The following is a 57,671-nucleotide window of genomic DNA, read 5'->3' as shown; positions in this document are numbered from 1 at the left end:
ATATCAAAGGCATTTACAAAAAAAGCTTGAGAACCAAAATTACCTGACTTTAACGCAAGAGCGATGTTTTTCTCGCCTTCTAAAAAAGTCCATGGCACACCCGGCTCGATCTCATCACCGATAACTAATGCAGGGGTTCCAAGAGCAGAGACAACAGCACCAGATGTTTCACCACCCGCCACAATAATATTGTTGACGCCATATTCAGAAACACTTTTGATTGCTAATTGAGCCATGCAGTCTTCTACTAGCTTTCCAGCCACTTCCACACCTAGCTTGGCTTGCACCTTAGCGATATTCTCAGGGGTATCACTGGCGTAAACTAAAATGGGATCTGCACCAGCGTTGGTCTGAATAAAACTCTCAAGCCGCTGCTGCTCTTCACCACCATGGGACAAAGCAATAGCATCAATAGCAATACCTGAATATGAGGCTAAAAAGTACTCTATTTGCGAACGTGTGGCTGTTGAACAGCTACCGGCCAAGATTAAGGTATGTCCTTGAGAAAATTTAAGGCTATTTGTTTCAGGCTGAGCTTCCATCCACTTAAGTTTACGATATAAACTCGGCAGACCTTGCGCTAATGCAGCACCACCGGTTAATAGCGTCATGTCCTTGGCAGCATGAGCAATTGTCACCAAATCTTCATCGACTAATGCATCTACTACATAGATTCCCGCTTTTGAGTTTTCAAATTCTTTAGCTAATGCGGTCACACCAGATTGAACTTGCTGCCAGCTGATCGGCTTTATAGCTTGTTTTGTCTGTCCTTCTAATAAACGGATCAAATTTGAATCAGTCATAGGTGTCAGCGGGTGATCTTTCATTGCAGATTCAGCAAGAGGTACCCCATGAACAAACAAGTTACTCGCATACACGGTACGGCCATTAATTGGATAACTAGGGCAAACAATAGTTTGAGTTGTCTTTAATCGTGTTAACAACGCATCAATAACTGGCCCTATATTACCTTCCTTTGTCGAATCAAAAGTCGAGCAATACTTAAAGAACACTTGTAGAACACCCTGTTCCAATAACCAGTTACACGCAGCAAGAGAATCAGAAACAGCACTATTTACTGGCTGAGTTCTTGATTTGAGAGCAATCACGACAGCATCTACATTTTTAGGTACGACACCTTGATCAGCTGGGTTACCATTAATTTGTAAAACCCGCATACCTTCTCGTTTTAATACCGATGCAATATCCGTTGCACCAGTAAAGTCATCTGCGATACAGCCTAACAATACACTCACTACACTCTCCTCTTATTTCGATTTCAATCGTTTAAAGCTATGAAAGAAAAGATCTTTCAGTTTTTGATTTAAAGGGGTTTTACTGATAAGGATTAATGCGATGACAAGCAGTAAAAGAATGGAGACAGGACGCTCAATAAAAGGCAATAGACTACCTTCAGAAACCATCAATGCTCTTCTCAAATTTTCATCAGCCATAGGCCCTAAAATGACACCGATAACTAGTGGTGAAATGGGGTACTGCATTTGAGCTAAGAAATAAGCAACTACACCAATCAGAACCATCATGTATAAGTTAAATACATTCAGTCCCAGTGCATACGAACCCAGTACACACATCAAAGTAACAACAGGTAGAAAGATGGGGGCAGGTATGCTTAACACTTTTACCACTTGTTTGGCTAAAAACATGCCGTTAAACCACATGGCAACTGAACATAAAACCAAAATAGCCGTCACTTCAATTAGAAAGCCTGGATCTTGTACCACTATCATAGGACCAGGCGTAATGCCGTGTAGCATCAATGCACCTAATAACATAGCCGCAGGCGGACTTCCTGGGATACCCAAGGTGAGTAAAGGTATTAACGCACCTCCAATACAGGCATTATTAGCGGTTTCAGATGCAATAATCCCCTCTGGCTCTCCAGAACCAAAGGTTTCAGGATGTTTGGAGGTATTTTTTGCCGCACCATAAGATACCCACCCAGCAATATCTTCACCAATACCAGGAACCGCACCAATACCTATCCCTATCATGGATGAACGCGTAATGTTTTTGCGATTTTTAAAGAGTGTGGACCACTCTGGCATTATGCGTCCGAAGTCCTGCATAGCGCCTAAGCTCTCTTTATTCCTTAAAGCATTGATAACTTGAGGAATACCAAATGCACCAATCAACACAGGCACAACTTCTAAACCTTGATCTAGGTCTGGTAAATCAAATGTAAAACGAGGAAAGAACTGCAGAGGATCTCGACCAATCGTCGCAATCGCTAAACCAATAAGACCCGCTATCCAGCCTTTTATTACTAAATCAGAACTGGTGAGAGTACCACTGATTAAAATACCAAATAGAGCCAGTAAGAAGAACTCAAATGAGGTAAATTGTAACGCCATTTTGGCAACCCAAGGCGCAGCCATTACCAATACAAGAATTCCCATCAGAGTGCCAATTAAAGAAGCTGTCGTGGTGAGGCCTAAAGCTCTTCCCCCCTGCCCTTTACACGCTAGTGGATATCCATCCAAAGCTGTGGCCGCAGCCGCGGCCGTGCCTGGAATATTAATTAATATTGATGGGTAAGAACCACCATAAATTGCGCCTACATATAACCCAAGCAATGCAATCAGAGCAGTATTAACGTCCATTCCATAAGTTAAGGTTGTTAATAGTGCCACACCTAACGTTGCTGTTAATCCGGGTAATGCCCCAAAAATAATACCGAAAAAAGACGCTCCGACTAGAATTAAGATATTAATAGGAGACGAGAGTAAAGATGCCAGTGTGCCGCCAAAGACATAAAATGATGACAGAATATCCATTAATTCCCCCTCCACATATCTCTTATTAGATATTTAGCATCCACCATTTTTTCAATCACTATGCCTTCTGTAGGAAGTGGGACTAGCATACCTAACCGAAAGATAGGACAAACTACTAAAGTAACGATGAGAGCTGTTTTGACACTGGTTTTCCATTTAGTAAAACAATCTAAATTAATAGCCCACTGCCTAAAAAAACCAACCATTAAGGCTGCAAATAACAAAGCCCCCCAATCTAATAGGTTTCTACCTCCCTCACTTAAAGCACTAGTTTGATACAGCACCAATAAAATTAATGACACTGAAGTCCAAATGGTCAGCACCTTATGCTGTAAGGCAGGGCTATCTGAATAAAACGCCAGAATAAATAAAAATAAGAAAGTAAAAGAAGAAATCGCAAAGTCTATCAATGGAACCCAGCTAAAAACCATGCCAGAAATTAATGAAACCAGTAGTACAAAACGCCAGCGACTTGCTTGGCTAGCTCTAACAACAGGAATTTCCTTATGAGCCCTAACGAACGCTAATCCTTTAAATAATAAGGTCACGCCACAAATCAATAATATGCTCGCAATTAATATAGGAAACAAAGCTGGCGAAACATACCAGGCATTTTGAATTCCCGCATAACTGTCTGTAAGTGGAAACGAAGCACTTTCAAAAATCATTAACAGTGACACTATAATGATGACAATGGCTGCTTTGATATCAGCACGTCGTAACACTATAAGTTGTTCAGGTTGCATACATCCCCCAAAAGGGTAAATCTATAATTAACAAAAAGGTGGCCTATAAGATGGCCACCTTTTCACAGAGTAATATCTAGTTCATTTGAAGATCAGCAGGCTTTGGAATACCCAAAGCTTTTGGGCTTATTTTGGTTGCCCCTAAATCTTGAAGAGTCCAAGAAAACAGTGACTCTAAAAAAGCAAATTCATTGCTGGCAGATTGACCTGACAACCCAGATAAAACATAGTAATTATCTTTAGCCCATGTACGCAGTTTTTCACTTGCTATGGCTTTTTGAAAAGCCATGGTTAACTTATTTTTAACCGAATCTGGTGCATCACTTTTTATCGCAAAGCCAATAGCTTGCATGATAGGTAGATGCTTTTGCAGCTGTGGGAAGGAGTCAAAAGCAGAAGGAATAGTATCTACTCCCTCTAAGGTTTGAGCATTAGCAACTAGCATAGCAAGCGGCTTTAACTGTCCGCCTTTTATTAGCTGTTGTTGCTCTGCCAATGAAGTAATAACTAAATCAACTTCACCAGTAAGTACTGCTGTTTGCGCCGGGGCCGATCCAGGGTAAGGAATATAATTAAACTCAACTTCGGTACCGTTTGCGAGCGCCAACAAATTAAGATGGTGAATAGAGCCCGCTCCACCAGCACTTGCCTTTACCGATTTTGGGTTAGCTTTTACAGCATTAATGACATCTTCTAAGGTATTGAACTTTGAATTAGAAGAAACTGAAATAAGATCAGGCGAACCACCTACTATAAAAGGATGCCATACATCCATTCGCTGTTTCCATCCCCCTTGGACAGCAGAAGCAACAACTGATTCGGATAATCCAACCAAGGTATAACCATCCGGTTTTAACTTATGTACGTAACTCATCCCCAAAGAACCAGCCACACCACCAGGTCGATTCGTCACGTTGATATTGACATCAAGATGAGGCGACATTTCAGACGTTATCATTCTATTAATGACATCTGTACCACCGCCAGCAGACCAAACAACGACATTGGTAATATCTCTTTCAGGATAGCGATCCTTTGCTGTCACGTTTGCACAAACACATGTAATTAAAACGCTAGAAACTAACGTAGCAATAGCCTTCTTCATTTTGTCACTCCAAAAATTTTGTTTTTATTTTCACTCTTGAGACATCTACTCTATCGAATAGATTTATTAATGTATACGTTAATAAATTAATTATTGCAATGAAATATAAACCTAGCTATTGTAAAAACATTCATAAAGACCTAGCTAAGGATGACTTATGTATAGCTTAGATAGTATCAGCAGCATTGGCTCACAATTACAGAGACCCGAATGTGTATTAACGACATCAAATGAACGGACTTATTGTTCAAACTGGGACGGTGGTGTAACCGTCATTGAAAGTGATGGTCAGCAATATTCGATCTTGGCGAATAACTTAGACTTTAGACTTAAACCTAATGGCATTTGTTTATTAGAAGATGGCAGCTTTTTAATCGCTCACTTAGGAGAGGAAGAAGGTGGCGTTTATCAATTATTTCCAGATGGCACAGCCCAAGCATTTTTAACTCATCTAGATAATAAAAGAATTCCCCCTACTAACTTTGTGCATTTAGATTATCAAGGCAGAATTTGGATAACAGTCAGTACCAAAACTATTCCTCGTGCAGCGGCTTATCGCTCTGACGTCCAAGACGGTTTTATCATTCTTTATGACAAAGGTGAGGCACGTATTGTTGCTGACAATCTTGGTTATACCAACGAATGTCTTGTGAGTGAAGATGGCAATTTCTTATATGTTAACGAGACTTTTTCCCGTCGTTTGAGCCGTTTCGATATTAGTGAAAAAGGGGACTTAAGCAATAAGGTCACCCTAACTCACTTTGATAAAGGTGTCTTTCCTGATGGTTTAGTTAAAGATGCTGCAGGCTATTTTTGGGTAACTAGCATAGTGAGTAACCAGATTATCCGCGTAGCACCTGACGGCAAAGAACAAGCCACACAGTTAATTGATGTAGATAAAGACCATTTGGATTGGGTTGAAACTGCTTTTTTATCTCATTCAATGGGCCGCCCTCATTTAGACCAAGTGAAAAGTCAAAAATTAAAGAATATTTCTAGTTTAGCTTTTGGTGGTCCAGATCGAAATACGATCTTTTTAGGTTGTCTATTAGGTCATCAAATTTCAAAGTTCAAGCAAAACCATACAGGTCTCGCACCTAGCCATTGGCTCTTTAATGGGCCAAATAAAACCTTAGTTCAACCGGAGAATAAAAAATGAATGAGTCTCGTAAGACATTTGATATCGCAGTTTTTGCAGGTGATGGTATTGGGCCAGAAATTACACCGCCTTGTTTAGAAATACTAAAGCTTGCCTGCCAGAAAACTGGTAGTGTTGAACTTAATTTTATTGATGTTCCTGCAGGTGCAGCATTATATAGAGACACAGGAACCTCTTTTCCCGATGAATCTAAGCGTATTGCCAAAGACGCTGATGCCATATTGTTATCCTGCATGGGGTTACCTTCTGTTCGTTATGAAGATGGTACCGAGGTATCTCCTCAAATCGACCTTCGCATGGAACTAGGTTTGTATGCTGGAGTAAGACCTGTTCGATTAGTACCTGGTTTAGACCTCCCTTTAGCAAGTGAAAAAGCTAAAGATATTGATCTTGTTTTAATTCGCGAATCAACTGAGGGGTTATTTGCTTCTCATGGTAAAGGCACTGTTGAAAACGACGCAATTGCAAAAGATACCATGGTAATTACTCGTTCAGTATCAGAACGATTATTTGATTTTGCTTTTAAATTGGCCTCTCACCGTAAAGAGAATGGTAGCGAAGGCAAAGTAACCTGCGTGGATAAAGCTAACGTTTTTCAGTCATTTGCTTTCTTCCGTAAAGTCTTCGATGAGCAGTCAAAACTTGCACCATCTATCATTGCAGATCATTGTTATGTCGATGCAATGGCATTAAATCTTGTCAGACACCCTTGGCATTTTGACGTATTAGTCACAGAAAACATGTTCGGTGACATTCTCTCTGACTTAGGGGCAGCGTTAATGGGTGGCATGGGGATGGCTCCATCAGCAGATATAGGAGATGATCATGCTGTTTTCCAACCTTGTCATGGGAGTGCGCCAGATATTGTTGGTGAAGGAAAAGCTAACCCTACCGCTATGTTTTTATCTGCTGCCATGATGTTAGATTGGTTAGGGCAGAATCACCATATGGCCAGTTTATCCCAAGCAGCCAACCTCATTCGAGATGCTGTAGATAACGCCTTTGCCGGCGGTCAGCTTACTCCTTTTGAGCTTGGTGGAACAGCAGGGACTGAAGCCATTACCTCGGCTGTTATTAATCAACTAAAAAATTAATTAGCAGGAATTATTGTGCCAAAAACACTTCGAGTAGCGACAGTAGGAACAGGTTATTTTAGCCAGTTTCATTATGATGCTTGGGCTCGAATTGAAGAAGCTGAATTAGTGGCGTTATGCAGTCGTAACGCCACAACCGCTTCAGATATTGCCCTTAAATATAATATCAAATCAACCTATACCAACTTCATCACTATGCTGGATGAAACTAAACCAGATCTAGTTGATATTATTACTCCACCAGAAACCCATGCTGAATTTGTAAAAGCGGCAGTAGAACGTGGCATACCTTGTATTTGCCAAAAGCCTTTTACACCTTCTTTAAAAGAAGCTGAATCATTAGCCCATGTGATTAAACAGCATAATGGCAAAGTGATCATTCATGAAAACTTTCGTTTTCAGCCTTGGTATCAAGAAATCAAAATGTTATTAGACAACAACCAGTTAGGCAAAGTTTACAATGTGACCTTTAGACTAAGGCCTGGTGATGGCCAAGGCAAAAACGCTTATCTAGCAAGGCAGCCTTACTTTAGAGAAATGAAACGCTTTTTGATTCATGAAACTGGGATTCATTGGATTGACGTTTTTCGTTACCTATTAGGTGAAGTCGAGTCTATTTATGCGGATTTACAGCAATTAAACCCTGATATTAAAGGTGAGGATGCTGGCATTGTCCTATTCCAATTTAATCATGATATTAGAGCCATATTTGATGGAAACCGGTTAGCTGACCATAGTGCTCAAAATACGCGATTAACCATGGGGGAAATGCAAATAGAAGGCAGTAATGCTTCTCTAATATTAAACGGGGATGGTAAAATTAACACTCGTTTACATGGGGAGGTCAATTGGCAATCACATGAATACAGCTTTTCTACGGACAATTTTGGCGGCGATTGTGTATTTAATTTACAGCAACATGTTGTCAATCATATTTTGTATCAAACAGAATTAGCTAATCCTGTTGAAAGCTACATGAATAACCTAACTGTTGAAGACTTGATATATCAATCTGCCGAGTCAAATACGCAAAGAAAATTCAAGAAATAGACTCCAAAAAGTATATAGAATGAATAAAAAACAAACCAAGCCGAAAGAGCCATTAGCTAATAAAGCCTATCGAGAACTTAAAAGAAAGATTCTCGATAACGAACTTCATACTGGCAGTCATATGACTGAGCAAGAAGTCTCAACACTATTAGAAATGAGCAGAACGCCAACAAGAGAAGCCATGCTGCAATTGGCACGTGAAGGGTTAATTGAACTTAAACCACGACACGGTATGAGAGTAAAACCTGTTTCGATTGAAGACATGAAAGAAATTTATGAGATTTTAACGGGTTTAGAGTCCACAGCTGCGGCGTTATGTGCGACTAATGGTCTCAACAATGATCAGCTTTCGCTTATGCGTGAATCCGTAACTGCAATGGATGAAGCATTACAACAAGATGATTTAATTCAATGGGCTGCTGCTGATGAACGTTTCCATCGTTATCTAGTTGAGTTTTCCGATAATCAGCGTTTACAAAAATTGGTTAGCAACTTTATTGAGCAATCTCACAGAGTAAGAATGCTAACCTTGAAAATGCGTCCTAAACCAAATAGTTCAAATAAAGACCATTTGGATGTTATTAATGCGATTGAATCCAATAACGCTGAAACAGCTCGCTTAATTCATCACCAGCACAGGGAAAAAAGCGGTCGAATGTTGATTTCTCTCTTGGAGAATTTTGGTTTAAACCACATGTAAAAAAGTTGATGCCCTTACTTTAAGGCCATTATTTATATATGGCCTAAGTGAGCATCAAGGGTTTAATCTTTCCAGAATCCAGTCAGCTTGATCTTTACGGTAAAGAATCCTGTCGTTTATACCATCTTTTCCTGTTTGCCAAAATTCAAAGCTTTCAGGTTTTATCATATAACCACCCCAAAATGCGGGCATACCCAATTTTCCATTTTTAGCATTGTCACGAATCTCATTTAATTTTGCCTCAATCAACCCACGAGAGGTGACCAGCGAATTTTGATCCGATAACCAAGCACTCGTTTGACTCATATCAGAACGACTTAAAAAGGCCTTAAGTACCTTATTCTTTGCAATCTTTTCAGCACACCCTCTTATTACAACCTGCCGCTCCAACATATGCCATGGAAACAAAACGCTCACTTGTGAGTGCCGCTTTATATGCTCAGCTTTATTGCTACTTAGACTTGTAAAAAATACTAAACCATCCGCACTAATCTCTCTTAACATCACCATTCTTTGAGTTGGAGAACCAGAAAAATCAGTAGTTGCTAGGCTCATAGCTCCTGGGTAACGAATGCCTACTTGATTGGCGCACTCTAGCCACTTACTTAGCTGTATCAGTGGATCTGAATCTAGATTCTTAATATCAAGACCTTGATCCAAAATTGCTTGTCGATGCTTATTTGTCATTACTTTTTTCTTGCTGGTCAATATTCGAAGCATTCACGTATTGATCACTTACCTTTACAACATAATTAAGTCTATTTTCATCACTCTTGGAAGTGGAGTTAAGAGCCAGTTTAAGCAATATAATTTAAAAACGAAATAAAAATTAGACAAACAATCCAAATATAGATAAATTGTACAAACATAATTTATCTATTGGTTAATATATTGGAAGCTAAGATGTCTGATTCTCTTCAAAATTACAGAGTGTTATGTAAAGCCATTTCACTCTTATTGCCCAATCAACTTGAGGTCGTCATACACGATTTAGGCTCAGGCAAAATTGCTCATATCGAGAACCCTTATTCCAACCGAACAGTGGGTGATGACTCACTGATTGATGAAGATGAGCTCACCACTGAAATTGATAACAAAGCCATTATTGGACCCTACTCGAAATCCACCCCAGAAGGTGAAAGTACAAAATCAATTACAAGCGTATTAAGAGATGAGAAAGGTGTCGCAACCCACCTACTTTGCATCAATATGAAAACCGGTTTGTTAGCACAATCTGCCAAGCTACTGGCGTCGTTAATCGATATTGAATCAGAGCAACAAAGCTCGGCCCTTATGGGCTCAGATTGGCGCGAAAATGCAAACCAAATCATAGCTAAAACCTTGTCTGAACTTGGGATGGCGATGCATGCAACAAGCAAAGCAGACAAGCTCAAGATAGTGGCGGCCCTAGAAGCTAATCAAATTTTTCAAGTAAGAGGTTCTAGCGACTATATTGCCAAGGCTTTTGGCATCTCAAGAGCCAGTTTATACACCCTTTTACGAGATGTTCGACAGCACTGATCGTTCAATTAATGCAACAAATACGCTATTCAACATTTAGCTTAAACGGAGAGTTTGATAATGATGACGTCCCCAAAACCTATGCGTGATTTTTCTTTAGAAGTCTTTTTTTCCAAGTGGGAATTTAAAGCCAAACACCATATGACAGCCTCAGATTTAGAAACCCTGACATTGAGCCAACTATTGGCCATGGCAAGTGAGGAAGACAGAGAAAAGTACGACAATCTCACATTAGGTTATACGGAAACCTGGGGCGCGCCTGAATTACGCGAACTTATCGCGGGCACTTATCAAACGATGCAAAAAGACAATGTCCTTTGCCTAGCAGGTGCAGGCGAAGGCATTTATGCCCTAGCAAGATGCTTACTCACAGAAAAAGACCATGTCATAGTGCCTACTCCAAATTATCAAAGCGCTGAGACTATCCCTTTAGCTATCTGCGAGGTAACAGGTGTCCCTCTCATCGAAGATAACACTGGCCAAAGCAGAGGCGGTTGGAAACTGGATATTGCAGGAATTAAAGCCGCTATACGCCCTAATACCAAGCTATTATCAATCAACTTTCCCCATAACCCCACAGGCTATGTACTGAGCGCAAAAGAGCTCGAAGACGTTATCACTTTATGCCGAGAAAATGATATCTACCTTTTCAGTGATGAAGTTTACCGTGGGGTCGAGCTCAATTCAGATGACCAAATGCCGCAAATAGCCGATCTCTATGAAAAAGGTATTTCCCTTAATGTCATGTCTAAAGCCTATGGATTACCCGGTATTAGAATTGGTTGGATCGCCTCACAAGATAAAGAAGTACTTTTAAAAGTAGAGCGTTATAAGCATTTCTTGTCTATTTGTAACTCAGCGCCTTCTGAGCAACTGGCCATCATTGCCTTGAAAAACAAAGACGCGATTTTAGCTCGCAACCTTAACTTGATGCAGCGTAATGTAGCAGAGCTAGAACAACTTTTTGCGGACTACCCGGGCATCATTGATTGGCAACGTCCTTTAGGTGGTTGTGTAGCTTTCCCTCGCTATATTGGCCCAGGCAATGTGGAAGACTTTTGCAAATCACTCCTTGAAGAAAGCGGTATCTTATTATTGCCCGCCTCAATTTATGCCTCTGACTTGAATGAGGTATCTAAAGACAGATTCCGACTTGGTTTTGGTAGAGATAAGGTATTCACTGAAGGCCTCAAAGCCATGCGCCAGCACTTTGAAGCTAACTTCTCCAACCTGTAGCCCTCAACCTGTAACCCAGAGATTCAGGATTATAAGGAGACTAAGATGCACGTTATTCCGTTAGCAGATATTCGCCCAGCTTTATCTTTTACAGCAGCAATAGATGCCGTAAAAGAGATCTTTATTGATTATTCAGAGGGCTTAATTGAACAACCTGAGCCAATGCAAATTCTATTTAAAGAATCCAATGGTGCTTTTTTTGGTGACTGCCATGTTAAGGCGGCTCAACATACTCAGCAGCCTTATTTTGTCATCAAGGTGGCCTCTGGCTTTTATCAGAATACGGCAAAAGGCCTTCCGGCTAACAATGGCTTAGTGCTTGTAATGTCTGCACAAACAGGCGTCCCCGTCGCATTACTCCAAGATGAAGGCTGGCTAACTCAGGTTCGTACAGCGGCAGCAGGTGCCTTAGCGGCTTCTTTAAAGCCTGTATCCAAGGATGCTTGTTTAGGCTTAGTCGGCGCAGGCACCCAAGCTTATCTACAAGCCCAAATGATTAGCCAAAAGCTCGGCATCAAAAAAGTGGCTATCTATGCTCGAAAGCTAGAAGAAAGCCAATCCTTCAAACAAAGGCTCGAAGCAGAGTCAGGGATCACGGTCGAAGTTATGCAAAGTGTACGAGAGGTGTGTCACACAAGCCAAATACTGGTCACTGCCACACCTTCAAGTACTGCACTGGTTCAAGTAGAAGACCTTCCTAAAGAACTTCATATTGTGGCGGTTGGGGCTGATAGCCCGGGGAAATCTGAAATCGCGCCAGAGGTGCTGGCTAACGCCGATATTCTGGTCACAGATAACCATGAACAATGCCTACACCATGGGGATTTTGGGAATGCGGTACGCGCTGACGCAATTGCTGAAGACAGTGATATTGAGCTAGGGCATTTACTTGCAGGCAAGAGGGACGATATCGACTTTGCTAAGGCCAATATCAGTGTCGTAGACCTCACAGGCATTGGCGCTCAAGATCTTGCGGTAGCAAGCGTGGTCGTTAATAAACTCGCTTTATAATTTTTTGCCGCTTAGCAAACAAAAAACCAACGAGATTAAGCTAGGCTATTGATGGTTTCAGCCATTTTAACCAAGCTCTTTTGGTTCATCTTTTTCAGACAAGGCAAATAAACTAAATCCGCTAATTTACCTGCGGTATTTGCCTTTTCTGCATCCTGATGAATTAACAGTAAGTTAGTACGATCAAACGCATCAAAGCCTTGCAGCCTCAAAGCATTCATTAAGGCTGCGCTATTCTGGCTTCTCACTGCAAACAACCAGAAATGCGTACTCTCGTCTTTCGTATACTCTTGATGCACATAGCTTTTATTCACAAAGCTAATATGAGAATCCAGTAACTTAATAAGACTCTCATACTTGTTCTCACCTTGTAATTCTACAGGCCGTTCTTTTTCGATCAGCATGCGCTTCAAGCTTGAGCAAGGCTGAAACCGAACAGACTCGATGTCAAATGGCCCTGAGTTCGTTTGCGATAATCTGTTTACGACAGAAGTGAGCTTATCCCCCAATAAACGAGAGATAAGTGAATAGGCTTGTTTATGTAAAAGTAAATGAAACAGATAAAACTTTATCACCTTGGAAACATAGGTTAATTCAGCTTGTTTAGGATAAGAAAGCAAGATTTGCTGCATTCGCTTTAACAAGGCTTTGTCTTTCAAATAGACGATACCACCACCCACAAGACTAGCCGTTTTTAATGGCCCAAAACTGTAAAATGCCGCATCACAACAGGGAGAATGCCGTTTTAAGTTACCTTGGTAAGCTTGTGATAAATCTTCCACCACAAACACACCTTTGGCCTGAAACTTCTGAATCAGAGCATCAATATTTTTATAACCACCAAAAAGCTGTGCTATCACGACCAGTTTAGTATTTTCATCCAAATACTCATCAATATCAGCGTCAATATCCAAGTCGTCATCTAGTGAAATCAATTGAATACTTTTGTGGTTTGCCTCAACCACATCCACCATGCCTTTAATATTCACTTCAGACATAAGTATCTTGTGCTCAGGCGCTAACTCAAGGCAATTAATCAAAAGATCAAAGCCCGATCGCACAGAAAAACAGGCTAAATAGCCCTCTTGCTCGAATCTAGCCCCCTCTTCATCTTTATTAAAAAGGATATTTTTAAATATTTTAGCAAAGGGAATATCGAGCGTTTTCCTTGGGTACATAGCTGTGTTCTTCCATCATGTCAGCGATTAGGCGGCAAGCTCGACTTAGAGCTAATTTAATAACCAACTTACCCCTGCCCTATCACTTTCGCAAGTTTCTGTTCCATTTTACGGTAGGCGAGAGACTCCATAAGATGCCGACGCTCTACCAGATCAGCTTGGCTTAAATCAGAGAGAGTAAGCGCCACTTTTAGCACTCTATGATAGGCCCTTGCGGATAGGCCTAACTTGTCTAACGCCCCTTGCATAAAAGCTTTATCACTTTCATTTAAGGCACAGATTGCTTCTAATTCACGGCCATTTAGCTGAGCGTTTAAGCAGCCTTGGCGTGCTCTTTGTCTTGTGACAGCCTGCTCGACCCGCTCTCGAATGGAAGCACTGCTTTCCCCCGTTTCGCCAGCGTTTACCAAAACATTGGAAGGCAAAGGTGGCACTTCTACATGGAGATCGATCCTATCTAAGAATGGCGCTGAGAGTTTACGCAAATACCCTTGGCTGGCCCTTGAGCCATAATAATCATCCCCTTGATAAGCTTCATTACTGGCATTCATAGCGGCGACTAATTGAAAGCGAGCGGGATAACAGACTTGCCCTCTAGCGCGAGACAAATGAATCTCCCCATTCTCTAAAGGCTCTCGAAGCACTTCTAACACTTTACGATCGAATTCAGGCAACTCATCTAAAAATAAAACGCCACAATGAGCCAAAGAGATTTCACCTGGCTTAGGAACAGAACCACCACCGACTAAAGCAGCGGCAGAACTTGAGTGATGAGGGGAGCGAAAAGGTCTTTCTTGCCAGAACCAGTCAGCGCCCATTTTTCTCCCTGATACAGACTGAACACTAGCCACCGCAAGGGATTCAACCTCTGTCATACTTGGCATAATACCAGGAAGACGTGAAGCCAACATGGTTTTACCTGTGCCAGGAGGGCCAATGAATAAAAGATTATGACCACCCGCAGCGGCAACTTCTAAAGCACGTCTTGCTTGAAATTGGCCTTTTACATCAGCCATATCCTTATATTGTTTTTCCCTTTTCTCAGCCAGCTCAGCAATACAAGGGTTTAAGAAAGACTGCTTCATTAAGAAGCTGGTAACTTGAGTAAGGTGAACTGCTGCTAAATGATTAGACTCCACCAAGGCTGCTTCCATTTGATTGTCGATAGGTAAGATCAACTGCCTGCCCGCTTTCGCAGCCGCAATGGCTGAGGGTAATAAACCCGGCACACCACGAATATCACCAGAAAGAGCTAGCTCTCCCACAAATTCATATTCATCCAGCTCGACCTTACCCAATTGCCCTGAGGCAACTAAGATACTCACAGCAATCGCTAAATCATAACGTCCGCCTTCTTTGGGTAAATCTGCAGGGGCTAGATTGATGGTGATGCGCTTAGTGGGAAATTCAAACTTACTCATCATAATCGCGCTGCGTACTCTGTCTTTAGATTCTCGTACCGCCGCTTCTGGCAAGCCGACAATACTTAACGCAGGTAGTCCGTTTGATATATGGGTTTCAACCGTCACTAGGGGGGAGTCGACACCAACACGGGCACGACTAAATACTCTCGCTAAACTCATGATCACTCCTTGATCAAAAAGCCTGAAGACAATAAGAAAAAGGAAGCAAATAGCTTCCTTCAGAATGAAACTTAAACACTTCCTGTGTTAAGGAAACTGCGATTAAGTCACCTCTTCTCAGTCTTTTCAGAAAAAGTATCAATCAAGGCGTCACTTTGCCGCTTTTTTCTGATACGAGCTGTAGCTACCTTTCGAGAAGGGACAACACAGGGTGATACTTTTTCTGAAAGACCCGAAGGGCGTGGTCTAAAAGCCCTACCTTTACGTTGAGGATCTTATCAATAGAATAACTATTAAGTTGCGCTCCTCGCCATAAATCTAGTTGCTTTTATCCACACGCTGAGTCGGGAGGACTTATTCGCAGCTTCCTTAAGCCTCTTTTTAAGCATAGCAGCTAACTCATAGATTTCACTGAGTTATTTCTAAATAACTACTTAATACTTAAAGGATTATCACCCATTTTTTAAACCAGGTTTTTGATTTAGCCCCTGTACATTGTCTTTGATAGTGATAAAGTGAATGCTCAATGGAGTTAATATTATTGATCAATTCATAACTAATTTAAGGAGGATTCTATGTCTTTGTGGTGTGTTACCAACCCACGCCTTTTTGGTATTCGTATCCGCTCAAGAGTTTTTGATATCGCGCTGCGATAATCTCGACTTGAGCGAAATTTTTACGACTGAGTTATTAACTGTCTGAAGACAGTCTAAAACCTCACCCGAACACCTTCCCTCATGTTCGAAGAATTATTGTCAGCTTTGACAACGGCCTTTTGCGCCAAAAATTCTTGAGAATATTATGAGCACTTTTTTAACAGCACAATCTCTAACACTTGCACATTCAACCAAGCCTTTATTTAAAGCACTGAACTTCACTATTCACAGTGGCGACAAAATTGGTCTTATCGGCCATAACGGTTGTGGTAAGAGCTCCCTACTTAAATTGCTAAATGGCGAATATGACGCCAGTGAAGGCAATATCGCTAAAGCGAACCACTGCTTGATGAGCTATGTAGAACAACATATACCCCCAACCTTAGAATCTAGCAGTCTAATTAATGCGTTAGCCGAAACTCTCGACGAGACAGAGCATTGGCGCGCAGAGTTAATGTTATCTGAATTGGGCTTTGCTGAGCATGAATATCAGATGCAAGTCAGTCATGCCAGTGGTGGCCAACAAATGCGCCTTCTACTGGCTCGCGCCATTATTAATGAGCCTGATTTACTCCTGTTAGACGAACCTAGTAACCATTTAGATCTCGCCTCTCTGATGTGGTTAGAACGCTTTTTATCTCGCTGGAAAGGCTCATTCGTTCTTGTCTCTCATGACCAAGTACTACTTGATGCCATCACCAATACCACCTGGATTATGCGTGATAAATCTTTACATCACTTCGCTCTAAGCTGTTCTCAAGCAAGAGCAGCACTGGATGAAAAGGATGAGCAGGACAGACAAAGATACCAAGGTGAGCAAAAAGAAATCGATAGAATAGAAAAGAGCGCAAAGCGTTTAGCCACTTGGGGGAAAGTTTATGACAATGAAGATCTCGCCCGTAAAGCAAAAACCATGTACGCCAGAAAAGAGCGATTAGAAGAAGAGCAAACAGAGTTAAGCGAGGGTACGCCTTGGCGATTACAACTTGAGGGAGAGGCCTTGCCGGCTAATCGTTTGCTTGAAACTAGCCCTTTTATGCTAACGCCACCTCAAAGTGAGAGACAGCTCTTTCATATGCCTGAAATGCGCATCAAGAGTGGTGATCGTATCGCGGTACTAGGTAATAATGCCTGTGGTAAATCTACTTTACTCAACCTTTTACATGCTTTTTATCTTGAACAAACACAAAAGCAGCAAGACATATTAAAGCCAGACGTTAACTTTCACCCTAGTTGTCGTTTAGGTTATTACGATCAATCTCAAAACCAGCTTAATGATGAAGATTCTCTGGTAGAGGCTTTAGGCCATTTCGGTACTTTAACTAATGAAGAAGCAAAACGAGCCCTGATTAATGCAGGCTTTGAATATGCTCGTCATATACAGAAAGTTTCCTCATTAAGCGGTGGAGAACGTGCCCGCTTGCTGTTTATTGGACTTAGTTTAGCGAACTTTCATCTGGTGTTTTTAGATGAGCCGACTAACCATCTAGATATGGAAGGCAAGGAAGAGCTAATAGACACACTCCATACCTTCCAAGGTGCCAGCTTAATAGTGAGTCATGATAGAAGTTTAATCGAGCAAGCTTGTAATCGATTCTGGTTTATTCAAAAGGGTGAACTTACGGAGTATTTCAATGTTGAAGAGGTATATCAAAAAATCTCAGAAAAGAGTGAGCATAAGGCTCTAGTTAAAGGTAGTTATTCTAGTAAGGAGAGAATCTCTCAAGATGGGGCAAATTCCACCCAATTACAAAATCTTGATGAAGAAGCCATGCTAGAGCGCTTAATTGAGCTTGAAACCTTACTAGAGGATGACTTAAAACGAAAAGCTAAGCGCCAGAAACCTAAGCTACAAGCACAATGGCGTAATGAAATAGAGAAACTTCAGGCGAAGCTCTAGGAAAGCTGAGACTAAAACATCAAAGGGTGCAAACAAGGGATATTGGCGTTTGCACCTAATTTAAGGTGAGAAAAAGATGCGACTTAACCACTCCCTGTGAGTTAAGCCTCATTTTAAGCATAGTCGCTAACTCATCAATTTCACGGGAATATTTCACTTTATGAGAAAAGATTCATCCTGTGTCACTTCGCTTTTCATAAGCTTTGGCCAAGTAAAATAGAAGGCTGAGCCCTTACCGACCTCTGATTCTAGATATACCTTGCCACCATAATGCTCCACAATTTTTTTAATCAGTGCCAAGCCCATACCGCTACCTTCCACTTCGTCCCTTGGTTTAAGCGTTTTAAACATTTTAAAAATTTCTTCAAAGTAATCTGTTTCGATACCAGGGCCATCATCTTTAACCATAAAGGTGTAAAATTCGTCGCTTTCTTCACAGCTAATTTGAATTAGCCCCTCTCCTTTCCCATGGTGCTTAAATGCATTATTCAGGAGGTTACGTACCACCTGTTCAAAGGGTGACTTTAATGTTTCAAAAACAGGTAAGGGTGAAACTACCTCCAACTCAAACTTGTCATTCGGTGAGTAAAGTGGAAACAAACCTTCAATCAGCTCCTGAGTATCAAGTAAAGCCAATGATGCTTGCTGCCGATTGGCACGAGAGTATTCCAAAAGATCATTTAACAGAGTATCTAAACGCTTAACCCTGCTATTAATCAAAGTCAGATTCTGAGGTACCTCCTCAAATTTGCCTTCTTCAATATCTTCTAGCACCCAGTTTGATAGCTGGCTAATCCCCCTTAATGGCGTTTTAAGATCATGAGATGCCACATAAGCAAAATCATCTAGGTCGCGATTAGAACGAGCCAGCTCTTGCGCTAAATCTTGCGCACTTTGTTTTGCACTTTCGGACTCTTTCATGAGCAAGGAGAGGCTTACTTTTTGCTGTTCCAAGCTTGTCACATGCTGGTTTAAAAGTTCATTTTGTTCTGATAGTGCACAAGTTCGCTCCGCCACAGTTTCCTCTAACTGACGGCTTTGTGCTTGTAATAAGCCACTCAAATTACTAATTCGACGTGTCTTCATGACTGCCACTTGTAGGGCATAAAAAGATAAAGCTAATAAGAAACTAATTAGACCGCCACCCACTAAAATCCAGTTAGTTATGCTTGGAGACTCAATTTTTTGCTTTAATGCTTCATTTAAAGCGAGATTTAATTGCCAGTGCCTATCAGGAATTTGAATATCAAAACTAAAAACACTGTCCAATGTTTCTTGGCCATAAAGTAAGCTTGTTTCGTCTGCTTCTATGTCATACAGGGTAATCTTTAAACCAATATTATCAGCTTGCTCTCGAGCATTTTCCATCAGGGTATCAATTCGAAAAACACCTGTAACATAGCCGACTAAAGACTGACTCCTTTCTTCTGCTGTTTTAGGCATACTAGCCTTTTCAAATACAGGCGCTATGATCAAAAAACCATATGACTCACCAGTTTCTTGCACTAAACGGATTTTAGAGGTTGCTGTCATCAACCCCGTATCTCTCGCCATAATTAATGAAGCGTTGCGAGTTGAATTACTACTCAAGTCAAACCCTTGAGCAGCCTTATTTATTAAATAGGGGCGAATATAGGTTACTGGTGTGTAGGTGGTTTTGGGCTTACTTGCGGCTAAAGCGCCACTCTCATCCCGCGCTTTAATTAAAAAATCACCTTGCTGCCCTCTTAGCCTTGCTTCAAAGTCTTTTCTATCCTCATGATGTACCAAAGGCACCCAGCTTAAGGCTTGAATATAGTGCCGCTGCTCAATGCCCAATACATCCATATATTGGTTAAATTCATTTTGGGAAGAAGCTTTTGATTTGGCGGAATAGAAGGCTTGTAAGGCTTGAAGATCATTCGCGGATTTATCTATCGCATCTTGAAAGTGAATAGATATCTGCTTTGCCACATTCTCTAACTTGGTATATTCCTGATTAACTAAACGAGCACTGACAGCAATAGTTAAGTAATAAGCACCTACTAAGCCTAATAGGCCAAGGCTAATTGCAAAAAACAGTGCTTTGAAATATACCTTGCCCATTCGTTAACGTCCTTTCAAACTCTCACCATTAGAAAATCACAGCCATGCCTTAGAGGGCATAAAAGCTGAGAAAAGCATGCATCCTTAACATTAGACTATAGCCAAATTTTCATTTTTATCTTGGTAAAAGCCTAACAAAGACAAGCGCTAAACAAGGTAGGAGTATATTGAGAGAAATACGATTACATGAAGACGAGAAGTGACTTAACCATTTACAAACCGTTAAGTCACAAGCAATTAAACCAGAGAAGAAATAAAGTGTGAGCTATTTATAATAGCAAGGTTATTCATACCAACCATGCCACTTGCTAAAGCCTAAATCGATCAACTGTTGTTGTGAGATAGGGGTCGTTATCTTATTGGCAATTTCCCTGACCTGTTCTAATTCAGAACATGCCATATGTAAAGTCCAGCCAGTTTCATTATCACAACAAACGACGATACGAGAGTAAGGAATATCCCCAGCCAGCTTAGCATCGTAAGAGTCAAAGAAGACCCAAACTTTATTCCCTAAAAAATAGTTTGGCCAGTTTTGATCAGCCTCTCTAAGCTCATCAATATAAACAAAATCCCTTGGTTTTTTTCTTGTGAGCTCCATTTGTTAACCTCTAAGCTATTTTCATCTGATGAGTAATAAGCTCATCTTACCGCTAGCAACAAGCCTCTAATAGGGACAAATTGTCGCTGTTACAAAATGATAGTCAGCCTGTCCCATTAACTCATAAGCAAAATATACCTTTCTGGGTATATCCCACGAATAGGCACTAGTCGTATCTTTATGAAAACGGAGACATGCCTAGATAATTTGGTTATGTCGAGGCCAATAATGCTTACTTAGAAACTTTTCTGGGTATAAAGATAGAGAAAGATTATGTCACAGTCTTCACATACAACATCTTATTACGCTGCATCTGCAAATGATAAAGTACAGCGCCCTAGCCTAAATCAAGATATCAGCAGCGATATCTGCGTCATTGGTGCTGGCTTTACCGGCATGTCTAGTGCACTACATCTTGCTGAGCAAGGCTTTAGTGTCACTGTACTTGAAGGAACTCGCATTGGTTTTGGTGCATCAGGTCGTAACGGTGGCCAGATAGTACATAGCTATAGTCGTGATGTAGATTTTATCGAAAAACATTATGGCAAAAGTACAGGTCAGGCAATGGGCAAGATGGCCTTTGAAGGTGCCAAGGTAATTCGTCGCTTCGTCAAAGATTACAGCATTGATTGTGACTTAAAAGACGGCGGTATTTTCGCAGCCTGTAACCCAAAACAAATGCGTGAGCTTGAAGGCAAAAAGAAACTATGGGAGTCCCATGGACACCAAGATCTTGAGCTTTTATCTGCAACCGATGTGCAAAACTATATTGGCAGTGATAGATATTCAGGTGCCCTATTAGATAAATCAGGTGGCCACTTTCACCCATTAAATTTGGTGCTAGGTGAAGCGGCTGCATTTGAAGGCCTTGGTGGTGTTATCTATGAAGACTCAAAAGTAATAGGTATAGAAGAAGGCGAAAGAGCTGTCGTACGTACCGAAAATGGCAGCGTCACAGCTAACTATGTGGTTGTTGCCGGTAATGCTTATTTAGAAGGCTTGGTGCCTAAGCTTCAAGCGAAAGCCATGCCTTGTGGTACTCAAGTCATCACCACAGAACCACTAAGCCAAGCCCAACAAGATGCTTTACTGCCAAATGGCCAATGTGTGGAAGACTGTAACTACCTACTCGATTATTACCGTCTCTCTGGTGATGGCCGCCTTATTTATGGTGGCGGTGTGACTTATGGCGCCCGTGAACCAGATAAGATAGAAGCGCTAATTACCCCTAAGATGCTAAAAACCTTCCCTGAACTAAAAGGTGTCAGAGTCGATTTTGCTTGGACAGGTAACTTCCTACTAACACTTATGCGCCTACCTCAACTAGGCCGAATTGGTAGCAATATTTATTATGCCCAAGGCTATAGTGGCCATGGCGTCACCTGTTCTCACTTAGCAGGTAAGGTGATTTGTGATGCGATTCAAGGCGACGCTAAACGCTTTGATGTGTTTGCAGGCCTACCACAATATCCATTCCCAGGGGGACAAGCACTACGTATTCCCTATACCGCCATGGGGGCTTGGTATTACAACATGCGAGATAAACTCGGCATCTAATTTAAAGCGTGATTTATATAGGGTGAACATCAGGTTCACCCTTCTCTAACCTTTTATTAGGGCCTTTCTATGACAGGGTTATCCGCTCGCACAGCCTTTTTTATTCTTTTTTCAGTGGCCTTCATCTGGGGAGCCGAATTTGTACTAGTGGACTTAGCCGTGGCTAAAGTTTCAACTAACCTATTCAATGCTTTGCGTTTTGCCCTAGCAAGCTTGGCTTTGCTGCCGCTTTATTTCATCAAGAAAGAAGTCATTGACGCTGATGTCCTAGGTCGTCTTTTCCTAGCTGGCTTTAGTTTGGGCTTTTTGCTCTTTATTGGTTTTTACGCTCAAACAGAAGGTATGCGTTTTACCAGTGTCGCCAATGCAGGCTTCATTACAGGTCTTAGTGTGCCACTTGTCCCTGTACTGGCTTTTCTTGTGTTTAGACAAAATGCCAGTTGGAATGTTTGGCTAGGTGTTGTGTGTGCCACATTAGGCCTTTACTTGCTCACAGTAGGAGATAATCTCAGCTTTAACCAAGGTGATAGTCTGGTATTAATTTGTGCCTTTGCCTTCGCTTTTCATATTCTACTTACCGACAAGTTTGTGACGAACTTACCCATTATCAGTTTAAGCATCATACAAATGGCAGCGGTCGCTATTTATAGCCTGATAGCCTTAGTGTTTACGCCAGAAATGATAAACCAAGAGACCTCTAGCCTTTCATTCAATATCAGTATCTTGCTCGACCCCATCGTACTCAGTGGAATTCTTGTTACAGGCCTACTTGGAAGCGCGTATGCTTATTGGGCACAGTCAGCCTGTCAGCGCCATTTAGAACCAGCCAAAGTGGCCTTAATTTTTGCCACTGAACCTGTCTTCGCGTTTCTTTCTGCTTGGGTGTTTTTAGGGGAAATTTTAGGCTTTAAAGGCAGCCTAGGTGCCCTACTTATTCTAGCCGCAATACTAGTTTCTGAATTAGGTCACACTTTGACAGACAAGAACTTGTTTAAAAATATTCGAGGTCAGAAGCCTAATTAAGATGCTGTTTCAGCACTCTAACTAAGATGCTGCTTAAGCAGGGCCAATAACATAAGTTTAAGGTCCGCCAGAGTACGTTTTGCGCGCTCTGGATTTTGGTTTACAACCACTAAGAAAGCACTGTGGCTAGTCTCAAGGTACAAGCGCCCTAACCTTTCTCTCTCTTTAATATGAGAATTAATTCCCATACGCTTAAATAACGCCGCCATATGGGAGATAACAAGCTCATCATGTTCCGTATCTAAGCTGCGAAGCTCAGGGACAGAAAACATCGCCTGTACCAAGGTTAAAATGGCTTTTTGTTTTTTGTAGGCTTTCAGATTGAGGGCTAATATCTGCTCAAGTAAATCATCAAGAGGGATCGCCTCTATCTCCCAAGCACTGATCTTGGTTAATACCTTTTCGATTTCCTCTAGCCATTCACTGGCCATGGCATACAATATGGCATGCTTATTCGGGAAATAGTGGTATAAAGATCCCACCGAAATACCGACTTCTTTGGCAATTAATACTGTGGTGAGGTCATCCAAACCTACCCTCTCAAGTAGCTCGCTCGTCACATCCATAATCTTTTTAGAACGTTCTTTGGAACGTCCCTGCACAGGGGCAGAACGACGAGTGAGGTCTTGTTTTTTCACTTTTTCGGTAGAGGTTTGATTAGATGACACTTGCGACATTAAAGAGGTTCCGGTTTCGCTTTATATTGGATTGGTGCAATTCTAAGCCATTATAAAGCAAACAGGCTAGGAGAGATTAAACTCTCTCCCTGCTTTTCTAGAATAATCTATCTCTTAATGAGTAATAAAGCATACCTGCCACTAAGCCAGGCCAGCGTAACAAAGTCCCACCTGGAAAACTTGGAGATGGCATTTTTGCGAAGACATCAAAACCATGGCTTTGTCCTGCAATCGCTTCGGCCATGAGTTTGCCGCCTAGGGTTGCCATCGCTACACCATGGCCAGAATAACCCTGCGCTACCAAGACATTGGGTTCAATTCGCTGGAAAAATGGCATCCTATTAAGTGTAATGGCTAAGGTGCCACCCCAACCATAATCTATCTTGGTTTGGCTAAGTTCAGGGTAAAACTCCAGCATATACTTACGTACAAATTGGCCAATATCTGAAGGGAACTTTGAGGTGTAGTTCTCTCCTCCTCCCCATAACAGTCTATTATCCGCCGACAATTTAAAATAATTAATCACAAACTTTGAGTCAGCCACAGCCACATCTTGTGGATTAATTCGAGCACAGATTTCATCGCTTAAAGGCTCTGTAGCTAAGATAAAATTATTAATTGGCATAATTTTACCTGCGATTCTTGGCTCTAAGTTCCCCAAGTAACCATTGCAAGCTAATAAAACAAACTTGGCTTTCACACAGCCTTTATCCGTATTCACTTGGGCTTGGTTTCCTGTCTGATAGTCAGTTACACGACTATCTTCAAAGATTTTAACCCCAGCGTTATCTGCCGCCTGCGCTAATCCCAGCGCATAGTTTAATGGATGAAGGTGCGCACCTTGCTTCCAGTACTCTCCGCCATGGTATTTATCCGAGCCTAGCATGGCAGACACTTGGGCCTTATCTAGATACTCAATATCTTGATAGTTAAGCTTGCTCTGCTTGTAATCCACGCTCTGCTTAAGCTCATCACAATGTTTAGCTTTATTCGCCACATGCAAAACACCTTGCTTAAGGTCACATTGAATTTGGTGCTTTTCAATCAGATCTTTGACCAGATCGACCGAATCTAAAGACATTTGCCATAATAGATCCGCACTTTCCTTCCCGACCTTGGCGATCATGTCTTCATGGGACATATTATGCCCTTGGCAAACCTGACCACCATTTCGGCCAGAGGCTCCCCAAGCCACTTTATGGGCTTCTAGCAAAATAACCGAATAACCCTTTTCAGCTAAATGTAATGCTGCTGACAGTCCTGTAAAGCCGCCACCTATGATACAAACATCGCAATCTTCATCACCCACTAAGCTGGCATAGTCTTTTTTGCTATTCGCAGAATCAAGGTAATAGGATGCTTGGTAGCCAGTTAAACTCATTTAATGCTCCAGAATATAGTGCTAAAAACTTTATAAACCTTAAATTGAGTAAGATCTAAAACAATAAACCGAATATTAATTCGGATTTATTCTAGTTACAAGCACCATTTTTCGTGTTTTTTATTCACTTAGCTATTGCTTTAATAAATTCTTTAAAATAATCTAAAAGCGAATGATAATTCGGTTTAATGATTTCAATCATCATCCATAAGATTACAAATTGGCATTAGGCATAGCGATATAGGTCTGCCAAACTATGAACCAGAGTCCATACAATAAAGGTGATTTATGGAAGCCATAAAGCGGTTTCTCACAGACAATCTAATTACAGAAGTTGAATCCACCCTACCTGATATGACAGGTAATGCCCGTGGCAAATTCTATCCCACTAAAAAGTTTCTTGATGAAAAAGGCGGACGCATTCCTGAAACGCTACTAGTGCAAACGGTCACTGGTGACTGGGCCGACAATCATTATGATATTGTCGATCCAAGTGACAGAGATATGGTGCTAACCCCTGATGCCAATACCATTCGTTTGGTGCCTTGGGCGAATGAACCAACAGCACAAGTCATTAATGACTGTTACACAGTGGAAGGAGAGCTTCACCCTCTTGCTAGCCGCTCGGTTCTTAAAAAAGTGCTTGCCCTTTATGAAAAAGAAGGTCTAAAGCCTGTTATCGCGCCGGAAGTTGAGTTCTACCTTATCCAGAAAAACAATGACCCTGACTCTGAGTTAAAACCCGCTATTGGCCGTTCTGGCCGTCGCGAAACAGCGCGCCAGTCATACAGCATAGATGCGGTCAATGAGTTTGATCCTGTCATTGATACTCTATATCAATACTGTGAAGCTCAAGGTTTAGATGTGGATACCCTCATCCATGAAACCGGTGCTGCACAGATGGAAATTAACTTTCTTCATGGTGACCCTCTAGACCTTGCCGATCAAGTGTTCGTATTTAAGCGCACCTTGAGAGAGACTGCGATTAAGCATGGCATTTACGCAACCTTCATGGCCAAGCCAATGCAAAATGAGCCTGGTAGCTCAATGCATATTCACCAAAGTCTGATTGACGTAAAAACCGGTGAAAACATTTTTGCCAGTGATACAGAGCAGTTCAGTGAACGCTTCTATCACTATCTGGGCGGTTTGCAAAAATTCACCCCACACGCTATCAGCTTTTTTGCCCCTAACGTCAATTCTTATCGTCGCTTTGCACCTGAAATTTCAGCGCCAATTAATATGAAATGGGGCATAGATAACCGTACTACAGGCCTTAGAGCGCCTGCGGCACCAAAAGCAGCGACTCGTATTGAAAACCGTTTCCCTGGTGCAGACAGCAACCCTTACCTTGCTATAGCAGCCAGTTTAGCGTGTGGCTATTTAGGTTTAAAAGGTGAAATGAAACCAAGTAAACCAACCTCAGATGCCGCGGCAGAAGAAGGCGATATGGTCGAGCTAGCACGCTCTCTTGAAGAAGGTTTGCGACTACTTGAAGAATGCCCTGAATTAACCGAAATTATGGGACCTCAATTCGTAGAAGCCTATATTGGCGTTAAACGAGCAGAGTTTGAAACCTTTCATAAGGTAATCAGCTCTTGGGAAAGGGAATTCTTATTACTCAATGTGTAGGTTTCATTTAATGAGACCTATGGGACTTTCAACTTTAAAGCAATAAAAAAACAAATGCGATGAAACTGGGTTTTCATGGCACATATAAAAAGAGGCTATTCAGATGAAAATCAATTTAACATCTCGTTTTACCCTAGGCTTATCTAGCTTGACCTTGGCTTGCACTCTGGCTGGTCAGGTTCAGGCACAAGAAGAGCTCAAGCTGTATAACTGGTCTGACTATATCGCCGAAGATACCATTGCTAATTTCGAAAAAGAAACGGGTATCAAGGTAACGTATGATGTCTATGACTCTAATGAAACGCTTGAAGCAAAACTGCTTGCTGGTAATTCGGGCTATGACCTTGTTGTTCCTAGTTCCTACTTTATGGAGCTACAAATCAAAGCGGGAGTATTTCTGCCACTTGATAGAAGCAAGCTGACGAATTGGCATCATCTGGACCCTTTTTTAATGTCTTCTCTTGAGAAGAAAGACCCAGAAAACAAATATGGTGTGCCTTATTTATGGGGCACAACCGGCATTGGTTATAATCCAGAAATGGTGGCTAAAGCCCTAGGGGAAGACGCACCTGTGGATAGCTGGGATCTTATTTTCAAACCAGAATATATGGAAAAGCTGGCTAACTGTGGCGTGACTTATTTGGACTCTCCCGATGAAATGGTCACCATAGCACTGCATTACACAGGTCAGGACATAGGCAAAACCAAACGCTCTGACTTCAAGCCATCGAGTCCTGCGGGCAAAGCCTTAAAAAATGCGAGACCCTTTATTAAACAATTCCACTCATCCCAATATGTGAATGATCTAGCCAATGGCGACAGCTGTGTCGCAGTGGGCTTCTCAGGAGATGTTTTCCAAGCAGCAGCACGTGCGGAAGAAGCAGATAATGGTGTGGAAGTGGTATATAGTATTCCAAAAGAAGGCAGTGAAATCTGGTTCGATATGCTAGCTATCCCTGCGGATGCGAAGAACCCTGATAATGCCCATAAGTTTATCAACTACATTTTGCGCCCTGACGTAATAGCAAACATCACCAACTATGTCTGGTATGCAAACCCAAACCCGGCATCAAATAGCTTGATTGATGCTGAGATCATAGAAGATCCTGCCATTTATCCAAATGATGAGACTCGCTCAAAACTTTATATGAGTTCTCAGCTTCCTTCTAAGCTTGCTAAGGTACGAAATCGCCTTTGGTCTGACCTAAAAACAGGCCGCTAGATGATTCTTAAGTTAACTTAAAAATCATCTATATCTCTTTATCTAAGTTTCAAGTGATGCAACTTGTCGGCCCCTTTTGGGGCCTTTTTTTGTGTTTAAAGCAGGCTAATATGATGGAAAGTATTCAGCATATTCCCTTTTATTTTTTCTAGACCAGCTACACTAAACTAACATTATTAGTAAAACTAACTTACGCCTATTCTTATGCTCAAACAGGGACTTCTGCATAAAGGCAGAAAGGTACTGAATGAGTCACCCTATTATTTTTACTTTAGTTTGCCTTATTTTGTCATTGAGCCTGCCTAGTATTAGCTACGCAGATAGCAAAATTCCCTTACGTATACTCACTTGGGAAGGTTATGTCACAGAAGAAGAGCTTGCCGAGGTTAATCAAACACTTGAGCAACGCGGTTATAACTATGAAGCCCAAGTTATCTCCCCTTATTCAGAAGGGGCTGAGCAAATGTTCGCTCAAATCAGAGCCCATCAAGTGGACGTTGCTTTTCTCACACTATTCTTTATCAAGATGGACTTAGAGCAAACATCTAAACTGCTACAGCCTATCAATATTCATTCCCCTAGATTAAACAATTACAAGCACCTCATTCCTACATTAACTCACTTACCTATGGGCCTTAATACCAGCAAGCAGCCCTTATATATTCCTTGGGGAGGCGGTACTTATGGCTTTTATGTGAACAGAAATAAAGTCTCAAAAATTGATGTTCCCACTTCTATCAAGGAGTTATGGCAAGGACATTGGAAAGGCAAATACTCTCTCAATAAAAGCCAAGAGTGGTACAACATAGGCCTTAGTTTAATGAGCCTTGATAAGTCTCCTTTTTTTATTTATGAAGCAGTACAAACAGGCAACTTAGATGAGATCAATCAAGAAAGAAGGATACTGGAAGAACAGCTCGTTCAACTCTATGCCAATGCAGGTGATTTTTGGCGAGTCTCACCAGAGTTCAAAGAGGGATTACACATTATTAGCAGTTGGGGCCCTGAAATAGCAAGGGAGAATGCCAAAGGGGCTAACTGGCAGATGATACATTTTAAAGAAGGGCAAATGGCTTGGCTTGATACTATCAACTTCACGAAAGAAGTCAGTGGTAGAAAACTAGAAGCGGCAGAAATATTCGCAAACTTCTTCATAGGCAAAAAAGTACAAAGCCGTATTACACAAAAACTCTCCATGGTAGCCGCCTCATCAGAAGTGACACCTAACCCAAATTTAGGCGACCCTAGCCAAGTATTTAAAGCCGAAATGTTCGTCCCCCCTTACGACAAAATAAGCTACGACATAATGGAAAGGTTTGTCGAAAAGGCAAATCATCACATTAAATATCATGGCCTTGATTAGCCCAAGAAATGATTAAGCCAATAAACCAGACTAACTGAAATGAGACACAACCCCTTTTAAAACAACAACATATAAAGCATAAAGAAGGGCTGCTTTTTTACAATAACAATAATCCTCATCATTAACTCCTCTTTTACTTAGCCTCTTATTTTACTCAACCAAGCTCTTCCTTCTTCGAGCAGTCACAGCTAAATATGCGCCCAATAAGGCACCGAAAACACTGACAAAAATAGCAGTATACAAAAGCAGATCTTGCAACAGGTAAACACCTGCTAACAAAGCGACAATAAGTCCTGCTAGAGGTTGTGCTAGGTTATTTAATAAAATCAGAACGCCTGTGCTTTTTCCTAAATTTTCTATAGGTATCAGCTCTTTACGCAGGCTTCGTAAAAAGACACCGAACATTTTGTCAAAACCGACTATAAGTAAAAATCCTACTAGATAGACTAGATAATCTTGGCTTAGGGCCGTCATAAAAACCCCTATACACATGGCAATGAAAGCGGTCGCGCCCATAAACACAAGGCTCAGAGAGTAACGCGCAATAAAAAGTAAAATTAATAAACTGACAAGTACAGCTAGACTCTGTAAAAGTGCATAGGCGGATTCAGACTGAGCAAACAACCCCGTATAAATAGGCGCCATACTGGCCAGTGTCATACCCAAAATTAGGTTGATACAAAATGCCACCAGCACAACGGGCACTAAGCCAGGTAAACCGATTATTTGCTTACAAGCTAACGTCAGTTGAGTGTAGAAAAAGACACCCCAAGATGAGATTGATGTCATTTTAGCAGGAAGACCTTTTACCTCTTCTTTCAGTCTAGAATGGGCAAAGCGCCACCAATGCTTTAAGCCTAGATCCGATAAGAGAAACAGCAAAATACATATAGAAATACTCACCTGCCAGCTAAAATAAACAAGTAGTAAACCCGCTAAAATAGGTCCTAACACCATGCCTAATTGGCTTGCTAAGCTTGAATACGACAAGACCTTTTCGAACCTTGCAGTTTTAAAAGCTTGTACCAAAATCATCTCCCTGGCCATTAGCGCAAAGCTGGTTGCAACACCCACTAAAGCGGCCATCCCCATCAACCAATAAATGCTCTCCGCTAAATAGAAGCCAAGTAAACCAAAGGGAATAATGACAGCTCGCACACGTTGGCTCACTGACACGATGCGATAGGGCGCAATAAGATCACATAAGATACCGGCAATAGGAAAGGCCAAAAAACGCGGTAAGGTTTCGAAGAAGAAGGCTAAGCCTGATAAAGCACCACTGCCAGTCATCTGAAAGATAACCAAGGGCACCATAAATAAAATGATCTGATCGGCGAGACGAGAGAGAAACAAAGACGAGAAAAATAAACTATCTCTAGGGTTCACTTGTACTCCTTGTTGAACGCTATTCTAAATAAAGCCCATCCATAGTATCAGAAACTTTCTCCTTTCAACCTAATAAACATAAAAAAAGCCCCACCCTGATATTCAGAGTGAGGCTTTTTAGTGTGTCTGAAACAAGCCTTAGCTATTTAGCTTCGCCTTTAATTTCATCGATACGATTAGCAATCTTAGTCAGTTCTGGTCTGTGCTGACGAATTTCGTCTGTGCTTAAACCGTCAAACTCATGAGGGAAAACTAGCCACTCATCCGTTTCATACACATAAAAGTCAGGAGTTCGGCCAGACTTGTTGTTCTTAGGTTTGTAGTAAGGCGTCGCGATACGAATCTCTGGCGTATTCTTTTTACAGGCTTTTTGAATATCAACTATGGTTTGCTGAATACTTAAACCACTGTCATGTACATCATCAACAATCAGTAGACTGTCTTCTGATTCAAGACGTTTAATCAGGTAAGTCAAGCCGTGTACCTTCACATTCTTATTACGCTCACCAATCGCATCATAAGAAGAAGTACGAATCGCAATATGATCAGATTCCACACCTAGAACATGCAGCAACTCTTGTACTGCGATGCCGACTGGTGCACCACCACGCCAAACACCCACAATGTAATCAGGACGAAAGCCGCTGTCGTAAATTTTTAGCGCTAACTCGAACGAGTCTTCTAATAATTTTTGAGCACTGATAAATACTTTATCCATGATATTACCCTTTAATAAATATTCGCCGTCATCATTTTTCAATCATAACAGTTTCTGGTTTTAGTGATTTAGCGACACGCACTCAATACTGAAAGATACTGACTAAACTGTTTAATAAATAAGCAATCTAGGCTAAAAATTTTAAAGGCGCAAAGATAAAGGAATTAGCAACTAAAACCAATGTTAAAGCGACATTTTTACTATTTTTTTTACCCTTATTAACCGACTTATCAGGTGAAACCCATAAATATCTCACCCAGTAAAAAATTAGCCAAGATATGAAAATATAAGAAGGAGTAAGCAGGATAAAAAGCTAGGGAGCCTGCGATTAAATCACCTCTTCTCAGTCTTTTCAGAAAACGTATCACGCAAGGCGTTACTTTGACGTAATGTAGGTACCTTTCGAGAAGTGACAACACAGGGTGTGACTTTTTCTGAAATGCCGTTTAGGTATTCTTTAAAGACCCAAAGGGCGTGGTCTAAAAGACCTATCTTTATGTTGAGAACCTTATCAATAGAATAACTATTAAGTTGCGCTCCTCGCCATAAATCTAGCGGCTTTTATCCACACGCTGAGGCGGGAGGACTTATTCGCAGGTTCCCTAAAAACCAAGCACAGGCTTTATCAAACTAAAAGCTTGCTCATATAAATCTCATCCACATACTCACTCTCAATTTTGAGAGACTGACGCTTGATACCTTCTTGTTCAAAACCATGGGAAAGATAGAGTTTTATTGCCTTATGATTATGGGCCATGACTGTCAGTTCTAATCGAGTAAAACCATGTTGTGAAGCCCATAACTCAAGTGAGTTTAGCAGCTCTCGTCCAAGACCTTTGCCTGTGTAGGCTGTTTGAATTCCCATAACACAATAGAGGTTGTGCTTATTTCGCCTTGCAGTACTGCCTATACCTATACAAAAGCCGACAATACACTTATCCACCTCTAGCACCCAGAAAACCTTACTACTTGAGAGTGTGAAGTCAGACAAGATAGACTCTTGCTGCTCAAGTGTAAGCTGCTGCTCTCCTACTTCATGCAGCATAAAGTGACTTTCTTTTGCCAGCTTCTCACTCAAGTTTAAAATGTGTTTTGCATCAGCCACTCTGGCATGTCGTATCATTGCGATATCCTTATACTCTTTCAATTATTCCCTCAATTAATCTCTCAGCAGACTTATCTATGGCATATACCAAGATTCAAGCTCTCACTATTTAACGGATTCGAATACTTTAATGGCACCTTCCTCAACCAGCTCATCATACGCCTTGTTCACCTTATCAATGATCTCTTGGGAGGTGCCAAGACTAAATGCCATGTAGGGGCTAAATTCAAATAATGTCATGGCCTTGGTAAGTGCATCAGGGTCGACTCCCATTTGCTTAGTAATATGGGTAAAGCTTTTATCACTCGCTGCCACTAAATCCACGTAACCTTTAAGTAAGTGATCCATATTAAGCTTCTGCTCTGTACTAACAGGTACGAGTGACACTGAGAAATCATGATTTTTCAGATAAAGGTAACCCATGCTATCTTTTATAACGCCTAACTTGTATCGCTTCGCCTCTTCAAGATTCGTAAGGTTAATATCTTCTCTATCACTGAGTTTAAATAATGAACTCACATCTTTTGTTGCTAACGGCCTAGACCAAATAAACATATCTTCTCTAAGTGGCATACGCACTATGGTGTAAATAAGAACGTTTTCTTTTCTTTGAGCAATTCGATAAGCACGAGACCAAGGGTAGAGAGTAATTTTATAATCAATACCCGCTCGATCTAACACCTTGACGACAATATCCGTAGATTGGCCCTTAATTTCTCCCTTATCTTCATAGTTATAGGGTCGCCAGTCTTCCGTTAAGACATGCAGAAAAGTTTCGGCAGCTGAGAGAGCAGAAGTAAAAGAAAGGCCTAATAAAACTAACAAGTATTTCAACATCTATTCCTAGCAATTTATCGCAAGCGACTACTTAGCTTAAACAAGGAGTCAATAACTAGGGAAGCTGCGATTATAAGGTGCGCCACTCCCTAGAGGTAAGGATGCTTGGTCACGCCTTTTGGGTCATACTGAAAAAGAGGTGACTTAATCACAGAGCCCTAGCTTTGTCTTACAGTATAAGACTAAAGTCTAATGCCTATTTGATAATTTTCACTTTTTTCATCCTATTCGAAACATAACCTAAGGCTTTAAAGAGAAGGAAACTCAGTCATAAATAGTGACAATCCAGATCCTTTCTCTTGTTTTTTATGACAGATTAGATTTTCTATAGTCAGCCTTTGGAAATGCTCGATTACATTTTTATCTAAAATTTGTCATGCTCATTCTCCTCAAAAAAGCCCATCAACTTACCTATTTGAGCGTTAGAGAGTGACACTGGAAACTGCTTTACTTCTATTTATAACAGGCTTGGCCTGTGGCGCGATTAATGCGATTTCAGGCGGCTCTAGCTTATTAAGCTTTCCAGTATTAATCAGCACAGGTTTACCTGCAAACATAGCGAACGCCAGCAACTTTCTCGCCACTATGCCAGGTTATGCGGCAGCCATCCCTTTTTATAGAAAAGAGTTTAAACAGATAAAGTCAGCACTTTTTAGCATTCTATTAGCAGGCTTATTAGGGGCAATCACTGGCTCGCTACTCTTATTAGTCAGTTCATCTGACTTTTTTGTTCGGCTCACCCCTTACCTCCTACTAAGCGCGACCTTGCTGTATGCCTTTGGCAATAAAATCCATCAGTTAGTGATGAAACATTGGCAGGGGCTGGCATTGAAAAATGGTAAATCTGGACAGTTTCTTGTGTACGCCTTTTCTATTTACGGTGGTTTTTTCGGCGCTGGTATGGGCATTATCATGTTTTCACTGTTACGCATCATGGGCTATAGCGACTTCCATCAAGCCAATGCCATTAAGAATCTGATGATTACACTCATGTCTTTAATCAGTGTGGCTATCTTTATTTTTGGCGGCTTAATCGCGTGGCCAGAAGCATTAATCATCATGCTAGGCTCAGGCATTGGCGGTTATCAAATGGTGAAGTATGCCCATAAAGTGTCTCAGACATGGTTAAGTTATTTCATCATAATGTTAGGCCTTGGCTTTTCTCTCTATTACTTTTTACAGCCGATATAAAATACCAAATAAGGCACAAAAGCAGATTAAAGCGGGGTTAATCATGGCAAAACACACCTTGATTAACCCGCTTCCGAGAAATTAGAACCTATGGGTTCCTTGCTCAATTTCAGTTTGAAGTTCTTGTGTTAAAGGCACATAGGCCTCGCTATTTGGCAGGCGAACATATAGAGGCTCCTGAACCTTTTTAAGACAAAAACCATCCTCTTTAAGAGGGACTTTTTTATGTTTAAAAGTACCCGTCATTTCCACCCCTTTACTGATACGTAAGAACAAAGGAATAGCATAGTTTGGCATGTCTTTTTTCAGTTCATTCAGCATCTTATTAAAGTCGAATTCCTCTAACTGACAATCAAGACGAATAGACGCCATACCAGCACGACCATTGGTATTCGGTATCTCTACTCCATACACCACGGTTTCACTGACGTTATCGACCGCATCAATGAGCATCTCTACTTCGGTAGTCGAGACATTCTCCCCTTTCCAGCGAAAAGTATCCCCAGTGCGGTCCACAAATTGCGCATGACGAAAGCCGATATCACGCATCAGGTCACCCGTATTAAACCAAGCATCTCCCTCTTTAAAGACATTACGCATGATGCATTTTTCACTTTTCTCAGCATCTGTGTAGCCATGAAATGGGCTTTTCGTTGTGATCTCACCTATCAATAAACCCACTTCGCCACGCTTCACTTTACGTAGTTTGCCGTTGGCATCGGTCAAAGCCTTATCATTTTCTTTATCGTACTCAACAATGGCGTAAGGGTAAGGAGAGAAGCCCACGGTACGATCAAAGTTAAGCACATTGGTAAAGCCAATATTGCCTTCACTTGAAGCATAGAACTCCATAATTTTTGGGATATCAAAGCGCTGCTTAAATTCATCCCAAATAGAAGCTCGCATACCATTTCCCACGATCACTCTTATGCCGTTTTGAGCCTCATCAGGCACAGGCGCTTGCTCTACTAAATAGCGGCACAGCTCTCCCACGTAACCAAAAGAGGTAGCTTGGTACTTTTTCACATCAGGCCAAAAGCCACTGGCACTGAACTTCTTAGTCATCACCAAGCAGGCATTACCTGCCAGTACTGAGCTCCAGCAAATCGCCATGGCGGTAGCATGATAAAAAGGCAAAGGGACATACATACGGTCTGAGGCTTTCAAACGCACAGAAGCAAAACCAAATGAACCGTAGGCTTTCATATAGCGGCCATGGTTAAAGACAACCGCTTTCGGCATCCCAGTAGTGCCTGAGGTATAGATGTAAAAACAAGGATCATCTGGGTAAATAGATTGGCATTGGGCTGGATTGCTTTCGCCTTGATCTTCAATCAACAGTGCTAGATTCTGCCAGCCATCAGGTGCTTGGCTTGGTGTCGATAAGGTGTTTTGATCTGCAAGGTAGTAATGTTTGTCTTCAGGAACATGGCTCTCTTCTCGAATGGCTTGATACGCTTCTAAACACTCTTGGCCCACTAACATCATCTTAGGTTCAACCAAGTTAATGCTATAGGATAAAACCTTACCCTTTTGAGCCGTATTCACCATAGCGGCAATTGCACCAATTTTGGCGCAGGCACCGACTACCGCAAGTAGCTCAGGGCGGTTCTCAATCATGACAGCAATACAATCTCCTTTTTGGATTCCTTGCGACAAGAAGTAATGCGCTAATCGATTAATCCAGCGATTGAACTCTAAATAAGTAAGCTGCCTATCTTGATATAAAATGGCCAAGCCATCAGGATTCTCATTTACACATTTTTCAATACAGAGACCTAACCCCACGTTTTTAGACTTGTCTGAGGTGTTGGCAATTTTTAATCCTTTTACCAAACTAGGTAAGCCCGCTAAAATACTTGGGACCTTGCTAATTATCTTCCTTTTGCTGATCAGTGTCTGTGTACTCATTACCGACTCCTAAGCTTTCTTCATACTTTTTATTGTTATTTTCTAGCGAGACCCAACTAAGTTTCAGGCCCGCTTTATCAGGAATTATTATTACTTAGAGTATAAAAATTGCTCAGTATGACTTATGTCATTATGTTGCAAGATACTGGCAATTTGTCTCACTAGACTTATAGAAATGACAAAAAGTAACAAAGGCCAAAAGAGAATCTAAGGCGAATTCTAGGTTCCCAAAGACTTAATATTTGAAAATTAAAGAAGAGATAAGATGAAAAGAGGCAAGAGAGTTTTCGCTTAGAGCTTCCCTAACCCCTTAAAGAAAGTGACGAGATGAGCGAACGCTGTTTCATCAGTTGACGATATTTATTCGGCGTCATATTAAACCAAGATTTAAAAGCACGATAAAAAGCACTGGGCTCTTTAAAGCCTAGAGCCTCACTAATTTCATCAAAGATATGCTGATCAGAAATTAAAAAGTGCACCACTTTTTCCTTTCTCACTTCAGCTAAGATGGCTCTGAAATTCGTACCTTCCTGTGCAAGTTTCCTGTGTAAGGTTTGCCTGCTCATATTGAGTTTGATGGCCACCTCATGGGAATTAAAGCGTCCTGTTTTAATGCCTTCAGCAATCAGGTGTTTAACCTGACTATGTAAACTAGACTCAGTTTGATTCACCTTATCCATGTTTCTATCTATATAGCCAAGCAGAGCATCTTTAATAAATTCATTCGCGGTTTTAATTGGCAGGGCGAGCATGTCATTAGCAATATCAATGAAAGCAAACTCTTGATCAAAATTTACCTGTGGCCCAAATATTTCATGATATTGCGCCACATAATCAGGCTTTGAATAAGGGAACCCAACTCGAATAGGTAGAACCTGTGTATCAGACAAACGACCAGCCCAGGTAATGGCTGCACTTAAGCTTCGCTCTATTTCACTAATCCTTATCCCTTTTGGATAGGTGTTTTTATACAGAAGACGACAGCCCCATTTATAGGTTTGTAACTGCACTTTTTCGCACTGATTCATCAGGGCAATATTATCCACAAAGTTTTGCAGCGCTTCTCTTAGGTCGGCAGAATGTATTAACAATTGAGATAAGACACCCACCAGCTTGGTATTGATTTGAGTACCAACTATCAGGCCAATATTGGGCTTTACCCCATCTGTCATCGCCAAATCCCAAAGTCTTTCTTGTAGCTGAACAGGCACACGCAATGACACGTCATTTAGCTGTTCTCGGCTATAACCTAATAGGGACTCAATATCAGATGAGACTATGCCCTCTTTATTGAGCACTTCATAAAGGTCTAATAAGGCGGCAGATGATGTGGTGGCTTGCAACTAAATTCTCCCTGATCAAGCTTCCATATATCTGGCAGCCCATCTAGTAAAGCAAAAATAAGAAGTTTAAAAGTACCCTACAAACCAAGGAATGTTAACGGGTAGAAAAAGTGTCATGACTGCAAGACATATGAGGAAAAGCTAAATTAAAATTTAAGCGGCACTCTCCTAGGCTTTCAATGCCCAAAATTACAATCAGAAAAGAACCCGTCACCGGCTCCACACTCACTGCACATAAGGCCTAATATCTCATATTTTTCTGATACAAAGCCTCACATAAACCCGAAGATTGAGGAATTTTCTGCGCTTTCAATAAAAGAATGAAATAAGGCTGATAGGGTTAATAGCATAGCAAATGAGTTCGATTTCAAACCTTCAATTAATAACGTTTTATTAAGGATGATGAGTCATGATTATTTCTGCCGAAAAATTTAAAGCACATGTAAAAAGAGGCAAATGGCATACTAAAAGTAGCCGTCTTAATACAGTGATTACCAAGCTAACAACTTACCATACAAGTAAAAGTGACCTTAACTTAAGAGCCTTACAAGCCAGTGTGGTTGATTGGGCAAAACAAGATCCTAAAGAGTTCCTTGCCACCAATTTAAACTCAAAAAATGCCGTTTATGACTTTTATGCCGAAGTAAATTGCCAGTTTTACTTAAAAAAACTGGGGCCTTTTCAGGGTAAGGCACAACCAAAAGGCTTAGTATTTATTCCCTTTGCTGGGCAGAACTCAAAAGAGTTCAAAGTAAAATCAGAACAATGGAATGAGGCCGAAAAAGTAAACCTTTCAGGCGGTATTGACGCGAAAAAGTATCGCCAATTTGATATCGTGATTTGGGAGGATAAAATTGTCAGTGACGAGGTAAAAGACTTACCTACCACTAACTCAGAAATCTTTATCCGAGCACATGGCTCTATTGGCGCAACGCATGTCAGCACCCGTAATACACCCGTAGAGAACGAAGCAAGTATCACGACAGCAGTCAGTGTGACTGAAGTGTGTGATAGGTTAATCAGCAGCGGTTTGAAAACCAGTTACGCTGGTAATATCCATTTCTACTCTTGTTACAGTGGCGTCGATATCATCCCTCAAAAGATGAAAGAGACCCAAGCAAAACAAAAAACAAAAATCGAAAATGGCCAGACAGTCAAAAAAGAGCACCTAGTAGGGCCAGACTGCATCGCCCGCATTGGAGCTAAGTATTTAAAATCCAAAGGATATGTAAACGCAAAATTCTTTGGTTACCTTGGCCCCTTAAAATCTGAATACTCTAAGCCTGAGTTCGAAGAGGACAATATCAGAACCCCTGTTATTAAAGAGGAGATTGATGACTTCATGCACAGATATGTCCAGATTTGCCCTCAAGGTTATAACATTTTAGGCTCTACTGGGGTGTATATGGGCTCAGGCGATGTGGCAAAAACCTATCGAGCAAGAGCCGGTAGACGAGAGTTTTAAATCTTGCCTCACTCCTATTGAGCAAACGCTTTAAGCCACTTTAAAGCGTTTTACTAAGGCTAGTAACTCATCGGATAAACTTAACAAGCCATCGCCTTGGGCGCTGGCTTGTTCTGCGCCTTCTTTGCTTTCTAACATGATGTGGTTGATCTGACTCAGACTCTGACTGATATCAGCCACTGTGAGTTTCTGCTCATCGGTGGCATTGGCAACCTGAGCATTCATATCTCGCATCTGGCTAACAGATTCTAAAACCTGCACCAATTGCTGCGTATTCTGAGACAAATTCTGACTGCACGATTGCGATTGCTCAGTACAGAACAGCATGCTTTTTGCCGTCTTTTCTGCCCCTAACTGCAAACTGGCTACCCGAGTTTCAATGTCACTAATCGAGCCTTGAGTACGGTTAGCGAGACTTCTTACCTCATCAGCAACCACAGAGAAGCCACGGCCACTTTCCCCCGCTCGTGCCGCTTCTATCGCGGCGTTCAAAGCTAACAGGTTAGTTTGTTCGGCAATCTCTTTAATTACATGGATAATATTACTAATGGCATCACTGTTTTGTTTTAAGCTAGTTACCTCTGCCATCGCCATATCCACTTGATTCGCCAAGGTCTGAATTTGCTCACTGTTTGCAATCAAACTTTGATGGCTGTTTTGCAAAATCGATTGGGCTTTTTCGGCTTCTTCTAAGGTAGTTTGTGCATGCTGTGCCACATCCAAAGCACTGGCTTCCATTTGCGTTGCTGTGGCAGCTAATCGAGCACTTTGCATGCTTTGCTGCTCTACTCCACTTAGGCTTGTATGGCTTATATCTCGGCTGGTATTAGCACTGGTATGAACGGCGGTGACTGTATCTAGAATCTGTTTTACCAAGCTGCGCCATTCACGGGACAAGGCATTACTACTCTGGGTAAGCTGAGTCAGCTCATCATGACCTTTTTCTTCAACCTGACTTACTAGATCCCCTTCGCGCATATGGGACATCCCCAAAACCACACGCTTTAGCGAGGTTTGTATATAACGCACTAAGGTAAACCCAAGTAACAAAGATAATACCGCTGCCAGTACAGCTCCTAAAATGAGTAAAAGCTTACCTTGGCTGACACTGGTTGCTGTCTCATTCGCTAAGGTATCAGCATGGATAGCTGCGCCATTAGAGAAATCTGCTATTTTCACACTATTTTGAGCAACCAGACCTTCTATTTTTACTAACAGAGCGCTTGATTCAGCCAAGGCTTGTTGAGCTTTAAGCTGCGACATTAGAGTTAAATTTGGTTCAAAAAGCTGGGCTTCAAACGGCTGCCAAATTTCAATCACTGACTCATAAGCTTCAGCATCTAACGCCTTTAATTCTTGGACTTTGGTATTAATGCGTTCGGCATATTTCTTCACTTCAGCCATAAGTTCATTATTGGTCTGCTCAGACTCAAGCACAGCCATCACTTTATTGATCAAAAACGCCATATCATTATGTATCGGCTTTAGCAGCTGTAAATAATTAAGGCGGTATTCTTCATGTAGTAAGTCTTCTATGGTGAAAGGCAGTTCATCCACTAAATAGCGAAACTCTTCATCATGTTCCGCCATAATGGCTTTAGCCTGATTAAATTTTTGACGCTCATTAATCATGCTCTGAGCATGTTGGAACATGGTATGGGTAAGCGCTTTAATTTCATCGATTTGTTCCCCATTCGTTAGCTTGGCTAAGCTATCAAAATTAGAGGTGAATTTATCGTTTAGCTCTTGCAACTGCTGGCCCACATTAAGTGTGCCATCACTCGCTGTATCCTGATGCAAGAAGGCTAATAAGAGGTATTTAGTTTGAGCTAAATTGGCTTCTAGATTGGCACTCATATACATGCGTGGCGAGCTGTCATTTACCACGGCATTAACCGTCTCACTCACTTGATTAAAACTTTTAAATGACACAAAAGACGTCACGAGAAATAAGAATAGGACACTTCCCATAGTGATAATAATGCGCTGACTTACACTCATTTTCATCTGTGACTCCTGCCTTTTTGGGCATTTTAAGCGGCCGTATCCCTAACCAAGGAAATACAGGTCCTAATTAAGCTGAAGGGTTATTTGAGGATTGGTACGAGAGTCAGGCTAAATAGATGAGTTAAGCTATTTAGCCTGTTGGTTCAACGGCTAGCTAGCTCGCAGTCGTAAAAAATCAGCCATCCAATGGGCGATCATCACAGAGTCCGTTGCGGCCCCTTTTTCACGCACTTGAGTTAAGCCGACTTCACACACGTCTAGCGGAATGACGTCACCTTTTCTTAGGTCTATCAGCTCATATTCATACTCAAGGTTGAATTCTGGATGAGCTTGAAACGTTAAGATTTGATCATCATAAATCAGGCCAGCATAAAGACAGAATTCAGATTCAGCAAAGACCTTGGCATTTTTCGGCAACTCTAAAACTTGATCCTGATGCATAGCGCTAATGGCAAAGGATTCAGGTGCGCCCTGAATAAAGTCAGCCCCAGCAGTTAGTTGATAAGCATGTAAACCAACACCCCAACCATCTGGGTGTTTATCGACCACACCACCAAACGCATCGGCAATAATTTGATGCCCAAAACAGATACCTACCATAGGACGACCCGTTACTGAGATCTCCAGAATCAAGCTCTTAAGGCGTAACATCCATGGGGTGTTTTGATAAACATTAAACTTAGAGCCAGTAATCACCCAAGCATCACATTGCATGGCATCATCCGGAAAATGATCTTCTCTTACATCAAATACCTGATACTCAAAATCTGCTGTCACTTGATCAAATAAAGCCACAAACATATCGGCATAAGAGCCATGCTTTTCTAATAACTCATCCGGTGTAATGCCTGTTGCCAAAATACCGATTTTCAATTGCTTAACCATTTGGGAAGTACCTGTTTTAAACCTATTTTCATTTCTTTTCACATAGGGCTTTATGAAGCCCTATGCTATTTATCATCTAATTTGACTGTCAGTGTTGCTTGGCGGCGCATTTGATACACAGCGCCAATCACACCAATCGCCACAACCGCTATCATCAAGGTTGCGAGTGCATTCACCTCAGGTGTGACCCCTAATCTCACTTTCGAGAAGATCACCATAGGCAAGGTACTGTTACCTGGGCCTGATACGAAGCTGGCAATGACCAGATCATCCAAAGACAAGGTAAATGACAACAACCAACCTGAAATAATGGCAGGCATGATCAAAGGCAAGGTCACCAAGAAAAAGAGTGATCCAGGTTTCGCCCCTAAATCCATCGCCGCTTCTTCTAGGGTTTCATCCATAGAAGCTAAACGTGACTGCACTATCACTGCCACATAAGCCAAACAGAAAGTCGTGTGAGCAATAATGATGGTCAGCGTGCCACGACCTGATGGCCAGCCAAACAAACCCTCCATTGCCACAAATAATAAGAGCAAAGATAAACCTGTGATTACCTCAGGCATGACTAAAGGCGCTGTTACCCAACCAGAAAGAATCATCTTGCCTTTAAAAGGCCCAAAGCGGCTCAAAACAAAGCCTGCCATGGTGCCAAGTACCACCGCCAAGGTGGCGCTAATAAAGGCAATTTTCAGGCTAAGCAGAGCCGCATTAATGATCTGCTCATTTTCAAACAGCTCGCTATACCATTTTAGTGACCAGCCCCCCCAGACAGTTACCAGCTTAGATTTGTTAAAGCTGTAGATAATCAAAGAGAAGATAGGTGCATATAAAAACAGATAACCTAAACCTGCTGTTACGGTTAAAAAACGTGATTTAGTTTGCATTAGACTGCCTCCCCTTTGCCCTGAGAATTACGTATCAACATTATGGGTAAGACCAAGACCACCAGCATCACAATGGCAACAGCCGACGCCATAGGCCAATCACGGTTGAGGAAGAACTCATCCCAAAGCACACGACCAATCATCAAGGTATCCGCACCACCTAGCAGTGCAGGAATAACAAACTCACCTACCGCAGGGATAAAGACTAAGACACAACCTGCTATCACACCTGGCATAGCTAAAGGTAAGGTGACTAAGAAGAAGCTTTGAGTAGGCTTACTCCCCAAATCTTGAGCAGCTTCTAACAAGGTGCCGTCCATTTTTTCCAAGGCGCTGTATAAAGGCAAAACCATGAAAGGCAGATAGGTATAAACAATACCGATATAAACGGCAAAGTCGGTCTGCAGCATGATAAGCGGTTCATCAATAACACCAATTGTCAGCAAGAATTCATTCACTATGCCGTTCTTTTTCAAGAACTCCATCCAGGCGTAAACCCTTAAAAGGAAAGAGGTCCAAAAAGGTAGAATCACCAAAGCCAATAATAAAACACGCGTAGAGCCATCTGATTTTGCGATGGCATAGGCAATAGGAAAGGCCACTAGCAAGGTAAAGAAAGTCGATAACACAGCAATTTTTACCGAGCTTAAATAAGCATCTAGGTAAAAGTCATCCTCAAACAAAAAGAGGTAATTACCTAAATTGATCTTGATGGAGATATAGGCTTCTTCTAGATCCCACTCAAGTAACTCGGAATAAGGCGGAATCGCAATCGCCGCTTCTGTTAGCGAGATTTTAAAAACCACAAGAAAAGGAACAAAGAAGAAAAGCCCTAACCAAAAGGTAGGAATACCAGCAACAACCGCTCTTCCCCAGTTTATCTTCTTCACGAAGTTATATTTCTGCAACTTGGCTGCCATGCGGTCCATCACAGCCGAACCTAAGGACATGCTCATGATGTAAGTACCACGCTGCTATCTTCATCCCAGTGTAAAAAGACAGCATCATTCCAAGTAAATCTGTCACCCATGCTTCGAGTGAAGTTAGGCTGAGTCACTCTGACCTCTTTACCTGATGCTAATCGCACTCTAAAGACAGAAAGACTGCCCATATAAGCGATTTCTTCTATGATACCTTGTATGCAGTTAACACCTTTTTCAGGCTCTTTCTTAGAAATTCGAATCTTTTCAGGACGAATAGCCACATTGACAACTTGATCAGGCGAGCAGCTAATACCGTGATTCACAAATAAGGTCGTACCCGCTTCTTTTGAATCTATCTGTACACTATCTGGCTCGTCTTGAATCACCTTACCTTCAAACATGTTGACCGAGCCGATAAAGTCCGCCACAAACTTACTGTTAGGATACTCATACACATCATGTGGCTCATCTGTCTGCACTATGATGCCCTGATTCATAACCCCAATGCGGGTCGCAAGTGTCATGGCCTCTTCTTGGTCATGGGTTACCACCACAAAGGTGACACCTAACTCTTCTTGAATATTGATTAACTCAAACTGAGTCTCTTCTCTTAGTTTTTTATCTAAGGCACCTAGCGGCTCATCCAGCAACAAAAGCTTAGGACGCTTTATCAAAGCACGAGCCAGTGCGACACGCTGCCTTTGACCACCCGATAGCTGATGCGGTTTACGCTTACCTAGATGGCCAAGTTGAACCATGTCTAGCATCTCAGCCACACGTTTTTTAATTTCCGCTTTTGCAACACCTTCACGCTTAAGACCAAAAGCCACATTGTCAGCCACTGAGAGGTGAGGAAATAATGCATAGGATTGGAACATCATATTGACGGGACGCTCCCATGGTTGAATGCCCGCCATGTCCACACCATCAATCAGAATACGGCCACTGGTTGGCGTTTCGAAGCCTGCCAACATGCGCAATAAAGTACTCTTGCCAGAGCCTGAGCCGCCTAATAAACAGAAAAGCTCTTTTTTATAGATATCCAGCGAAATATTATCCACCGCCTTAAATTCACCAAAGTTTTTGGTGACATTTTCTATCCGTAAAAATGGCTCAGCACCTTCTTGTTTCCAAAGTGGTAACTGTTCAGCTGACGTTGGACTGGGCACAATCTGCTCAGAGAAAGACATGGCAAACCCTCGATTAAAATTATTATATAAAATGGCTCTAACAGCCCCCATCAAGCCTGAACAAGACTTGTCGAAGATAGGTAGCTATTTACTGAATCGCTAACTAAATATTCAGTTAGGAGAACACTTAGCTAGTGGCTCAATTTAAAACTAGCAAATATTTTATTTTTAAGACAATCAGTTATCTCAAAGTTTAGGAAAAATAAGGGAGGCAATTTCGCCTCCCTTATTTTTATTTAATTACGTGCTGTTTTAATGTTAGTCCAAGCACGAGTTAATAAACGATCGAACTTAACTGAGTGTGCTTTTTGAGTGAAAAGCTTTTCTTTAATGTCATCCGTTGGATAAATCGAAGGATCATTTTTCACTTCTTCTAATAAGTAAGGTTCAACCTTATTATTAGGTACCGCATAGAAAGCATAGTTAGATACGCCTGCTGCATTTTCTGGTTGCAGGATAAAGTCGATAAACTTATGAGCGGCTTCTTTATGTGGTGCATCCGCAGGAATTGCCATCAAATCAAACCATACCAAAGAGCCTTCTTTTGGAATGATGTAACTAATATTGATGCCTTGATCCGCTTCAATAGCACGGCTTTGAGATTGCAATACATCACCGTTGTAACCCATAGAAACACATAGTTCGCCATTGGCTAGATCAGAAATATATTGTGAAGAAGAGAATTTCGTAAAGCTTGAACGAGAGGCTGAGATCAGCTTAGAGGCTTTTTTCAGGTCAGACTTTTTCTCAGAGTTAGGATCAAGCCCTAAATAGTTCAATGCCACAGAAACCACTTCAGCAGGCGAATCTAGAACACTGACACCACAATCAGACAACTTTGCAGCGATCTCGGGATCAAAGACTAGATCCCAGCTATTTACAGGCACATCTCCTAGACGCGCTTTAACCATATCAACATTGTAGCCAAGGCCAATGGTTCCCCAAGTGTATGGCACATTATGCTTGTTACCTGCATCGTGCAATGCCACTTTACTCGCCATTTCAGCATCTAGGTTGCCAATATTTTTTAGTTGGCTACGATCGATTTCAGCATATACGCCTGCTAGTGCTTGGCGCTCTAAAAAAGACCCTGTCGGCATAACAACATCATAACCCGTTGAACCTGACATCAACTTAGCTTCAAGCACTTCGTTAGAGTCATACACATCATAGTTAATTTTGATGCCTGTTTGGGTTTCGAATTTTTCCAGAATGGCTGGGTCAATATAATCAGACCAGTTGTAGATATTCACAACCGTGTCTTTTGCCATTGTCATTGGCGCTGTCAGCGTTAAAGTAAGAGCGGCAGCTAAGCCAAGTTTCTTATGATGCATGTTAATTTCTCCAATTAGTGTAGCCTTAGCTACGCAATTTATATGATGATTTAAAAGCAACAATGAGGCCAAGAAAGGCTCAGGCTTCTCCTTTCATATTTAGCTCATCAAAACATCGATTTTTTTTATTTTTTTATAAGAAGAGAAACTTTATTGCCTCTCTTCTTTAACACTCTTCATCTGCAGTATTAAATTTACGCCAGCCCTATCTGTATCTATATACCCCTTTAAGGGTATTTTGAAAAGCCATTGTATTTCAATGAGTTAAATCGGATAAATGGCTAATTAGGGTATTTTTTATAAGTATCCTAGATAAGATTCGTATTCGATATCTGAAATCTGTTCATGTAGTTTTCTCTGCTCCTGACGTTTAGCAGCCGTAAAAACGCGAACAAATTCTTCACCCAAATATTCTCTTAGCACATCACTTTTAAAGAAGCTCTCTGTGGCATCATCCCACTTATTAGGCAGCACCAAGGCAGGATTCACTTCTGTGTAGGCATCACCTGTAATAGGAGAAGGTGGCATCAGCTTATTCTCGATACCATACAGGGCACCAGCAAGAATGGTCGCCAGCACTAGATAAGGGTTAGCATCCGCACCTGATACCCTGTGTTCGATACGACGAGCAACATTTGGACTATCTGGAATACGAATCGCGACAGTACGGTTTTCATAACCCCAGCTGGCACATGTTGGTGCATGGGCACCTACCATAAAGCGACGATATGAGTTCATATGGGGCGCAAACGCTAGCATGCTATCAGCCATGGTATGCATCAAACCTGCAACAGCATGCTTAAGAACATCCGTACCTTCTTCACCGCCATTATCAAATACATTATCACCCGCTTCATTTAACAGGCTGAAATGTACATGGAAGCCGTTACCACTCTTCTTGGCATAAGGTTTCGCCATAAAGGTAGCAAGATGGCCATGTTTACGTGCAAGACCTTTTACTAGGCGCTTAAACATAATCGCCTGATCACCTGCTAGCATAGGGTTATCCACATGCTCTAGGTTAATCTCAAACTGACCAGGCCCAAGTTCAGAAATAATGGTGTCAGCAGGTACTCCTTGCTCTTCACAGACTTTTCTCACTTCTGCAAAGAAAGACGATAAACCATCCATTTCATCAATCGAGTAACAATCAGTCTCGATTAAACGACGGCCATGACCTTCTACTAACACAGGAGGTTGAGGGCGCTGAGTTTCTTCGGACTTAGCGTCCATCAAGTAAAATTCAAGCTCAGTCGCCACCACAGGGGTTAAACCTAGTGCTTTAAACTTATCAACCACACCCGCTAATACCTGTCTCGGATCAGCACCAAAAGGCGTTCCATCTGGGTTAAACATGGTGGCCAGTATTTGTGCGCGCGGAGACTCTGCCCAAGAAACAGGAATAGGCTCTTCATGAACAGGCATGCAAATGCCATCACTGTCGCCGGTTTCAAATACCAAACCATTATCCAGCACATCATCGCCCCAAAAATCAAAGCCGATAACAGAACGAGGTAGCTTAACCCCCTCTTCCATCACCTTATTGATTGAATTGGCAGGCATGCGCTTACCACGTAAGTTACCGTTTAAGTCAGTAATAAACAGATCGAATTCTTTTTCGCTATGAACAGGCATTTTAGATTCTCTCTAATAATCTTTGTCGCAGCATGAGTGCGCAAATTTATGTCATTTTGTAATGTTATAATTCACACTACTACTTTCGTGATCACAAATACACTCAGCAAAGGCTTTTATGTAATATTGGTCATCTTCTGTTATTTTTTCAAAATAAAGATTCAACCAATAAGGTGATCGCTTTAGAATATGATGAAATTTAGCCAGAAATATAAAAACCATGGATAAGAAGTCACCGATAAAATTTACCTTAACTGAACGGGATGAGAGTGTAACTATCTCTAAATGGGTATATGAAACATTACGACATGCCGTCATGAATGGGCAGATCTTACCGGGACGCGCACTTACCATCAGAGAGTTAGCGGGCATATTAGGGGTTAGCCCAATGCCTGTGCGTGAAGCCCTACGTCAATTAGCGACGGAGAATGCATTAGAAATAAAAGATAATCGCCGTGTCATGGTTCCTAACATGACCGCCATGAAATTCACCGAGCTTTGCGAAGCCAGAATGGCACTCGAATCCCATGCGGCTTCTCGCGCCTTACCTTATATAGACAGCCCTAAATTAAAGGGTTTGAGAGAGTTAGACCGACTTATTGATGCGGCCCAAGAAGAAGGTAACTTAGAAAGAATCAATCTCTTAAATCAAGACTTCCATCGCGCACTTTATACGGCAAACCCACATCAAATTAGTATGCCTCTCATCGAAAGTCTCTGGTTACAGCTAGGTCCATTTTTAAGTTTAGCCAGTCGCCACCTTAAAGAGCACTATGTGGTAGACCGCCACGATGAGGCAATGAGAGCCATAGAGAACAAAGATGCCCTTGCATTACAGCTCGCTATCAATGCTGATATTCGCGAAGGTATTGCCTTTGTTTCTACCCCAGAAAGACTACATCACTTTATCGAAGAGTGTGCCTACGCAGGCCGTAATTAACCTCTCTATTACGGCTTTATCGCCTTCCTAAAATCAATTTTAAACCTTCTATTTATTCTCCTTTATCCTTCACTTATAACTCGCTGAAATACAAGAGACACATTCAGTTTTCCAATATTTTTGTTTGACTTTTAAATTTTGTGATCACAAAATGAAAATCACATTAGATTAAATAATCATCAAGCAGTATTCAAAATCAGGCTGACTTTTACCTGGTAATAGAATGAAACAGAGATAACCTTTGTGCGGCTTTGCCCGAGGAGTAAGTGATGCTAGACCAGAACAACACAGTGACTTTTAGCAGACAAGATGTGCAGGAAATGGATGCCACACACCACCTTCACCCCTTTACCAATAGCCAAGCACTCAATGACAAGGGCGCTCGTGTTATCGACAAAGCCCAAGGCATTTATGTGTGGGACCAAGATGGCAATAAGATGCTGGACGGCATGGCAGGCCTTTGGTGCGTCAACATGGGTTATGGTCGCCAAGAGTTAGTGGATGCTGCCACCAAGCAAATGCAGCAACTGCCTTTTTACAACACCTTCTTTCAAACGACCCACTTGCCAGCAGCTAAGCTGGCGAAAGAAGTCGCGAGTATTACCCCAGAAGGTTTGGATCACATCTTTTTTGCCAACTCAGGCTCAGAAGCAATTGATACGATATTACGTTTGGTAAGACACCATTGGGTGCTAAAAGAGCAGCCGGAAAAAAGCATCATCATCAGCCGCGAGAATGCTTACCATGGCAGTACACTCGCTGGTACAAGCTTAGGCGGCATGAGTGGCATGCATAAACAAGGTGCGCCTTTAGTGCCAGATATCGAACGTATTTGCCAACCTTATTGGTATGGTGAAGCCGGTGATATGACACCAGATGAATTTGGCCTTGCCTGTGCTCAAGCACTAGAAGAAAAGATTCTCGCCCTTGGTGCCCATCGTGTTGCCGCCTTTATTGCTGAGCCTATTCAAGGGGCTGGCGGTGTCATAGTGCCACCAGCAAGTTACTGGCCTGAGATTCAAAGAATTTGCCAAAAGTACGATATTTTATTGGCAGTCGATGAAGTTATCTGTGGTTTTGGCCGCACTGGCGGTTGGTTTGGTAGCGATACCTTTAATATCAAACCAGACATTATTTCCATGGCAAAAGGTTTGTCTTCTGGCTATCTGCCGATTGCGGCTGTGGCAGTAGGAAAACGCATCAGCGAAACACTGCTCGCCCATGATGATGATTTCAACCATGGTTATACCTATTCAGGCCACCCTGTTGCTGCGGCTGTGGCACTAGAAAACATCCGCCTGATGAAGCAAGAGAATATCGTGCAATATGTGAAAGATGACATAGGCCCATACTTTCAAAAGCAGCTTAGAAATGTCTTAGAAAACCACCCGCTTGTTGGCCATATTGAAGGGATTGGGCTCGTTGCAGGTATTGCCCTAGTAAAAGATAAAGACAGTAAAACCTTCTTCGGCGATGATGTGGATGTTGGTTTAATTTGCCGTGATCACTGCTTTGAAAACGGCTTAATTATGCGTGCCGTAGGCAGTCGTATGGTGCTATCACCACCCCTTGTCATTAGCCATGAAGAAGTCGACGAGTTATGTGAAAAGGCACGCCATTGCTTTAACCTAACCTTGGCGGATGTAAGAGATCGCTAAAGTTACTCCTTATCAGAAGTATCATAGAAGATGAGTGGCAGGACGCCATTCACAGATAACACCCATTTTGTAAAAAGCCGTTATAGTAAAGGGAGGACTTAACGGCTCATACACTCAAAGTCATAACGAGAAACTTGCCATGCATAACAGATACGCTCAAGACAATGACTCCCTACATAAGGATCTTGCCGCACTCATTGACCATATCCGCCTGCGTAGTTTCCCTAAAGCCCTAGCCGATTTTTTAGAGACCCAATGCCACTTTAACAGTGCCCTCATGGTCACTTATAAAAAGTCTTTTAAACCCATTATGCTCTTCCCTACTGACCCAGCTGAGCAAAGCCCAACCCTGCACCAATATATTAATAAAGCCTTTATCTTGGACCCGCTTTTCAACAAGATACAAAGCGGTGCGAATGAAGGAGTGAGCCGACTGGCCGAAATTGCCCCAGACTCCTTTGATCAAACAGAGTATTACCAAACCTGTTATAAGAATTTTGACCTAGTGGATGAGGTTAACCTCATCATACATCTGGACGAGAAAGTCACCTTTGCGATCTCCCTAAACCGCAAGACCAGCCTTGGCACAATCACACGTAATGAGATGCACCACCTACAGGATATCTTCCCTGTTATTGCCTCCCTAGTGAGACAATTCTGGTTATCGCAATCCCATGAATATGTGCAGTACGAAAAGTCCGACAGCGTTATGAAACAAGCCCTCAGCAGCTTTGGCCGAGGCATACTCACAAAACGGGAACAAGAGATATCAGGTCTTATATTACAAGGTCATTCATCGAAAGTGATCGCTAACCAACTAAATATTAGTTTAGGCACAGTTAAGGTACATAGGAAGAATATACATACTCGACTCGATACCTCGACACAGTCGGAGATCTTTACTCTCTTCCTCGCACATTTGAACGAGCTTGACTCTCATTAGGGGCTAAAACGCCTGATCATCGATCATGCTGCGTTAAACTTTTCCTCAAAATGCTCACCTTGGAGGATAAAACGCCTGATCATCGGCCATACTTCGTTAAGCTGCTTCTCAAAATGCTCACTTATAACTATAAGCTCACATTTTTCGTCACAGCTTGCCTTGTCTGACCTTCGCTCAGTTCGTTTTTAAAGGCTCCTTAGAATCAAAAAAGCAAAAGCCTTCACCAAGGAATAACCTCAAAGCAATCCAAAACAAAGTCATTGCTAACAGAAAGCCGAGCGCAGCAGCTCTCCTTCAATTTAAGTACAACTATCTTAATGCCACCAAAAAGCGTCGCGAGCGAAGATTAGGTGAGGCAAAAAGTAAACGAAAAAGCGGAGCTTATCGTGATAAGTGAGCATTTTGAGTTGCTTTTTAACAAAACATAATCAAGCACAGCAGCTTTTAAGAGAAGATATCAGAGGATAGTAGATAATCAATTAAAGCTCTAGTTCTTGCTGGTACCTGCTTGCGGGACGGATAAACCAAAGTAAACACAGCACTAAAAGCACTCATCCCCAATCCGATCGGTACAAGTAGCCCCGCCTTACATTCATCCTTCACCGTCAGAGGTAAATGTACCCCTATACCATAACCAGCCAGCGTCATGCTTTGGGCAACTAAGGGAGAGTTAGTTTGATGATAATGGCTTGGGGTGAAGTGATAATGCTGCTCTTCATGTTGTAAGTTTTGCTCGCCGTTTTGGCTCATTTGGGTCAAGGATATCCATTTATGTTGAGCAAGCTCTTCTATGCTTTTAGGCATGCCATGCTCTTTAAGATAAGCAGGGCTAGCGTATAAAGTAGAGCGTTCTTCATACATAACACGGCCAATCAAGGAATCGTCATTCGGCAAGCCGATGCGTATCGCCATGTCGATTTGTTCGGCGATAAGGTCCATCTTCTGATCCGAAATAATCAGATCAACTTGTACTTTAGGGTAGCGTCGCTGAAATTCACTCAACACAGGAATCAGATGCTTAATCGCAATATCATGGGTAGTACTAATCGCCACGCGGCCGCTTGGTTCAGCGGGGGACGCAACGGCTTCTATCTCATGAATAAGCCCGGGCAAGATTTTCGCCTTGGCATACACCTTTTCCCCTTCTGAGGTTAAAGCCAGTTGGCGTGTTGACCTATGTAATAAGCGCATACCAGCAGCGGCTTCAAACTGAGCAACCTGTTCGCTCACTCTAGATCGGCTGGAATGAAGCTTACGAGCGGCTGCAGCAAAGCTGCCTGCTTCTACGACTGCGACAAAGATCGCCATATGCTTAAGATGTGAAAAATCAATTGTACTCAAAATCCGAACACTCCATTAAGTTTTAACCATCTATTCGACACAATCATTATTCCCCATACTTTGTTGCATTACTAGGGCGAGCCCAAAGCATCAGCCTTAACACTTTAAATAAAATATTTAGGAGAAAATTATGATTGCTGTAACAGGTGCAAACGGACAACTAGGCCAATTGGTTATTGCTGAACTACTTAAGCGCGTTTCTGCGGATCAGGTTATTGCATTAGTACGTAGCCCAGAAAAAGCAGAGGCACTTAAAGCGCAAGGGATTCAGGTGCGTAAAGCAGATTATAACCAAGCTGATACGCTAGCAACTGCGTTACAAGGTGTGGACAAGCTATTATTGATTTCTGGCAGTGAAGTAGGCCAAAGAGCGCCGCAACACCAAGCGGTTATTGATGCAGCGAAAGAAGCGAAGGTGAGCTTTCTTGCTTACACCAGCTTGCTAAAAGCAGACACATCAAAAATGATTCTAGCGCAAGAGCACAAGGTCACAGAGCAAGCGATTAAAGACTCAGGTATCCCAGCTACTGTACTGCGTAATGGCTGGTACAACGAGAACTACACAGGCAACATTGCAGCGGTACTAGAACACAAAGCCGTTGTGGGTGCCGGTGGTGAAGGGAAAATAACCCCTGCTGCTCGCCTTGATTATGCCGAAGCGGCTGCCGTTGTACTCACCAACTCTCAAGCTCATATTGGCAAGGTGTATGAACTAGCAGGTGATCAAGCCTTTACCCAAGCAGACTACGCCGCTGAGATAGCTAAGCAGACAGGCCAAGCCATTGTTTATCAAGGTTTAAGCGAAGCGGAATATACCGCTATGTTAGTAGAAATTGGTTTACCTGAAGGCTTTGCAGCGGTATTGGCAGACTCTGATGCGCTAATGCTAGAAGGTGCTTTGTTCGACGATAGCCACACTCTAAGTCAGCTAATTGCCCGTCCAACCACCATGATTCAGCATTCGATTAAAGCAGCATTAGCAAGCAAGTAAAGAGGCAAGCAAGTCTATAAAAAAGGCTCTGTTCCATCAGATCAGAGCCTTTTAGGTCAATACACTTTAGATGGCAGGATTAAATAATTTTTACGCCTGCTTCTGGCACAAACATAAAACAGTAAAAATCATAGCTAACAAGCATCTCTCTGTTATCCGAACTTGAGACAGGCCCTTGGTTTACAGACCAATTTGCTGTCATAGGGTTTGTAATCGCGTTACCTGCAAAGTCAAAGTTAGTAACTTGATCTGAGCCATCTTTTTGCGACCATGAATCACAAGCCCCTGCAGAGTTATCACAACGAGCCCAATGATAATCTCCCGGCCAGTTTGCATCCCCAGCAGTGGAAACCATCAAAGCAACAAAATGCCCAGCAAGATAGCCAGCTCCTAAGCCTTTAGGATTGGTGCCTTGCTGACTCGACTTAAACGCCATCAGCTCTTCGAATGTTCTACCTGCCAATTGCAAACCATCTTTTATAGCATAGCTACTGACTTGCTCACCTAACGCATCAAACGGTTTTTTAAAGTCCTCTGCCACTAGCAAGTAACCACTCTGACGCCCCGGTTGAGGAAAGGTATTAGGCGTGATATTACAACCATAAGCATAACAATTATTATTCGGTTGAAACTTACTAGACATGAAGTTGCCCTGACAATCACCGGCAGGATCATATTGCCCAGCGGCCTCCCCATAAACAGTATCTGAATATTGAGGAACACCAATCGTTTTAGAGACAGGTACACTGATATCCACAGATATTACTTTAGGCGCGATATAATGCTCATCAGGCGTCGCACCTAACATAAGAGCATGGGTTTCCTGATGAAATTGATCATGGGACGCAATCACACCACTTAACTTAAACTGTCTTGAATTTGATGACATAAATATTTCCTTATTAACATCCTAGTTATTCACCTTAATCAATAAAAATTAAAGTGTTCTTTTTACTCAGCACGATAGAGAAAAGCGCTAGTCACATTGGCAGAATAATTATAAATCTGAAGACTTATTGAGTTTTCATTGGCACTTTTATAGGAACCATTGAGAAAGAATTTTGAAGACGCCCCAGCAGGGTTATTAGTATTACTTGCCCATAATGCTTGATTAGTACGACTATAAAAGACCAAGTTGCCATCATCTTGCATCACGAGAAGCCCAGGCATATCTGAACTTTGAAGCGCGACAGGAAGCTGCCATAGAAGTTGCTCACTACTTACCACCATTAACCTCGGCCCTAAAGCTTGATCATTGATTAGGCTTACACTGCCATCGAGGGAATGAATAGCCTGACCGGGCATGAGCCTTGAGTTTGTTCGACTATCAAGGTTGTTAATACTTGCCATTTCACCGACTAAGTTACTTTGGCAAAGTGTCTGTAGATTAGCTCTATCCCAACCATCTATCTCACTCAAGCTAGCAAGAATTGTTAACTTAGCGAGTGCTGTCATGGGAGTCATATCCGCTGGATTCAACGCGCCGACTTGAGGCAACCAAGCACCCGATGCATAAGCACTATTATTCACCGTGCCGCTAATCACCTGGGTACAATCAATAATATTAACCCCCTGTGTATTCGCACTATTTAAGGCCTGATAAATGGCACCATCTGAAGGAGAGTCAGGATTACCAGATGGGAAGTTACCTTCCCCGTAAGACTCAAGCACTAAACCTTTAGCTCCCGCATTCACCATGGTATTTATGATTTCTGCCATGAAAGCAGTGCCTGTTGTCTGAGAGTAGTGAGCAGGAAAAGCATTGAGTTGAGCCACAGGGAATTGATCAATATTAGTATTAATTTGAGCAAGATTCGTCTGCTGTTTTTCTAAGACATTTGCATTATCTAGGCTTACCGAATCATGTACAGGACCAGGTAACCAATGTTCGCTAAAGAGGCTTAATTCCACCCCAAATTCAGCCAACGCAGGGTAGTTTGGTGTTGCAAAAGCATCAAATTCACTGGCGTTTACTTTAATTGCACGATTGCCACGGTAAAGGTGATTTTGAAAATACACACACACTTCTGGCACACCTGTTCGTGCCGAAGCCATAGCACCACACATATTTTGAAAAGCGTCAGTATTAAAATTAAGCGTTAGTGGTGCTTGTGCATCATCTTGATAATATAGCGGCACTTGAGAACCGGTAATAATAACAGGCTTACTTAACACCGCTGTGCCTATCCCTTTTTCGTCAAACCCATTCAGTAAGAAGGGTAAAGCGCCCCCTGTAAAATCCATGCTGTCCGTGCCATGTAAGATAAGAAAACCATCAAATTCTTGATAATTATCTAATACGCCTTTAGCCATAATGCACCAGTCACTTGGCTGTAAATTAGTGCTATCTAACGTTTTACTAGAGGATTCTGGAAACTCGATATTACACAGATAACTTATCTCTAAATCAGGAAAAGCCTGCTTTAAGATAGGGTTCAATAAGGTTTCACTAGCGGCCGCAAAACTCTCTGCTGTCATAGGCGCTAAAGGGTTACCAATACAACTAATAGTGCCACCAGTATTTATCACTGCAATCTTCATACGCTTCACTCCTTGATAGGTTGAGATAACACAGCAGATTTGAGCCTGCTAAAACTTGGCGGTGTCGACTTATTCAAATGGAGCTCACTTAAGCTCACGACAGGTGCCATAGCAATGGCAAAAGCAGCGCCTAATTTTAATTGGTCGGAGAACCAAGGCGCTTCATATTCAGGAGTGGTTGACCAAGCTTGGCGGATTTCGTCACTTTCAAGGTTCACAATATTGGTAAATGCTGAGTTAGGATCAGATGGATCTTTTCTAAACTGAATAGCAATGGAAGCTAGCTCAACCAACTCAGCATGGGTAAAAGGTAAGCTGGCATTTCGTATCTGAATTGGGGGTTGTTCTTGCCTACGCATAATGCAATACACGGTTTGCCCACCACAGCTTGGATCCCGTTGAAATAGCTGCAATTTATACGGCTGATTTGTTGCTAACGCAATTTGATCCCCATCAAAACTTAGTCCAAAGTCACCACGATTATCGACTCTTGGGTCTCCTTGTAAAATCGATAACTCACTACTGATTACCTTAGAACCTAAAGTATCAATACAGGCTAAAAGCTGCTCTGCATTTTCTTTTGAAGTGTCATTATCTGCGGGGTTGGCGCCTTGGGCAGTGACTTGATAAGTGTCAGCATCCATCGCCGCAATAATGTCAAAAAAGGCCTGAATACAACTAGGACTATCTAGGTGCGCCAAGGAGATAAAACTTTCCTCCCCCTTTTGCGAAAGCACTAAAGTTATAATACAAGAGGTCGCACTATCAGAATAAATTGTTAAAGGTTGGCCAGAGACTAATGGCAAGGTTTGATAGTTTCCTTGGTCTACATAATGGAAGCCTAATTGTGGCGGTTCGATAGCAGAATTATCATTAAAATCATAACTTAGTTTAATATTTTCCATGTTTAACTCCCTGTAAAAACAACTAGCGGATTAGTTTTAGGGTTGCCGTTAATTTGATACTCAGATACCACTTCATCATTCACATCTGCACTAAATAACGCACTTGCTTGGGTATGAAACTCTATTCCGGGATAGGCTGTTTCTCGGCAGATGGAAAGTTCATTTTTGCCATAATACTGATCACATAACATGGCCTTTATTCCATCGTGATTTGGCTCTAATTGCAGTAGTAACTCAGCTCTTTGTAGGCGCAAGTAAGT

At 41.8% G+C, this 57,671-nt stretch carries 48 protein-coding genes (2 of these 48 cut by a window edge); 19 read left to right on the top strand and 29 right to left on the bottom strand.

The window, feature by feature from the left end:
* The 4 genes from otnK to OA91_RS04660 all read right to left on the bottom strand — a co-directional run.
* Positions 1–1,256 carry the 5' portion of a 3-oxo-tetronate kinase gene (gene otnK / locus OA91_RS04675; RefSeq protein ID WP_063336547.1) on the bottom strand. It extends 22 nt beyond the left edge of the window, so the window shows 1,256 of its 1,278 coding nt (coding positions 1–1,256); it begins with the start codon at positions 1,254–1,256; its stop codon lies off the left edge, out of view.
* A gap of 12 nt (positions 1,257–1,268) precedes the next feature.
* Entirely contained in the window at positions 1,269–2,798 is a 1,530-nt protein-coding gene (locus OA91_RS04670) for a tripartite tricarboxylate transporter permease (protein ID WP_063336546.1), read from the bottom strand.
* Positions 2,798–3,544 (bottom strand): hypothetical protein, encoded by a 747-nt coding sequence (locus OA91_RS04665; RefSeq protein ID WP_063336545.1) that lies wholly within the window; start codon positions 3,542–3,544, stop codon positions 2,798–2,800. Before OA91_RS04665 ends, OA91_RS04670 begins: the two co-directional genes overlap by 1 nt.
* A 76-nt stretch (positions 3,545–3,620) precedes the next feature.
* A complete protein-coding gene (locus tag OA91_RS04660; RefSeq protein ID WP_063336544.1) occupies positions 3,621–4,649 on the bottom strand; it encodes a tripartite tricarboxylate transporter substrate binding protein in 1,029 nt (342 codons plus the stop codon).
* Positions 4,650–4,806: 157 nt separating this feature from the next.
* On the opposite strand from OA91_RS04660, the gene OA91_RS04655 reads away from it, so the two are divergent.
* Genes OA91_RS04655 through OA91_RS04640 form a run of 4 tightly spaced genes read left to right on the top strand, consistent with a single transcriptional unit; the run spans position 4,807 to position 8,652 of the window.
* Positions 4,807–5,808 carry an SMP-30/gluconolactonase/LRE family protein gene (locus OA91_RS04655; RefSeq protein ID WP_063336543.1) on the top strand — a complete coding sequence of 334 codons (1,002 nt, stop codon included), beginning with the start codon at positions 4,807–4,809 and terminating at the stop codon, positions 5,806–5,808.
* Positions 5,805–6,902 carry an isocitrate/isopropylmalate dehydrogenase family protein gene (locus OA91_RS04650; RefSeq protein WP_063336542.1) on the top strand — a complete coding sequence of 366 codons (1,098 nt, stop codon included), beginning with the start codon at positions 5,805–5,807 and terminating at the stop codon, positions 6,900–6,902. The genes OA91_RS04655 and OA91_RS04650 overlap by 4 nt, the downstream gene beginning before the upstream one ends.
* A 15-nt stretch (positions 6,903–6,917) precedes the next feature.
* Positions 6,918–7,952 (top strand): Gfo/Idh/MocA family protein, encoded by a 1,035-nt coding sequence (locus OA91_RS04645; RefSeq protein WP_063336541.1) that lies wholly within the window; start codon positions 6,918–6,920, stop codon positions 7,950–7,952.
* 19 nt (positions 7,953–7,971) lie between these two features.
* Positions 7,972–8,652, top strand: coding sequence for a GntR family transcriptional regulator (locus OA91_RS04640; protein ID WP_046017718.1), 681 nt, complete (start codon positions 7,972–7,974; stop codon positions 8,650–8,652).
* A gap of 54 nt (positions 8,653–8,706) precedes the next feature.
* Here OA91_RS04640 and pdxH read toward each other — a convergent pair whose 3' ends face one another.
* Positions 8,707–9,339: a pyridoxamine 5'-phosphate oxidase gene (pdxH, locus tag OA91_RS04635; protein ID WP_063336540.1), complete on the bottom strand. Its 633-nt coding sequence runs from the start codon at positions 9,337–9,339 to the stop codon at positions 8,707–8,709.
* A 216-nt stretch (positions 9,340–9,555) separates the two neighbouring features.
* On the opposite strand from pdxH, the gene OA91_RS04630 reads away from it, so the two are divergent.
* The 3 genes from OA91_RS04630 to OA91_RS04620 are packed head-to-tail and all read left to right on the top strand — an operon-like array spanning position 9,556 to position 12,420.
* Complete coding sequence (locus OA91_RS04630; protein WP_063336539.1) at positions 9,556–10,173, top strand: helix-turn-helix transcriptional regulator; 618 nt, start codon at positions 9,556–9,558, stop codon at positions 10,171–10,173.
* A 60-nt stretch (positions 10,174–10,233) separates the two neighbouring features.
* Positions 10,234–11,409 (top strand): aminotransferase class I/II-fold pyridoxal phosphate-dependent enzyme, encoded by a 1,176-nt coding sequence (locus tag OA91_RS04625; RefSeq protein ID WP_063336538.1) that lies wholly within the window; start codon positions 10,234–10,236, stop codon positions 11,407–11,409.
* A gap of 45 nt (positions 11,410–11,454) precedes the next feature.
* Positions 11,455–12,420 carry an ornithine cyclodeaminase family protein gene (locus tag OA91_RS04620; protein WP_063336537.1) on the top strand — a complete coding sequence of 322 codons (966 nt, stop codon included), beginning with the start codon at positions 11,455–11,457 and terminating at the stop codon, positions 12,418–12,420.
* Positions 12,421–12,455: 35 nt separating this feature from the next.
* On the opposite strand, the gene OA91_RS04615 is transcribed toward OA91_RS04620, so the two are convergent.
* Together OA91_RS04615 and OA91_RS04610 are read right to left on the bottom strand one after the other, a co-directional pair.
* Positions 12,456–13,598, bottom strand: coding sequence for an aminotransferase class V-fold PLP-dependent enzyme (locus OA91_RS04615; protein WP_063336536.1), 1,143 nt, complete (start codon positions 13,596–13,598; stop codon positions 12,456–12,458).
* Between the two features lie 68 nt (positions 13,599–13,666).
* Positions 13,667–15,181 carry a YifB family Mg chelatase-like AAA ATPase gene (locus tag OA91_RS04610; RefSeq protein WP_063336535.1) on the bottom strand — a complete coding sequence of 505 codons (1,515 nt, stop codon included), beginning with the start codon at positions 15,179–15,181 and terminating at the stop codon, positions 13,667–13,669.
* A gap of 801 nt (positions 15,182–15,982) precedes the next feature.
* On the opposite strand from OA91_RS04610, the gene OA91_RS04605 reads away from it, so the two are divergent.
* Positions 15,983–17,737, top strand: coding sequence for an ABC-F family ATP-binding cassette domain-containing protein (locus OA91_RS04605; protein ID WP_063336534.1), 1,755 nt, complete (start codon positions 15,983–15,985; stop codon positions 17,735–17,737).
* Between the two features lie 153 nt (positions 17,738–17,890).
* On the opposite strand, the gene OA91_RS04600 is transcribed toward OA91_RS04605, so the two are convergent.
* Both OA91_RS04600 and OA91_RS04595 read right to left on the bottom strand, forming a co-directional pair.
* Positions 17,891–19,822, bottom strand: coding sequence for a sensor histidine kinase (locus OA91_RS04600; protein WP_063336533.1), 1,932 nt, complete (start codon positions 19,820–19,822; stop codon positions 17,891–17,893).
* A 283-nt stretch (positions 19,823–20,105) separates the two neighbouring features.
* A complete protein-coding gene (locus OA91_RS04595; protein ID WP_046018746.1) occupies positions 20,106–20,420 on the bottom strand; it encodes a hypothetical protein in 315 nt (104 codons plus the stop codon).
* A 273-nt stretch (positions 20,421–20,693) separates the two neighbouring features.
* On the opposite strand from OA91_RS04595, the gene OA91_RS04590 reads away from it, so the two are divergent.
* Complete coding sequence (locus tag OA91_RS04590) at positions 20,694–21,977, top strand: NAD(P)/FAD-dependent oxidoreductase (RefSeq protein WP_046018745.1); 1,284 nt, start codon at positions 20,694–20,696, stop codon at positions 21,975–21,977.
* A gap of 69 nt (positions 21,978–22,046) precedes the next feature.
* A complete protein-coding gene (locus OA91_RS04585) occupies positions 22,047–23,000 on the top strand; it encodes a DMT family transporter (RefSeq protein WP_063336532.1) in 954 nt (317 codons plus the stop codon).
* 17 nt (positions 23,001–23,017) lie between these two features.
* Here the strand turns inward: OA91_RS04585 and OA91_RS04580 are convergent, their stop codons facing one another.
* Together OA91_RS04580 and OA91_RS04575 are read right to left on the bottom strand one after the other, a co-directional pair.
* Entirely contained in the window at positions 23,018–23,677 is a 660-nt protein-coding gene (locus OA91_RS04580) for a TetR/AcrR family transcriptional regulator (protein WP_063336531.1), read from the bottom strand.
* 97 nt (positions 23,678–23,774) lie between these two features.
* Complete coding sequence (locus OA91_RS04575) at positions 23,775–25,058, bottom strand: NAD(P)/FAD-dependent oxidoreductase (RefSeq protein WP_063336530.1); 1,284 nt, start codon at positions 25,056–25,058, stop codon at positions 23,775–23,777.
* 288 nt (positions 25,059–25,346) lie between these two features.
* Here OA91_RS04575 and OA91_RS04570 point away from each other — a divergent pair, with 288 nt between their 5' ends.
* From OA91_RS04570 to OA91_RS04560, 3 genes are all read left to right on the top strand, one after another.
* Complete coding sequence (locus OA91_RS04570; protein ID WP_063336529.1) at positions 25,347–26,690, top strand: glutamine synthetase family protein; 1,344 nt, start codon at positions 25,347–25,349, stop codon at positions 26,688–26,690.
* Between the two features lie 103 nt (positions 26,691–26,793).
* Positions 26,794–27,912 (top strand): polyamine ABC transporter substrate-binding protein, encoded by a 1,119-nt coding sequence (locus tag OA91_RS04565; RefSeq protein WP_063336528.1) that lies wholly within the window; start codon positions 26,794–26,796, stop codon positions 27,910–27,912.
* Positions 27,913–28,159: 247 nt separating this feature from the next.
* Positions 28,160–29,275, top strand: a complete 1,116-nt coding sequence (locus OA91_RS04560; protein WP_063336527.1) for an ABC transporter substrate-binding protein — start codon at positions 28,160–28,162, stop codon at positions 29,273–29,275.
* A gap of 150 nt (positions 29,276–29,425) precedes the next feature.
* On the opposite strand, the gene OA91_RS04555 is transcribed toward OA91_RS04560, so the two are convergent.
* The 4 genes from OA91_RS04555 to OA91_RS04540 all read right to left on the bottom strand — a co-directional run bounded on the left by OA91_RS04555 (position 29,426) and on the right by OA91_RS04540 (position 33,318).
* On the bottom strand, positions 29,426–30,661 hold the full coding sequence (locus OA91_RS04555) for an MFS transporter (RefSeq protein WP_063336526.1): 1,236 nt from the start codon (positions 30,659–30,661) through the stop codon (positions 29,426–29,428).
* 142 nt (positions 30,662–30,803) lie between these two features.
* On the bottom strand, positions 30,804–31,379 hold the full coding sequence (locus OA91_RS04550; protein ID WP_046018738.1) for a phosphoribosyltransferase: 576 nt from the start codon (positions 31,377–31,379) through the stop codon (positions 30,804–30,806).
* Positions 31,380–32,004: 625 nt separating this feature from the next.
* Positions 32,005–32,526 carry a GNAT family N-acetyltransferase gene (locus tag OA91_RS04545; RefSeq protein WP_231870308.1) on the bottom strand — a complete coding sequence of 174 codons (522 nt, stop codon included), beginning with the start codon at positions 32,524–32,526 and terminating at the stop codon, positions 32,005–32,007.
* A 63-nt stretch (positions 32,527–32,589) separates the two neighbouring features.
* Complete coding sequence (locus tag OA91_RS04540; protein ID WP_197477737.1) at positions 32,590–33,318, bottom strand: substrate-binding periplasmic protein; 729 nt, start codon at positions 33,316–33,318, stop codon at positions 32,590–32,592.
* A gap of 432 nt (positions 33,319–33,750) precedes the next feature.
* On the opposite strand from OA91_RS04540, the gene OA91_RS04535 reads away from it, so the two are divergent.
* Positions 33,751–34,512 carry a sulfite exporter TauE/SafE family protein gene (locus OA91_RS04535; protein ID WP_046018735.1) on the top strand — a complete coding sequence of 254 codons (762 nt, stop codon included), beginning with the start codon at positions 33,751–33,753 and terminating at the stop codon, positions 34,510–34,512.
* An 81-nt stretch (positions 34,513–34,593) separates the two neighbouring features.
* Here the strand turns inward: OA91_RS04535 and OA91_RS04530 are convergent, their stop codons facing one another.
* Both OA91_RS04530 and OA91_RS04525 read right to left on the bottom strand, forming a co-directional pair.
* Entirely contained in the window at positions 34,594–36,423 is a 1,830-nt protein-coding gene (locus tag OA91_RS04530; protein ID WP_063336523.1) for a long-chain-acyl-CoA synthetase, read from the bottom strand.
* Between the two features lie 302 nt (positions 36,424–36,725).
* Positions 36,726–37,766 carry an AraC family transcriptional regulator gene (locus tag OA91_RS04525; protein ID WP_063336522.1) on the bottom strand — a complete coding sequence of 347 codons (1,041 nt, stop codon included), beginning with the start codon at positions 37,764–37,766 and terminating at the stop codon, positions 36,726–36,728.
* Between the two features lie 409 nt (positions 37,767–38,175).
* Between OA91_RS04525 and OA91_RS04520 the strand changes: the two genes are divergently transcribed.
* Positions 38,176–39,231 carry a hypothetical protein gene (locus OA91_RS04520; RefSeq protein WP_046018732.1) on the top strand — a complete coding sequence of 352 codons (1,056 nt, stop codon included), beginning with the start codon at positions 38,176–38,178 and terminating at the stop codon, positions 39,229–39,231.
* Positions 39,232–39,261: 30 nt separating this feature from the next.
* Here the strand turns inward: OA91_RS04520 and OA91_RS04515 are convergent, their stop codons facing one another.
* From OA91_RS04515 to OA91_RS04485, 7 genes are all read right to left on the bottom strand, one after another.
* Complete coding sequence (locus OA91_RS04515) at positions 39,262–41,238, bottom strand: methyl-accepting chemotaxis protein (RefSeq protein WP_063336521.1); 1,977 nt, start codon at positions 41,236–41,238, stop codon at positions 39,262–39,264.
* Between the two features lie 150 nt (positions 41,239–41,388).
* Positions 41,389–42,123, bottom strand: coding sequence for a glutamine amidotransferase-related protein (locus tag OA91_RS04510; protein WP_063336520.1), 735 nt, complete (start codon positions 42,121–42,123; stop codon positions 41,389–41,391).
* A gap of 65 nt (positions 42,124–42,188) precedes the next feature.
* Positions 42,189–43,010 carry an ABC transporter permease subunit gene (locus tag OA91_RS04505; protein WP_046018729.1) on the bottom strand — a complete coding sequence of 274 codons (822 nt, stop codon included), beginning with the start codon at positions 43,008–43,010 and terminating at the stop codon, positions 42,189–42,191.
* Positions 43,010–43,966, bottom strand: coding sequence for an ABC transporter permease subunit (locus OA91_RS04500; RefSeq protein ID WP_046018728.1), 957 nt, complete (start codon positions 43,964–43,966; stop codon positions 43,010–43,012). The genes OA91_RS04505 and OA91_RS04500 overlap by 1 nt, the downstream gene beginning before the upstream one ends.
* Positions 43,963–45,123 carry an ABC transporter ATP-binding protein gene (locus tag OA91_RS04495; protein WP_046018768.1) on the bottom strand — a complete coding sequence of 387 codons (1,161 nt, stop codon included), beginning with the start codon at positions 45,121–45,123 and terminating at the stop codon, positions 43,963–43,965. The genes OA91_RS04500 and OA91_RS04495 overlap by 4 nt, the downstream gene beginning before the upstream one ends.
* Positions 45,124–45,359: 236 nt before the next feature.
* Complete coding sequence (locus OA91_RS04490) at positions 45,360–46,457, bottom strand: polyamine ABC transporter substrate-binding protein (protein WP_046018727.1); 1,098 nt, start codon at positions 46,455–46,457, stop codon at positions 45,360–45,362.
* A gap of 297 nt (positions 46,458–46,754) precedes the next feature.
* Positions 46,755–48,092, bottom strand: coding sequence for a glutamine synthetase family protein (locus OA91_RS04485; protein WP_046018726.1), 1,338 nt, complete (start codon positions 48,090–48,092; stop codon positions 46,755–46,757).
* Between the two features lie 220 nt (positions 48,093–48,312).
* On the opposite strand from OA91_RS04485, the gene OA91_RS04480 reads away from it, so the two are divergent.
* The 3 genes from OA91_RS04480 to OA91_RS04470 all read left to right on the top strand — a co-directional run bounded on the left by OA91_RS04480 (position 48,313) and on the right by OA91_RS04470 (position 51,633).
* Positions 48,313–49,032, top strand: a complete 720-nt coding sequence (locus OA91_RS04480) for a GntR family transcriptional regulator (RefSeq protein ID WP_063336519.1) — start codon at positions 48,313–48,315, stop codon at positions 49,030–49,032.
* A 269-nt stretch (positions 49,033–49,301) separates the two neighbouring features.
* Positions 49,302–50,690, top strand: coding sequence for an aspartate aminotransferase family protein (locus OA91_RS04475; protein ID WP_063336518.1), 1,389 nt, complete (start codon positions 49,302–49,304; stop codon positions 50,688–50,690).
* 139 nt (positions 50,691–50,829) lie between these two features.
* Positions 50,830–51,633 (top strand): LuxR C-terminal-related transcriptional regulator, encoded by an 804-nt coding sequence (locus tag OA91_RS04470; RefSeq protein WP_046018723.1) that lies wholly within the window; start codon positions 50,830–50,832, stop codon positions 51,631–51,633.
* 444 nt (positions 51,634–52,077) lie between these two features.
* Here the strand turns inward: OA91_RS04470 and OA91_RS04460 are convergent, their stop codons facing one another.
* Positions 52,078–52,974 (bottom strand): LysR family transcriptional regulator, encoded by an 897-nt coding sequence (locus OA91_RS04460; RefSeq protein ID WP_063336517.1) that lies wholly within the window; start codon positions 52,972–52,974, stop codon positions 52,078–52,080.
* Between the two features lie 130 nt (positions 52,975–53,104).
* Between OA91_RS04460 and OA91_RS04455 the strand changes: the two genes are divergently transcribed.
* Complete coding sequence (locus OA91_RS04455; protein WP_063336516.1) at positions 53,105–53,965, top strand: SDR family oxidoreductase; 861 nt, start codon at positions 53,105–53,107, stop codon at positions 53,963–53,965.
* 79 nt (positions 53,966–54,044) lie between these two features.
* Here OA91_RS04455 and OA91_RS04450 read toward each other — a convergent pair whose 3' ends face one another.
* From OA91_RS04450 to OA91_RS04435, 4 genes are all read right to left on the bottom strand, one after another.
* A complete protein-coding gene (locus tag OA91_RS04450; protein ID WP_063336515.1) occupies positions 54,045–54,854 on the bottom strand; it encodes a hypothetical protein in 810 nt (269 codons plus the stop codon).
* A 62-nt stretch (positions 54,855–54,916) separates the two neighbouring features.
* A complete protein-coding gene (locus OA91_RS04445) occupies positions 54,917–56,506 on the bottom strand; it encodes an asparaginase domain-containing protein (RefSeq protein WP_063336514.1) in 1,590 nt (529 codons plus the stop codon).
* A 5-nt stretch (positions 56,507–56,511) separates the two neighbouring features.
* Positions 56,512–57,411 carry a hypothetical protein gene (locus OA91_RS04440; RefSeq protein ID WP_063336513.1) on the bottom strand — a complete coding sequence of 300 codons (900 nt, stop codon included), beginning with the start codon at positions 57,409–57,411 and terminating at the stop codon, positions 56,512–56,514.
* A 2-nt stretch (positions 57,412–57,413) separates the two neighbouring features.
* On the bottom strand, positions 57,414–57,671 hold the 3' portion of the coding sequence (locus OA91_RS04435) for a hypothetical protein (protein WP_063336512.1). It continues 561 nt past the right edge of the window; 258 of the gene's 819 nt are visible here — the last part of the coding sequence; its start codon lies off the right edge, out of view — the gene reads right to left on this strand; it ends in the stop codon at positions 57,414–57,416.

Origin of the sequence: Marinomonas sp. SBI8L, from assembly GCF_001624705.1 — a bacterium.
Taxonomy (GTDB): Bacteria; Pseudomonadota; Gammaproteobacteria; order Pseudomonadales; family Marinomonadaceae; genus Marinomonas.
The sequence above is the reverse complement of the archived record's forward strand: the minus strand, read 5'-3'. Positions and strand labels throughout refer to the sequence as shown.

Coding starts and splice junctions, on each gene's coding strand:
- OA91_RS04670 (WP_063336546.1), bottom strand. CDS start 2,798: ATGGATATTCTGTCATCATTTTATGTCTTTGGCGGCACACTGGCATCT.
- OA91_RS04665 (WP_063336545.1), bottom strand. CDS start 3,544: ATGCAACCTGAACAACTTATAGTGTTACGACGTGCTGATATCAAAGCA.
- OA91_RS04660 (WP_063336544.1), bottom strand. CDS start 4,649: ATGAAGAAGGCTATTGCTACGTTAGTTTCTAGCGTTTTAATTACATGT.
- OA91_RS04655 (WP_063336543.1), top strand. CDS start 4,807: ATGTATAGCTTAGATAGTATCAGCAGCATTGGCTCACAATTACAGAGA.
- OA91_RS04650 (WP_063336542.1), top strand. CDS start 5,805: ATGAATGAGTCTCGTAAGACATTTGATATCGCAGTTTTTGCAGGTGAT.
- OA91_RS04640 (WP_046017718.1), top strand. CDS start 7,972: ATGAATAAAAAACAAACCAAGCCGAAAGAGCCATTAGCTAATAAAGCC.
- pdxH (WP_063336540.1), bottom strand. CDS start 9,339: ATGACAAATAAGCATCGACAAGCAATTTTGGATCAAGGTCTTGATATT.
- OA91_RS04630 (WP_063336539.1), top strand. CDS start 9,556: ATGTCTGATTCTCTTCAAAATTACAGAGTGTTATGTAAAGCCATTTCA.
- OA91_RS04625 (WP_063336538.1), top strand. CDS start 10,234: ATGATGACGTCCCCAAAACCTATGCGTGATTTTTCTTTAGAAGTCTTT.
- OA91_RS04620 (WP_063336537.1), top strand. CDS start 11,455: ATGCACGTTATTCCGTTAGCAGATATTCGCCCAGCTTTATCTTTTACA.
- OA91_RS04615 (WP_063336536.1), bottom strand. CDS start 13,598: ATGTACCCAAGGAAAACGCTCGATATTCCCTTTGCTAAAATATTTAAA.
- OA91_RS04610 (WP_063336535.1), bottom strand. CDS start 15,181: ATGAGTTTAGCGAGAGTATTTAGTCGTGCCCGTGTTGGTGTCGACTCC.
- OA91_RS04605 (WP_063336534.1), top strand. CDS start 15,983: ATGAGCACTTTTTTAACAGCACAATCTCTAACACTTGCACATTCAACC.
- OA91_RS04600 (WP_063336533.1), bottom strand. CDS start 19,822: ATGGGCAAGGTATATTTCAAAGCACTGTTTTTTGCAATTAGCCTTGGC.
- OA91_RS04595 (WP_046018746.1), bottom strand. CDS start 20,420: ATGGAGCTCACAAGAAAAAAACCAAGGGATTTTGTTTATATTGATGAG.
- OA91_RS04590 (WP_046018745.1), top strand. CDS start 20,694: ATGTCACAGTCTTCACATACAACATCTTATTACGCTGCATCTGCAAAT.
- OA91_RS04585 (WP_063336532.1), top strand. CDS start 22,047: ATGACAGGGTTATCCGCTCGCACAGCCTTTTTTATTCTTTTTTCAGTG.
- OA91_RS04580 (WP_063336531.1), bottom strand. CDS start 23,677: ATGTCGCAAGTGTCATCTAATCAAACCTCTACCGAAAAAGTGAAAAAA.
- OA91_RS04575 (WP_063336530.1), bottom strand. CDS start 25,058: ATGAGTTTAACTGGCTACCAAGCATCCTATTACCTTGATTCTGCGAAT.
- OA91_RS04570 (WP_063336529.1), top strand. CDS start 25,347: ATGGAAGCCATAAAGCGGTTTCTCACAGACAATCTAATTACAGAAGTT.
- OA91_RS04565 (WP_063336528.1), top strand. CDS start 26,794: ATGAAAATCAATTTAACATCTCGTTTTACCCTAGGCTTATCTAGCTTG.
- OA91_RS04560 (WP_063336527.1), top strand. CDS start 28,160: ATGAGTCACCCTATTATTTTTACTTTAGTTTGCCTTATTTTGTCATTG.
- OA91_RS04550 (WP_046018738.1), bottom strand. CDS start 31,379: ATGGATAAAGTATTTATCAGTGCTCAAAAATTATTAGAAGACTCGTTC.
- OA91_RS04530 (WP_063336523.1), bottom strand. CDS start 36,423: ATGAGTACACAGACACTGATCAGCAAAAGGAAGATAATTAGCAAGGTC.
- OA91_RS04520 (WP_046018732.1), top strand. CDS start 38,176: ATGATTATTTCTGCCGAAAAATTTAAAGCACATGTAAAAAGAGGCAAA.
- OA91_RS04515 (WP_063336521.1), bottom strand. CDS start 41,238: ATGAAAATGAGTGTAAGTCAGCGCATTATTATCACTATGGGAAGTGTC.
- OA91_RS04510 (WP_063336520.1), bottom strand. CDS start 42,123: ATGGTTAAGCAATTGAAAATCGGTATTTTGGCAACAGGCATTACACCG.
- OA91_RS04505 (WP_046018729.1), bottom strand. CDS start 43,010: ATGCAAACTAAATCACGTTTTTTAACCGTAACAGCAGGTTTAGGTTAT.
- OA91_RS04500 (WP_046018728.1), bottom strand. CDS start 43,966: ATGAGCATGTCCTTAGGTTCGGCTGTGATGGACCGCATGGCAGCCAAG.
- OA91_RS04495 (WP_046018768.1), bottom strand. CDS start 45,123: ATGTCTTTCTCTGAGCAGATTGTGCCCAGTCCAACGTCAGCTGAACAG.
- OA91_RS04490 (WP_046018727.1), bottom strand. CDS start 46,457: ATGCATCATAAGAAACTTGGCTTAGCTGCCGCTCTTACTTTAACGCTG.
- OA91_RS04485 (WP_046018726.1), bottom strand. CDS start 48,092: ATGCCTGTTCATAGCGAAAAAGAATTCGATCTGTTTATTACTGACTTA.
- OA91_RS04480 (WP_063336519.1), top strand. CDS start 48,313: ATGGATAAGAAGTCACCGATAAAATTTACCTTAACTGAACGGGATGAG.
- OA91_RS04475 (WP_063336518.1), top strand. CDS start 49,302: ATGCTAGACCAGAACAACACAGTGACTTTTAGCAGACAAGATGTGCAG.
- OA91_RS04470 (WP_046018723.1), top strand. CDS start 50,830: ATGCATAACAGATACGCTCAAGACAATGACTCCCTACATAAGGATCTT.
- OA91_RS04455 (WP_063336516.1), top strand. CDS start 53,105: ATGATTGCTGTAACAGGTGCAAACGGACAACTAGGCCAATTGGTTATT.
- OA91_RS04450 (WP_063336515.1), bottom strand. CDS start 54,854: ATGTCATCAAATTCAAGACAGTTTAAGTTAAGTGGTGTGATTGCGTCC.
- OA91_RS04445 (WP_063336514.1), bottom strand. CDS start 56,506: ATGAAGATTGCAGTGATAAATACTGGTGGCACTATTAGTTGTATTGGT.
- OA91_RS04440 (WP_063336513.1), bottom strand. CDS start 57,411: ATGGAAAATATTAAACTAAGTTATGATTTTAATGATAATTCTGCTATC.